The sequence below is a fragment of the Azospirillum sp. A1-3 genome, assembly GCF_023806445.1.
GTDB lineage: Bacteria > Pseudomonadota > Alphaproteobacteria > Azospirillales > Azospirillaceae > Azospirillum.
Genome location: NZ_JAMSLU010000001.1, coordinates 391445 through 443860, shown reverse-complemented (window position 1 = coordinate 443860; position 52416 = coordinate 391445). Strand labels below are relative to the sequence as shown.

General features: G+C 67.2%; 64 protein-coding genes (2 of these 64 only partly in view). 16 read left to right on the top strand and 48 right to left on the bottom strand.

Features of this window, described 5'->3' with window-relative positions; translation table 11 throughout:
- The 4 genes from M5E06_RS02125 to M5E06_RS02110 all read right to left on the bottom strand — a co-directional run.
- On the bottom strand, nt 1–309 hold the 5' portion of the coding sequence (locus tag M5E06_RS02125) for an FAD-dependent monooxygenase (RefSeq protein ID WP_252136977.1). Its footprint begins 993 nt before the window's first position; only the first 309 of its 1302 coding nucleotides appear in the window; the start codon lies at nt 307–309; its stop codon lies off the left edge, out of view.
- A gap of 28 nt (nt 310–337) precedes the next feature.
- Entirely contained in the window at nt 338–1417 is a 1080-nt protein-coding gene (locus M5E06_RS02120; RefSeq protein WP_252136976.1) for an electron transfer flavoprotein subunit alpha/FixB family protein, read from the bottom strand.
- Between the two features lie 25 nt (nt 1418–1442).
- A complete protein-coding gene (locus tag M5E06_RS02115; RefSeq protein ID WP_252136975.1) occupies nt 1443–2294 on the bottom strand; it encodes an electron transfer flavoprotein subunit beta/FixA family protein in 852 nt (283 codons plus the stop codon).
- A gap of 226 nt (nt 2295–2520) precedes the next feature.
- A complete protein-coding gene (locus M5E06_RS02110; protein ID WP_252136974.1) occupies nt 2521–5619 on the bottom strand; it encodes a hybrid sensor histidine kinase/response regulator in 3099 nt (1032 codons plus the stop codon).
- Between the two features lie 189 nt (nt 5620–5808).
- On the opposite strand from M5E06_RS02110, the gene M5E06_RS02105 reads away from it, so the two are divergent.
- Entirely contained in the window at nt 5809–6654 is an 846-nt protein-coding gene (locus M5E06_RS02105) for a BglII/BstYI family type II restriction endonuclease (protein ID WP_109154403.1), read from the top strand.
- 24 nt (nt 6655–6678) lie between these two features.
- Here M5E06_RS02105 and M5E06_RS02100 read toward each other — a convergent pair whose 3' ends face one another.
- The 7 genes from M5E06_RS02100 to M5E06_RS02070 all read right to left on the bottom strand — a co-directional run bounded on the left by M5E06_RS02100 (nt 6679) and on the right by M5E06_RS02070 (nt 13217).
- Nucleotides 6679–7410: a LysE family translocator gene (locus M5E06_RS02100; protein WP_252136973.1), complete on the bottom strand. Its 732-nt coding sequence runs from the start codon at nt 7408–7410 to the stop codon at nt 6679–6681.
- Nucleotides 7377–8273, bottom strand: coding sequence for an LpxL/LpxP family acyltransferase (locus M5E06_RS02095; RefSeq protein ID WP_252136972.1), 897 nt, complete (start codon nt 8271–8273; stop codon nt 7377–7379). Before M5E06_RS02095 ends, M5E06_RS02100 begins: the two co-directional genes overlap by 34 nt.
- Nucleotides 8257–9255 (bottom strand): tetraacyldisaccharide 4'-kinase, encoded by a 999-nt coding sequence (gene lpxK / locus M5E06_RS02090; RefSeq protein WP_252136971.1) that lies wholly within the window; start codon nt 9253–9255, stop codon nt 8257–8259. Before lpxK ends, M5E06_RS02095 begins: the two co-directional genes overlap by 17 nt.
- 14 nt (nt 9256–9269) lie before the next feature.
- Nucleotides 9270–10556, bottom strand: coding sequence for a 3-deoxy-D-manno-octulosonic acid transferase (locus M5E06_RS02085; RefSeq protein WP_252138501.1), 1287 nt, complete (start codon nt 10554–10556; stop codon nt 9270–9272).
- Between the two features lie 135 nt (nt 10557–10691).
- On the bottom strand, nt 10692–11315 hold the full coding sequence (locus M5E06_RS02080; protein WP_252136970.1) for a LysE family translocator: 624 nt from the start codon (nt 11313–11315) through the stop codon (nt 10692–10694).
- Nucleotides 11316–11400: 85 nt separating this feature from the next.
- A complete protein-coding gene (locus M5E06_RS02075) occupies nt 11401–12399 on the bottom strand; it encodes a glycosyltransferase family 4 protein (RefSeq protein WP_252136969.1) in 999 nt (332 codons plus the stop codon).
- Nucleotides 12396–13217: a UDP-2,3-diacylglucosamine diphosphatase gene (locus M5E06_RS02070; protein ID WP_252136968.1), complete on the bottom strand. Its 822-nt coding sequence runs from the start codon at nt 13215–13217 to the stop codon at nt 12396–12398. Before M5E06_RS02070 ends, M5E06_RS02075 begins: the two co-directional genes overlap by 4 nt.
- Before the next feature lie 220 nt (nt 13218–13437).
- On the opposite strand from M5E06_RS02070, the gene M5E06_RS02065 reads away from it, so the two are divergent.
- A complete protein-coding gene (locus M5E06_RS02065) occupies nt 13438–14406 on the top strand; it encodes a diacylglycerol/lipid kinase family protein (protein WP_252136967.1) in 969 nt (322 codons plus the stop codon).
- Nucleotides 14407–14529: 123 nt separating this feature from the next.
- Here the strand turns inward: M5E06_RS02065 and M5E06_RS02060 are convergent, their stop codons facing one another.
- The 4 genes from M5E06_RS02060 to M5E06_RS02045 all read right to left on the bottom strand — a co-directional run bounded on the left by M5E06_RS02060 (nt 14530) and on the right by M5E06_RS02045 (nt 17171).
- A complete protein-coding gene (locus M5E06_RS02060; protein ID WP_252136966.1) occupies nt 14530–15168 on the bottom strand; it encodes a DNA-3-methyladenine glycosylase family protein in 639 nt (212 codons plus the stop codon).
- A 31-nt stretch (nt 15169–15199) separates the two neighbouring features.
- A complete protein-coding gene (purS, locus tag M5E06_RS02055) occupies nt 15200–15442 on the bottom strand; it encodes a phosphoribosylformylglycinamidine synthase subunit PurS (protein WP_014246942.1) in 243 nt (80 codons plus the stop codon).
- Between the two features lie 53 nt (nt 15443–15495).
- Nucleotides 15496–16260, bottom strand: coding sequence for a phosphoribosylaminoimidazolesuccinocarboxamide synthase (gene purC / locus M5E06_RS02050; protein ID WP_042697247.1), 765 nt, complete (start codon nt 16258–16260; stop codon nt 15496–15498).
- Between the two features lie 137 nt (nt 16261–16397).
- Nucleotides 16398–17171 carry an NRDE family protein gene (locus M5E06_RS02045; protein WP_252136965.1) on the bottom strand — a complete coding sequence of 258 codons (774 nt, stop codon included), beginning with the start codon at nt 17169–17171 and terminating at the stop codon, nt 16398–16400.
- 161 nt (nt 17172–17332) lie between these two features.
- Here M5E06_RS02045 and M5E06_RS02040 point away from each other — a divergent pair, with 161 nt between their 5' ends.
- The gene (locus M5E06_RS02040) at nt 17333–17653 is read left to right on the top strand and encodes a DUF1476 domain-containing protein (RefSeq protein WP_109076338.1); all 321 of its coding nucleotides are present in this window, start codon (nt 17333–17335) and stop codon (nt 17651–17653) included.
- A 61-nt stretch (nt 17654–17714) separates the two neighbouring features.
- Here the strand turns inward: M5E06_RS02040 and M5E06_RS02035 are convergent, their stop codons facing one another.
- Nucleotides 17715–18581, bottom strand: coding sequence for an N-formylglutamate amidohydrolase (locus M5E06_RS02035; RefSeq protein ID WP_252136964.1), 867 nt, complete (start codon nt 18579–18581; stop codon nt 17715–17717).
- A 298-nt stretch (nt 18582–18879) separates the two neighbouring features.
- Here M5E06_RS02035 and M5E06_RS02030 point away from each other — a divergent pair, with 298 nt between their 5' ends.
- Nucleotides 18880–19833 (top strand): M14 family metallopeptidase, encoded by a 954-nt coding sequence (locus tag M5E06_RS02030; RefSeq protein WP_252136963.1) that lies wholly within the window; start codon nt 18880–18882, stop codon nt 19831–19833.
- A 219-nt stretch (nt 19834–20052) separates the two neighbouring features.
- On the opposite strand, the gene M5E06_RS02025 is transcribed toward M5E06_RS02030, so the two are convergent.
- Nucleotides 20053–20577, bottom strand: coding sequence for a CreA family protein (locus M5E06_RS02025; protein WP_136705185.1), 525 nt, complete (start codon nt 20575–20577; stop codon nt 20053–20055).
- A 125-nt stretch (nt 20578–20702) separates the two neighbouring features.
- Here M5E06_RS02025 and M5E06_RS02020 point away from each other — a divergent pair, with 125 nt between their 5' ends.
- Complete coding sequence (locus tag M5E06_RS02020; RefSeq protein ID WP_252136962.1) at nt 20703–21848, top strand: AI-2E family transporter; 1146 nt, start codon at nt 20703–20705, stop codon at nt 21846–21848.
- A gap of 144 nt (nt 21849–21992) precedes the next feature.
- Here the strand turns inward: M5E06_RS02020 and M5E06_RS02015 are convergent, their stop codons facing one another.
- The gene (locus tag M5E06_RS02015) at nt 21993–23006 is read right to left on the bottom strand and encodes a DUF6352 family protein (RefSeq protein WP_252136961.1); all 1014 of its coding nucleotides are present in this window, start codon (nt 23004–23006) and stop codon (nt 21993–21995) included.
- Nucleotides 23007–23036: 30 nt separating this feature from the next.
- Entirely contained in the window at nt 23037–24086 is a 1050-nt protein-coding gene (locus tag M5E06_RS02010) for an alpha/beta hydrolase (RefSeq protein ID WP_252136960.1), read from the bottom strand.
- 169 nt (nt 24087–24255) lie between these two features.
- Between M5E06_RS02010 and M5E06_RS02005 the strand changes: the two genes are divergently transcribed.
- From M5E06_RS02005 to M5E06_RS01985, 5 genes are all read left to right on the top strand, one after another.
- Nucleotides 24256–24831 carry a septal ring lytic transglycosylase RlpA family protein gene (locus tag M5E06_RS02005; RefSeq protein ID WP_109076332.1) on the top strand — a complete coding sequence of 192 codons (576 nt, stop codon included), beginning with the start codon at nt 24256–24258 and terminating at the stop codon, nt 24829–24831.
- A 463-nt stretch (nt 24832–25294) separates the two neighbouring features.
- Nucleotides 25295–25744 (top strand): MaoC family dehydratase, encoded by a 450-nt coding sequence (locus M5E06_RS02000; protein WP_109076331.1) that lies wholly within the window; start codon nt 25295–25297, stop codon nt 25742–25744.
- Nucleotides 25745–25886: 142 nt separating this feature from the next.
- On the top strand, nt 25887–26828 hold the full coding sequence (locus tag M5E06_RS01995; protein WP_252136959.1) for a bifunctional riboflavin kinase/FAD synthetase: 942 nt from the start codon (nt 25887–25889) through the stop codon (nt 26826–26828).
- Nucleotides 26829–26844: 16 nt separating this feature from the next.
- Nucleotides 26845–27021, top strand: coding sequence for a hypothetical protein (locus M5E06_RS01990; protein WP_167393315.1), 177 nt, complete (start codon nt 26845–26847; stop codon nt 27019–27021).
- A gap of 112 nt (nt 27022–27133) precedes the next feature.
- A complete protein-coding gene (locus M5E06_RS01985; RefSeq protein WP_252136958.1) occupies nt 27134–28336 on the top strand; it encodes a multidrug effflux MFS transporter in 1203 nt (400 codons plus the stop codon).
- On the opposite strand, the gene M5E06_RS01980 is transcribed toward M5E06_RS01985, so the two are convergent.
- Nucleotides 28302–28874 carry an MgtC/SapB family protein gene (locus M5E06_RS01980; RefSeq protein WP_252136957.1) on the bottom strand — a complete coding sequence of 191 codons (573 nt, stop codon included), beginning with the start codon at nt 28872–28874 and terminating at the stop codon, nt 28302–28304. The two genes, M5E06_RS01985 and M5E06_RS01980, sit on opposite strands and share 35 nt — an antisense overlap.
- Before the next feature lie 438 nt (nt 28875–29312).
- Here M5E06_RS01980 and M5E06_RS01975 point away from each other — a divergent pair, with 438 nt between their 5' ends.
- The gene (locus M5E06_RS01975; RefSeq protein ID WP_109076327.1) at nt 29313–30449 is read left to right on the top strand and encodes a type III PLP-dependent enzyme; all 1137 of its coding nucleotides are present in this window, start codon (nt 29313–29315) and stop codon (nt 30447–30449) included.
- Between the two features lie 213 nt (nt 30450–30662).
- On the opposite strand, the gene M5E06_RS01970 is transcribed toward M5E06_RS01975, so the two are convergent.
- Nucleotides 30663–30875 carry a DUF1127 domain-containing protein gene (locus M5E06_RS01970; protein ID WP_109076326.1) on the bottom strand — a complete coding sequence of 71 codons (213 nt, stop codon included), beginning with the start codon at nt 30873–30875 and terminating at the stop codon, nt 30663–30665.
- 313 nt (nt 30876–31188) lie between these two features.
- On the opposite strand from M5E06_RS01970, the gene M5E06_RS01965 reads away from it, so the two are divergent.
- Together M5E06_RS01965 and M5E06_RS01960 are read left to right on the top strand one after the other, a co-directional pair.
- On the top strand, nt 31189–31902 hold the full coding sequence (locus M5E06_RS01965) for an HAD family hydrolase (RefSeq protein WP_252136956.1): 714 nt from the start codon (nt 31189–31191) through the stop codon (nt 31900–31902).
- A 12-nt stretch (nt 31903–31914) separates the two neighbouring features.
- On the top strand, nt 31915–32265 hold the full coding sequence (locus tag M5E06_RS01960; RefSeq protein WP_252136955.1) for a cupin domain-containing protein: 351 nt from the start codon (nt 31915–31917) through the stop codon (nt 32263–32265).
- Between the two features lie 9 nt (nt 32266–32274).
- Here the strand turns inward: M5E06_RS01960 and M5E06_RS01955 are convergent, their stop codons facing one another.
- From M5E06_RS01955 to M5E06_RS01925, 7 genes are all read right to left on the bottom strand, one after another.
- Nucleotides 32275–32508, bottom strand: coding sequence for a hypothetical protein (locus M5E06_RS01955; RefSeq protein ID WP_109154389.1), 234 nt, complete (start codon nt 32506–32508; stop codon nt 32275–32277).
- Between the two features lie 110 nt (nt 32509–32618).
- Entirely contained in the window at nt 32619–33347 is a 729-nt protein-coding gene (gene queC / locus M5E06_RS01950; protein ID WP_252136954.1) for a 7-cyano-7-deazaguanine synthase QueC, read from the bottom strand.
- An 85-nt stretch (nt 33348–33432) separates the two neighbouring features.
- Entirely contained in the window at nt 33433–35325 is a 1893-nt protein-coding gene (locus M5E06_RS01945) for a sensor histidine kinase (protein ID WP_252136953.1), read from the bottom strand.
- Nucleotides 35326–35501: 176 nt separating this feature from the next.
- Nucleotides 35502–36317 carry an alpha/beta fold hydrolase gene (locus M5E06_RS01940; protein WP_252136952.1) on the bottom strand — a complete coding sequence of 272 codons (816 nt, stop codon included), beginning with the start codon at nt 36315–36317 and terminating at the stop codon, nt 35502–35504.
- Nucleotides 36318–36327: 10 nt separating this feature from the next.
- Nucleotides 36328–37650, bottom strand: a complete 1323-nt coding sequence (locus tag M5E06_RS01935; RefSeq protein ID WP_252136951.1) for an O-acetylhomoserine aminocarboxypropyltransferase — start codon at nt 37648–37650, stop codon at nt 36328–36330.
- A gap of 185 nt (nt 37651–37835) precedes the next feature.
- Entirely contained in the window at nt 37836–38984 is a 1149-nt protein-coding gene (locus M5E06_RS01930; RefSeq protein WP_252138500.1) for a carboxylate-amine ligase, read from the bottom strand.
- 25 nt (nt 38985–39009) lie between these two features.
- Complete coding sequence (locus tag M5E06_RS01925; RefSeq protein WP_252136950.1) at nt 39010–39867, bottom strand: N-formylglutamate amidohydrolase; 858 nt, start codon at nt 39865–39867, stop codon at nt 39010–39012.
- Between the two features lie 119 nt (nt 39868–39986).
- Between M5E06_RS01925 and M5E06_RS01920 the strand changes: the two genes are divergently transcribed.
- The 3 genes from M5E06_RS01920 (at nt 39987) to M5E06_RS01910 (ending at nt 42642) form a co-directional block, all read left to right on the top strand.
- Entirely contained in the window at nt 39987–40676 is a 690-nt protein-coding gene (locus tag M5E06_RS01920) for an Aq_678 family protein (protein ID WP_252136949.1), read from the top strand.
- Between the two features lie 129 nt (nt 40677–40805).
- The gene (locus M5E06_RS01915) at nt 40806–41723 is read left to right on the top strand and encodes a DMT family transporter (protein WP_252136948.1); all 918 of its coding nucleotides are present in this window, start codon (nt 40806–40808) and stop codon (nt 41721–41723) included.
- 151 nt (nt 41724–41874) lie between these two features.
- Nucleotides 41875–42642: a FadR/GntR family transcriptional regulator gene (locus tag M5E06_RS01910; protein ID WP_252136947.1), complete on the top strand. Its 768-nt coding sequence runs from the start codon at nt 41875–41877 to the stop codon at nt 42640–42642.
- 86 nt (nt 42643–42728) lie between these two features.
- Here the strand turns inward: M5E06_RS01910 and M5E06_RS01905 are convergent, their stop codons facing one another.
- From M5E06_RS01905 to M5E06_RS01810, 20 genes are all read right to left on the bottom strand, one after another.
- A complete protein-coding gene (locus M5E06_RS01905; RefSeq protein WP_109076315.1) occupies nt 42729–43376 on the bottom strand; it encodes an adenylate kinase in 648 nt (215 codons plus the stop codon).
- Nucleotides 43376–44716 carry a preprotein translocase subunit SecY gene (gene secY / locus M5E06_RS01900; RefSeq protein WP_252136946.1) on the bottom strand — a complete coding sequence of 447 codons (1341 nt, stop codon included), beginning with the start codon at nt 44714–44716 and terminating at the stop codon, nt 43376–43378. The genes M5E06_RS01905 and secY overlap by 1 nt, the downstream gene beginning before the upstream one ends.
- 123 nt (nt 44717–44839) lie before the next feature.
- The gene (gene rplO / locus M5E06_RS01895; protein WP_109154398.1) at nt 44840–45325 is read right to left on the bottom strand and encodes a 50S ribosomal protein L15; all 486 of its coding nucleotides are present in this window, start codon (nt 45323–45325) and stop codon (nt 44840–44842) included.
- Nucleotides 45326–45329: 4 nt separating this feature from the next.
- The gene (gene rpmD, locus M5E06_RS01890) at nt 45330–45521 is read right to left on the bottom strand and encodes a 50S ribosomal protein L30 (protein WP_014246903.1); all 192 of its coding nucleotides are present in this window, start codon (nt 45519–45521) and stop codon (nt 45330–45332) included.
- 2 nt (nt 45522–45523) lie between these two features.
- Nucleotides 45524–46093, bottom strand: a complete 570-nt coding sequence (rpsE, locus tag M5E06_RS01885) for a 30S ribosomal protein S5 (protein ID WP_014246902.1) — start codon at nt 46091–46093, stop codon at nt 45524–45526.
- 12 nt (nt 46094–46105) lie between these two features.
- Nucleotides 46106–46468 carry a 50S ribosomal protein L18 gene (gene rplR / locus M5E06_RS01880; RefSeq protein ID WP_014246901.1) on the bottom strand — a complete coding sequence of 121 codons (363 nt, stop codon included), beginning with the start codon at nt 46466–46468 and terminating at the stop codon, nt 46106–46108.
- A 5-nt stretch (nt 46469–46473) separates the two neighbouring features.
- Complete coding sequence (gene rplF / locus M5E06_RS01875; protein WP_109154399.1) at nt 46474–47007, bottom strand: 50S ribosomal protein L6; 534 nt, start codon at nt 47005–47007, stop codon at nt 46474–46476.
- Between the two features lie 13 nt (nt 47008–47020).
- A complete protein-coding gene (gene rpsH, locus M5E06_RS01870; RefSeq protein ID WP_109154400.1) occupies nt 47021–47419 on the bottom strand; it encodes a 30S ribosomal protein S8 in 399 nt (132 codons plus the stop codon).
- 13 nt (nt 47420–47432) lie between these two features.
- Nucleotides 47433–47738 carry a 30S ribosomal protein S14 gene (gene rpsN, locus M5E06_RS01865; protein ID WP_098740488.1) on the bottom strand — a complete coding sequence of 102 codons (306 nt, stop codon included), beginning with the start codon at nt 47736–47738 and terminating at the stop codon, nt 47433–47435.
- A gap of 15 nt (nt 47739–47753) precedes the next feature.
- Nucleotides 47754–48296 carry a 50S ribosomal protein L5 gene (gene rplE, locus M5E06_RS01860; protein WP_012973217.1) on the bottom strand — a complete coding sequence of 181 codons (543 nt, stop codon included), beginning with the start codon at nt 48294–48296 and terminating at the stop codon, nt 47754–47756.
- Nucleotides 48297–48306: 10 nt separating this feature from the next.
- Nucleotides 48307–48624 (bottom strand): 50S ribosomal protein L24, encoded by a 318-nt coding sequence (rplX, locus tag M5E06_RS01855; protein WP_014246896.1) that lies wholly within the window; start codon nt 48622–48624, stop codon nt 48307–48309.
- Nucleotides 48624–48992, bottom strand: a complete 369-nt coding sequence (rplN, locus tag M5E06_RS01850; protein WP_012973215.1) for a 50S ribosomal protein L14 — start codon at nt 48990–48992, stop codon at nt 48624–48626. Before rplN ends, rplX begins: the two co-directional genes overlap by 1 nt.
- Before the next feature lie 19 nt (nt 48993–49011).
- On the bottom strand, nt 49012–49266 hold the full coding sequence (gene rpsQ / locus M5E06_RS01845) for a 30S ribosomal protein S17 (protein WP_042694099.1): 255 nt from the start codon (nt 49264–49266) through the stop codon (nt 49012–49014).
- A gap of 12 nt (nt 49267–49278) precedes the next feature.
- Nucleotides 49279–49485, bottom strand: coding sequence for a 50S ribosomal protein L29 (gene rpmC / locus M5E06_RS01840; RefSeq protein WP_111065626.1), 207 nt, complete (start codon nt 49483–49485; stop codon nt 49279–49281).
- Nucleotides 49482–49913 (bottom strand): 50S ribosomal protein L16, encoded by a 432-nt coding sequence (rplP, locus tag M5E06_RS01835; RefSeq protein WP_014246894.1) that lies wholly within the window; start codon nt 49911–49913, stop codon nt 49482–49484. The genes rpmC and rplP overlap by 4 nt, the downstream gene beginning before the upstream one ends.
- Nucleotides 49914–49925: 12 nt before the next feature.
- A complete protein-coding gene (gene rpsC, locus M5E06_RS01830) occupies nt 49926–50675 on the bottom strand; it encodes a 30S ribosomal protein S3 (RefSeq protein ID WP_085088119.1) in 750 nt (249 codons plus the stop codon).
- Nucleotides 50675–51070 (bottom strand): 50S ribosomal protein L22, encoded by a 396-nt coding sequence (rplV, locus tag M5E06_RS01825; RefSeq protein WP_012973210.1) that lies wholly within the window; start codon nt 51068–51070, stop codon nt 50675–50677. Before rplV ends, rpsC begins: the two co-directional genes overlap by 1 nt.
- Nucleotides 51071–51073: 3 nt before the next feature.
- The gene (rpsS, locus tag M5E06_RS01820; protein WP_012973209.1) at nt 51074–51352 is read right to left on the bottom strand and encodes a 30S ribosomal protein S19; all 279 of its coding nucleotides are present in this window, start codon (nt 51350–51352) and stop codon (nt 51074–51076) included.
- 12 nt (nt 51353–51364) lie between these two features.
- A complete protein-coding gene (rplB, locus tag M5E06_RS01815) occupies nt 51365–52192 on the bottom strand; it encodes a 50S ribosomal protein L2 (RefSeq protein ID WP_098740492.1) in 828 nt (275 codons plus the stop codon).
- A 16-nt stretch (nt 52193–52208) separates the two neighbouring features.
- Nucleotides 52209–52416, bottom strand: partial view of a 50S ribosomal protein L23 gene (locus tag M5E06_RS01810; protein WP_012973207.1) — the 3' portion only. 110 nt of this gene lie beyond the right edge of the window; only the last 208 of its 318 coding nucleotides appear in the window; its start codon lies off the right edge, out of view — the gene reads right to left on this strand; the stop codon is at nt 52209–52211.

The following is a 52416-nucleotide window of genomic DNA, read 5'->3' as shown; positions in this document are numbered from 1 at the left end:
GGTGTAGCGGTTCGGCTTGTCGCTGTTGAAGGCTTCCGAGCGGTAGTTGGTGCCAACGTAATTGTCGTCGCCCAGCAGCCAGACGCGCTGTTCGATGATGTGGCGTTCGGTCGGGCAATCGTCCCGGAAGTCCGGGATGATCTTCTCCAGCTCATGGGCGTACATGATGCCGCCCTGGACATTCTTGGCGCCGGGATATTCGCCGCGCTCCAACTGGAGCACCTTCAGCCCCTGCTTCGCCAGCGTGTAGGTCGCGGCATTGCCGGACGGGCCGGCACCGATGACGATGGCATCGAACTTTTCGACCATGTCGACAGGCTCCTTTCTCGTCCGGCGGTCAGCCGGCCATGCGGTTGACGGACAGGCGGCGGCCGAAGGCATCGGTCAGCGCCGGCAGGATTTTCAGCGCGTCGCCGACCAGCCCGAGATGGGCGAAGTCGAAGATCGTCGCGTTGGGATCGGTGTTGATCGCCAGGATCAGGTCCGACCTCTCCATGCCGACCCGATGCTGGATGGCGCCGGAGATGCCGGCCGCGATGTAGAGCTTCGGCCGCACCGTCTTGCCGGTCTGCCCGACCTGACGGTCGTTGGTGGCCCAGCCGGCCTGGACCAGCGGCCGGGTCACGCCGACCTCGGCACCCAGAACCTTGGCGAGGTCGAAGACCAGCTTCATGTTCTCGACCTTGCCCAGCCCCTTGCCGGCCGACACGATGATGTCGGCGAAGGCCAGCTGCGCCTCGTTCTGCTCGCGGTCGGCGATGAAATTCAGGACCTTGGTGACGATGTCCTCTTCGCGCAGATCCGGTTGGATTTCGACGACGCGGCCGGTGCGGGAGTCGTCGCGTTCCGGCATCGCCATCACGCGCGGGCGGACGGTGGCCATCTGCGGCCGGTAGGCCAGCGTCTGGATGGTGCAGAGCAGCGTGCCGCCGAAGGTCGGCCGGGTGGCGGCCAGCGAGCGGTTGTCGGCGTAGATGTCCAGCTCGGTGCAGTCGGCGGTCAGGCCGGTCGCCAGCGTGGTGGCGATGGCGCCGGCCAGATCGCGGCCCAGCGTGGTGGCGCCCAGCAGCACGATCTCCGGCTTGTGGGTGTTCACCACCTCGGTCATGACGCGGCAATAGGGATCGGTGCGGTAGTCGGCCAGCGCCGGGTCGGTCACCTTGTAGACGATGTCGGCGCCATAGCCGATGGCGTCGCCGCAGATGCGGTTCAGGTCAGGACTTTCGGCGCCCAGAACCACGGCACCGACCTCCACCCCCAGCTTGTCGGCCAGCTTGCGGGCTTCGCCCAGCAGTTCCAGCGACACGGAGTGGACGATGCCGCGTTCCTGCTCCACGATCACCCAGACGTTCTGGTAAACCTTGAGGTGTTCGGGAAGCTGGAACTTGCGGCCCTGGGGCTTGCTCGGTTCGCTCATCGTCGGGTCTCCCGCGGATGGATCGTCAGAGCCCGGCCGCGGCGCGGGCGAGCAGGTCGCCGGCCAGCTTGGGCTGGGCGGCGAAAATGGCGTCGATGGCGGCGGCGGCCATCGCGTCGGGGGTATCGGCGTCGGCGACGATCATCTTCGCCTTCTCGGCGCGCGGCTTCGGCACGAACACCTTCGACACCACGGTCGGCGAACCCTTCAGGCCGACGCGGCCCTCCTCGGCGCCGGTGAAGTCGCGGCTCCAGGTCTTCAGCTCGTAGCGGGCGGCACGGAACAAATCGTCCATCTTGCCGAAGCGGATGGTGTTGGTGCCTTCCAGCATGGTGATCATGCAGGGGAGCTTGGTCTTCAGCACCTGCACGCCGCCTTCGGAGCGGCGCTGCACCACGATCTCCTTGGACGCGGTGTTCAGGTCCTCGATCTTGGTGATGTAGGTCAGCTGCTCGAAGCCGAGACGGGTGGCGATGCCGGGGCCGACCTGGGCGGTGTCACCGTCGACCGTCTGCTTGCCGCAGAAGACGATGTCGACCAGCTCCTCCTCCGCCAGCTTCTGGATAGCCGAGGTCAGGGCGTAGGAGGTCGCCAGCGTGTCGGAGCCCGCGAATTTGCGGTCGGTCAGCAGCACCGCGTCGTCGGCGCCCAGCGACAGCGCCTTGCGTAGCGAGGTCTCCGCCATCGGCGGCCCCATGGTCAGCACGGTGACGCGGGCGCCCACCTTGTCCTTCAGCCGTAGCGCCTCTTCCAGCGAGAACAGGTCGAAGGGGTTGATGATGGCGGGCACGCCCTGCCGCATGATGGTGTTGGTGACGGGATGGATGCGGATCTGGGCGCTGTCGGGCACCTGTTTGATACAGACGACGATGTGCATCCCGTTCTCCTTGGCTTCCGCTCTCGCTGTGACGCGCATGTGGGTTTGGGGCCGGCACCGGGCCGGGATACACCCAGAACAGCAAGCGGCGTGCCAGCCGGCGGGAGCCGGCCAAGTCACGGGAAATGCAGGATTTTTCTGAAGAGCGGGATGCGCTGCCCCCTTGTCGCAAAGGCGACAAGGGGACGCTCATGTCGGTTTCGCTACAGCCGCTGCGGGTGAGGGATCAGACCGCCTCGATATGGGCGATGACGCGGTCCAACTCGATGCCGACGCGGGCGACCAGGGCGGTGATGCCCTCCAGCCGGTGGTCGATCACCGCCAGTTCCACCGCGTCGGCGGCGGCGGCGAGGTCGCGGGCACCGACGGTGCGCGAGGATCCCGCCAGCTTATGGGCGGCCTGCCGCACCTCGTCCCAGATCTCGCCGGCCAGCGCGTCCAACAGCCAGCGATGCGAGGCGCAGTTGGAGGTGACGAACTCGCCCAGCAGATGCCGGACGAACTCGCCGTCGCCATCGAACAGCACGGTCAGCGCCTCAAGATCGAGCGGCGGCAGGTCGGCGATTGCGGGGGTTGGCGGAGATGCCGGCCGAGGGGCGGGTTGCTGCAACTCATCGGTCACCTTCGGAACCTCCTGCTGCGGCTCGAATGGGTCCTCCCCGTCCCGACCCTCGCCCTCCGTCGGGGGCAGGAAACGGTCGACCACCCGGCGCAGGTCGGCGAGGCTGACCGGCTTGGCCAGCGTGTCGTCCATGCCCGACGCCAAACAAAGCTGCGCTTCGTTCTCCGTCGCATTGGCGGTGATGGCGACGATGGGCAGGCGCGGGCCCCCACCGGCCGCCTCGGCGGCGCGAATGCTGCGGGCCAGTTCCATGCCGTCCATCTCCGGCATCTGGCAGTCGGTCAGCAGCAGGCCATGGCCGCCGGCCCGCCACATGGCCAGCGCCTGGGCGCCGTCCTCCGCGGTCTCCATCACATGGCCGAGAAGGGTCAGCTGGCGCTGGATGACCTGACGGTTGGTCGGATGATCCTCCGCCACCAGGATCAGCCGGCCCTGCGTCCGCGCCTCCTCCACCGTGGGCAGGCGGCGCCGGCCGGCCGCCGGGGTGGCGGGTTCCGGTTCGGTATGGCGATCGGTACGGCCGCCCTCCCCCGCCGCCATCCGCCCGGCGGCGGCCAGGATGGCGCGGACCAGCCCGCCCCGCCGCACCGGGCGGCCGAGAACCACGGTCCCGGCGCCGGACGCGCCCAACTCCGCCGCATCGCCCGCGGTCAGCGCGTCGCCACCGATCAGCACGCGCCCGCGCACCCGGCCGCGCGGGTCATTGTCCAGCGCCGCAAGGTCGGTGCCCAGCGTGGAGACCAGCACGTCGCAGGCGGCGGTCGGCAATAGGGTGCGCAAGGCCGCCTCAGCGTCGGCCGCCTCCACCAGTTGGGCGCCGTCGGCGTTCAGATAGCGGGCGAGGAAGCCGCGCTCCTGCGCATCCGCCGCCAGCAGCAGCACGGTCACCCCCTGCAGCGGCGCCCGCTGCGCCGGGGCGGGCTCGATCGCCGCCGGAACCAGATCGGCGGCGAAGGTGAACCAGAAGGTGGAGCCGACATTGACCTCGCTGATGACGCCGATGTCGCCGCCCATCAGTTCGGCCAGACGCCGGCAGATCGACAGACCCAGCCCGGTGCCGCCGAAACGCCGGGTGGTCGATGCCTCCGCCTGGGTGAAGGGGCGGAACAGGCGAACCTGATTTTCCTTGGAAATGCCGATGCCGGTGTCGGTCACCGCGACGCGGATGGTAACGCGGTCGCCGTCGAACTGCGCCAGTTCCACCCGCATGGTCACCGAACCGGACTGGGTGAACTTCACCGCGTTGCCGGCGATGTTGAACAGCACCTGCCGGATGCGGACCGGATCGCCGACGACCTCCGCCGGCAGATCGGGGTCGATGTAGGTGACCAGCGACAGCCCCTTGCCCCGTGCGCCCGGCGCCAGCGTTTCGGCCACACCCTCCACCACATTGGCGAGGGAGACCGGCACCCGCTCCAGGTCGAGCCGCCCGGCCTCGATCTTCGAGAAGTCGAGGATGTCGTTGATGATCGTCAGCAGCGCGCCGGCCGACTCCCGCACCACGCTGACCAGCTCGCGCTGGTCGCCGGTCAGGCTGGTGTGCTCCAGCAGTTCCAGCATGCCCTGGATGCCGTTCATCGGCGTGCGGATCTCGTGGCTCATCGTCGCCAGGAACAGCGACTTCGCCTGGTTGGCCGCCTCCGCCTCCGACCGCGCCGCCTCTGCCGCCTCGCGCGCCGCCACGAGGTCGCGCGTGCGTTCCGCCACTTGGCCCTCCAGGCTGCGGTTCAGCTCGGTCAGTTCCTCGTACAAATGGACGTTGTCGAAGCCGATGGCGACCTTGGCGCAGAACACTTCCAGCAACCTGCGCTCGTCGGCGGTCAGCGCCCGCCCATGGCCGAGATACACCGCGGTGTCGTGGTGCCGGGTGGCGGAGCGGAAGACCAGAACGCTGTGGCCACGTTCGTAGCGGTTGCGGCCGTCGGACAGCGCCGCCGTCACCGCCTGCACCGCATCGGGCGGCAGGGCCAGGAACAGCGGTGTCCCCTCCATCCCGACATGGCAGCCGGCGCCGCCAAGCACCAGCGGCTCCGCCGGCCGCGGCCCGTCGGACAGGCGGCTGACCAGCGCCACCCCGCCCACCGTCATTCCATTTGCGGGCGGGCAGACGCCGACGATCTGCGCCACGGCATGGCGCACGAACTCCGCCATCGTCCGCTTGCCCAGCAGGGTGGACGAGGAGTCGAGGATGCGCTCCAGCCCCTCGCGGTGGTCCTCGATGGCGGTGATGTCCTGGTAGCCGCGGAGCGCGGCGACGACGGAGGTAAACAGCTTCTGCGCCGTCAGCTCCGTCTTCGATTTGTAGTCGTTGATGTCGTAGCTGAGGATGACGTCGCGTTCCGGCGCCTGCCCCGGCTGGCCGGTGCGCAGGATGATGCGCACACGGCGGTTGCTCAGTTCGTTGCGGATGTAGCGGACCAGACGCAGGCCGGCGTCGTCGGACTCCATCACGACGTCCAGCAGGATCACCGCGATGGCCGGGTTGTCGCGCAGCACCCCGCGCGCCTCCGCCGCAGTGGCGGCCGATAGGAACTGCGCCGGACGCCCTTCGAAGGCGAAACCGCGCAGCACCATCTTGGTGGTGGCGTGGATGGCGGGGTCGTCGTCGACGATCAGGATCAGCCAGGGTTCGACCGGTTCGGCAGCCTCGGCCGCCACCTCGACGGTGGGTTCCTCCTCCGCGAACAGGAATTCGTCGCTCATCACGGCCCCCCGGCGAAACAACCGCGCTTTTTCCACCCCGGCGCGCGGGCGACCTTACCATATGTCGGGGAATGGCCGCCAGTTCGGCCCCCGGCCGGCACCGTCAGGTGGTGCCATCGGGCGGAAAGGGTGGATTTGCCGGGCGGCAGCCGCCATGGTGGCGCCGTTTTCCATCGCGCATGTGCCGTCATGAACCTGCTTGCCTGCATCCACGACAAGGCCCCGCTGATCGAAGCGCGGGATCCCGACCTGGGCGACCTGTTCCCGCCGGGCTTCCTCGACCTGTACGAGGTGCACAGCTACCGCAACGCCGCGCGCATCCTGGCCTATGCCTGCACGGCCGAGTTCCGCGAGATCACCGAACGTCTGATGGAGTTCCGCATCCGCACCGAGGACATCGTGGCGTCGGGCGGCAACAAGTCGCAGATTGCCAAGACGATGGAGCGGATGCTGAATCCGCTGGGCTGGAACGAGACGCGCATCCGCGGCGACCTGTTTATCACCAAGATGATCGTGACCCACGAGGAAAAGCGCCGCGTCGCCGGCAAGAACCGTGGCCAGACCGTGACCGAGCAGCGCCAGCGCGAGGAGCTGTACAAGGTCAACGGCTTCATCGACGGGCACAAGATCGACTTCGTGAAGGAGCGCGTGTCCTTCGACCTGGAATGGAACAGCAAGGACCAGACCTTCGACCGCGACCTCTACGCCGCCCGCACCTTCTATGAATGCGGCATCATCAATGCCGGCGTGCTGCTGACCCGCAGCGCCGAACTGATCCCGCTGTTCACCGAGGTGGCGCGGCGGGTGGAGATGAAGAACTTCCAGAACAAGTACGGCGCCAGCACCACCTGGATGAAGAAACTGCTCTACCGCCTGGACGCCGGCCGCGGCGGCGGCTGCCCGGTGCTGGCGCTCGGCATCCGCCCGGCGGTGGTGTCGGATTTCGAGGAATGGAAGGACAGCCACCCGATCGTCCGCCAGACGGCGACCTTCGACGTCGACACCGGGGCGGAGGATGAAGACGATTTGTGGTGAGAGCGCTGCGGCTGCTCCCTCCCCTCAGGCGAACTTGCGGTCAGTCAGCAGCAGGCGCACCGCGAAACCCAGGAACAGCACGCCGGCGATGCCGTCCATCGCCGTCCGCACCCGCGGGCTGGACAGCACCCGGCGCGCGGCCCCGGCGCTGAGTGCCGCAATGCCGACCAGATAGACGCCACCCAGCACCGAGATGATGTTGCCGAGGATGAAGGTCTGCAGCGCAACATGGCCCAGGTGCGGGGCGATGAACTGCGGCACGAAGGCCAGCTGGAACAGGATGATCTTCGGGTTCAGCAGGTTGGTCAGCAGCGCCTGGACGAAGACGCGGCCCGCAGGCGCCGGGGCCGGAGCCTCGACCACGACCGCAGGCTCGGCGCCGCGGCTGGTCCAGACGCTCCACAGCGACCGCAAGCCGATCCAGGCCAGATAGGCGCCGCCGGCATAGCGCAGCAGGTCGAACAGCGATGCCGACGCCGCGATGAGGGCGGAGATCCCGGCGGCGGCCAGCAGCGAATGGACAGTGTTGCCGACACAGATGCCCACCGTCGCCACCACCCCGGCCTGCCGGCCGTCGGCGATGCTGCGGGTCAGCACCAGAAGCGAATCCGGCCCCGGCGCCAGAACCAGGACGCAGACGGCGACCATATAGAGTTGCAGCAGATGGAGGTCGAGCGGCAGGGCCATCGCGGGCGAACCTTGAAGGACGGTGGAGCGGGCGTTCAATCCGGCCAGCGGCGGTGAATCCACAGCCATTGCGCCGGCTTGTCGCGGATCCAATCCTCCAACAGACGGTTCAGCCGTTCCATCAGAATTCGCGCATCCGCATTGCGGTCGCCGCTGGTCGGGTATTCCTCCGGCGGCAGGACGGTGATGCGGAAATGCGCGCCCTCCAGCCGCTCGGTCCGCGTTGGGCACAGCGGCAACTGCATCTTCATGCCCAGCACGGCGGCGGCCGGCGCGGTCATGGCATCGCGACCGAAGAAGGGGACGGGGATGCCGTCATTCATCTTCTGGTCGATCAGCATGCCGACATGGCCGCCCTTGGTCAGGTAACGCAGCAGGATTCTGGCGCCCTCCGGTCCCTTGGGGATCTGAGTGCCGGTCGCGGCCCCGCGCAGCTTCACCAGCAGGTCGCCGACGATCGGGTTGTTGGGCGCCCGGTAGACCACCCCCAACTCCAGCCCGTGCAAGCGGGCGGCGACCGACTGAACCTCCCAGTTCGCCAGATGGCCGGAGACCAGGATGCCGGCCTTGCCGTCCTCACGCAGCGCATCGACATACTCGACGCCGACCACTTCGGTGCGTTCGCGGCCGATCTGCTCCAGATGCGGGTATTCGGCGATGGTACGGCCCAGATTGTCCCACATGCCGCGCACGATCGCGTCGATTTCCGCCCTGCCCTTCTCCGGAAAGGCCCGCGTCAGGTTGCGCCGCGCGCGGGCGCTGTTGGGCAGCCACGGGCCCACCGCCCGTCCGATCCAGCCGCCGAGCGCAGAAGCCTGGTCGAGCGGCAGCACCCGGAACAGCCAGCAGACACCGTAGACCAGCGCCGCCTCCACCGGATAGCCGATCCGGCGCGTCAGCCATTTCTGCAGCGGACTAAGCGGCTTGGCCATCGGGGCTTCCCTTCAGCAACACGGAGGTCAAAAGCATGGAGAGCGCCCGCTCGTCGGCCCAGCGCACCGACACCGGCAGGACGGCGACCTTCACCCGGAGGTCCGGCGGCAGGCGCACGGCATCCTTGGCGGTGGTGACCGGCACGGCGCCCAGCGCCGCGGCGCGGTCGATCAGGGCCGCGACCTCGGCCGCTCGGTAGGGGTGGTGGTCGGCGAAGGGCACCCGTCCGACCACGCGGGCGCCGAGCGCCTCCAGCGTGGCGAAGAACTTCTCCGGCCGGCCGATCCCGGCGAAGGCCAGCACGTCGCGTCCGGCCAGCCGGGCGGCGGCCTCGGGATCGGGTTCCAGCCGCGCCGCCAGCACCGGCCGCCCGCCGGCCAGCGCCGCCAGACCATGGCGGTCCTCGCCCAGGATCACCAGCGCGTTGGCGCGGGCAAGACCGTCGGCCACCCATTCTCGCAGCGGACCAGCCGGCACCAGCCGGCCGTTGCCGAAACCGACCGCGCCGTCGGCGACGATTAGCGCCAGATCCTTGTGCAGCGCCGGATTCTGGAACCCATCATCCATGACGATGGCCCCTGCCCCGGCGGCGGCCGCGCACTCCGCCCCCGCCAGCCGGTCACGCGCCACCCAACAGGGGGCCGCCCCTGCCAGCAGCAGCGCCTCGTCACCGACGTCGGCGGCACCGTGGCGGCCGGGATCGACCGCCAGAGGGCCGGCCTCCCGCCCGCCATGGCCACGGGTCAGCGCATGGACGGCGATCCCACGAGCCTGCAGCGCCGCGATCAGCGCCAGCCCGACCGGCGTCTTCCCGGCACCGCCCGCCACCAGATTGCCGACGCAGGCGACCGGCACACCGACCCGGCGCGGAACGGTCCCGGCAAGGCGCCGCCGTCCGGCCAGCCCATAGAGCGCCCCCAGCGGCGCCAGCAGGGTGGAGGCAAGGCCGGGCGGCCGATACCAGAAGGCGGGGGTCTTCACGGCTCCGCGTCCCCTCAGGCAGCGGTCCGGATGCCGGCGGCGCCCAGCACCGGGGCCAGCGCCCCCAGCGCCCGGTCGATGATCCGCCGGTTGTCCGCCGTCACCCGCGCAGCCCCCGCGACGATGCGTTCGCGCGCCCGGTCGTCGGTCAGCAGCCGCCGGGTCTCGCGGGTCAGCGCATCGCCGTCCGCGACCGGCAGGGCGCCGCCGGCGGCCTCCAGCATGTGGGTGATCTCGCCGAAATTGAACATGTGCGGGCCGTACAGCACTGCGCAGCCCAACTGCGCCGGCTCCACCGGGTTCTGCCCGCCATGGGGAATGAAGGAGCCGCCCATGCACACCACCGGCGCGGCACGGTAGAACAGTCCCAATTCGCCCATGGTGTCGGCGATGTAGACGGCATGCTCCGGTCCCGGCAGCAGGTGCCCGGCCGTGCGCTGCAGAACCGCCAAACCGCGCGCCCGCATCAACTCGGCGATGGCGTCGCCACGATGGGCATGACGCGGTGCGATGACGGTCAGCAGGCCGGGCAGAGCCGGCGCCAGCGCGGCATGGACCGCCGCGGCGATCTCGTCCTCCCCCGGGTGGGAGCTGGCGAGCAGCCAGACAGGCCGGCCGGCCAGGGCAGCGCGCAGCGGCTCCATCGCGTCGGATGCGGCTGGCGGCGGCTCGGCGGAGAATTTCAGGTTGCCGACGCTGGCGACGCCGGAGGCCCCCAACCGGCGCAGCCGCTCCGCATCCCCCTCCGTCTGGGCCAGTGTGACCTGGAAGGTGGACAGCAGACCGCCGATCAGACCGGGCGCGTTGCGCCAGCGGGAAAAGCTGCGTTCGGACATGCGGGCGTTGACCAGCGCGGCCGGGATCGAGCGGGCACGGATGCCGGCCAGCAGGTTCGGCCAGATCTCCGATTCCGTCCACAGCACCGCGTCGGGCCGCCAATGGTCGAGGAAGCTATCAACCGCATCCGGCAGATCGACCGGCACATATTGATGGATGGCGCGCTCCGGCAGCCGCCGCCCCATCAGCTCGGCCGAGGTGACGGTGCCGGTGGTCATCAGCACGGTCAGATCGGGCGCGCTGTCCAGCAGCCGGCCGATCAGCACCAGGACCGAATTCGCCTCCCCCACGCTGGCCGCGTGGATCCAGGCCAGCGGACCGTCCGGCCGGGCGCGCGAAGCCATGCCGAACCGCTCCGCCTGACGGGCGGGGTCTTCCTTGCCGGCGGCGCGGCGGCGGTCGAGATAGAGGCGCACCGCCGGCCCGGCGACGGTCGTCAGGCCACGGTAGAGGGATTGCAGCATCAAGGCCCGGAACTGGAGACGTACGACAACGGGCGCGTTGCCGGCCCCCCTGATACGGACCACCGGCGACGCGCCCGGCGGCACCTTAGCACGCGGCAACCATTCCGTAACAGGGGACGGTGCGATGCAGCTCCCTCACCGCTCCGCCAGCGCCAGCTTGGCGCCGAGCGCGGCGAAGGCGGCGGCGAAGCTGCGGCGCATCCAGGCCATCACCTGTGGGCGGGAGACCACCTGATCGCGCACCGCGGCGGCGAACAGCCCGTAGACGACGAAGACCGCAAAGGTCAGCGCCATGAACACGCCGCTGAGTTCCAGCATGCGGGCGAGCGGCTGCGGGTCGGCGTCGCTGACGAACTGCGGCAGGAAGGCCAGGAAGAAGATCGACAGCTTCGGGTTCAGCACATTGACCAGCACCGCCCGCAGGATCATCCGCCCGGCCGAGTGCTTCGTCCTGTCCGCCGCCCCGTCCGTCTCAACGCTCAGCGCACCCTGCTCCTTCAGCGTCGCCCAGGCCATGTAGAGCAGATAGAGCACGCCCAGGATCTTCAGCCCCTGGAACGCCACGGCACTGGTGTGCATCAGGGCGGCCAGCCCCAGCACCGCCGCCGCCATGTGCGGCACGATCCCCAGCGTGCAGCCGAAGGCCGTCACCGCGCTGGCCCGCGCGCCCTGCGACAACCCCGCCGCCAGCGTCAGCAGCACCCCGGTGCCGGGCGAGGCGACGACGATCAGGGAGGTGATGAGGAAGTCGGGGGTCATGGCCGGGAACCTCGCGCGGGAGTGGTGATCCGGCGAAATGGAACCATGGCACCCGATCTTCGCCAAGCGGAATGCGGTCCCCCGCTTACGTGAAGGGCCGCAGGTTCGACAGGAACTGCTCCGCCGACCGGCGCCAGGAATAGCCCAGCGCATAGTCACGGCAGGTCTGCGCCGGGATCGCCAGCGCCCCTTCGACTGCCCGCTTCAGATCTTCGTCCAGGCAGCCGGCGCCGGAGCCGTCGACCACGTCCAGCGGTCCCGGCACCGGGTAGGCCGCCACCGGCACGCCGGAGGCCAGCGCCTCCAGCAACACCAATCCGAAGGTGTCGGTTCGCGACGGGAAGACGAAGACGTCGGCGGCGGCGTAATGCTTCGCCAGATCCTCGCCATGCCTGGCGCCGACCCAATGGACGCCGGGGTATTTGCGCTGCAACTCCTCCCGCGCCGGGCCGTCGCCGACCACCACCTTGGTGCCGGGCAGGTCGAGCCTCAGGAAGTCCTCCAGGTTCTTTTCCACCGCGACGCGGCCGACATACATCGACACCGGGCGCGGCAGATCGAGGAAACCCTTGTCGCGGGGCCGGAACAGCTCGGTATCGACACCGCGGGTCCAGCGGCGGATGTTGCCGAAGCCGCGGTGCGTCAGAGCGTCCTCGATGGTCTGGGTCGCCACCATCACCGCCGAGGACGGCTTGTGGAAGCGGCGGACCACCGCATAGGACAGCGCCAGCGGGATCGGCGCGCGGTCGCGCACATATTCGGGAAAGCGCGTGTGGTAGGCGGTGGTGAAGGGCTTGCCGTGCTTCAGGCAATAGGACCGCGCGGCGAAGCCCAGCGGCCCTTCGGTGGCGATGTGGATGCAGTCGGGCCGCATGCCCTCGATCATCGCCCACAGCCGCCGCTTGGCCCCCAGCGCCAGCCGAATTTCCGGGTATGTCGGCATCGGCAGGGTGCGGAAGCGGTCGGGGCCGATCACCTCGACGCTGTGCCCCATCGCCTCCAGCTCATCGCGCACGGTGCCGATGGTGCGCACGACGCCGTTCACCTGCGGGTGCCAGGCGTCGCTGACGATCAGGATGTTCACGCCGCTTCCCGTTCCTTCGCCGCCAGTTTGCCCGCACTGGGACCAGGGGCCGGCATCCGCTGCGCCATGACCTCCGTCCAGTGGATGATCTCCAGCGCGCCGCTGTCGTGCTCGACCAAGGCGGTACAGGACTCGACCCAATCGCCGTCGTTGCAATAGAGGATTCCTTCGATATCGCGCATCTCGGCGGTGTGGATGTGGCCGCAGACGACGCCGTCGACCTTGCGACGGCGGGCTTCCTCGCCCAGGGCTTCTTCGTATTTGCCGATGAACTCGACCGCGGTCTTGGCCTTGTGCTTCAGATAGGCCGACAGCGACCAGTAATTGAAGCCCAGCTTGCGCCGGACCCAGTTGAACAGGGTGTTGACGTGCAGCAGCGTGACGTAGGCGTGGTCGCCCAGCAGGGCCAGCCACTTGGCGTAGCGCACCACCGCATCGAATTTGTCGCCGTGGGTGATCAGCAGGCGCCGGCCGTCAGCGGTGGTGTGGACCCATTCGTCCACCACATGCACCCCGCCGAACTGCAGCCCGACATAATCGCGCGCCGCCTCGTCATGGTTGCCGGGGATGTAATAGACCTCCACCCCCTTGCGGGCGCGGCGCATGATCTTCTGCACCACGTCATTGTGCGCCTGCGGCCAGTACCAGCTTTTCTTCAGCCGCCAGCCATCGACGATGTCGCCGACCAGGAACAGGTGATCCGATTCGGTGTGCTTCAGGAAATCGAGAAGCAGCTCCGCCTGACAGCCGCGCGTTCCCAGATGAACGTCGGATATCCAAATGCTGCGGTAGCGCTTGACCGCTGGGACGGCGTCCATCTTCCGCTCCGTCGTCGCCATGGCCGGTGGCCATCAAGACAACTGCCGTATAAAGGAAAGACGCACACCTTGACAATGATTTGGAACACCCGCACCTATTCGCCACGGATATTTCTTCTGTCGTCATCGTCTTGCATTTTTACTGCAACGGAATCGCCGTGATCCCTTCACGGTTTTGCAACAGAAGGCGCCCCACGCGCCGGTCAGGGAGAGCGAATCGGTGCGCGACACGGTGCTGATGAACGAGGATCCGACGATCGATGCCGGCGGCCGGGATGCGGCGCTCGATGTGCGGCGGCTTCTGGTGATCCACAACCCGACGGCCGGCGGGCGGCGGGCGCGGCGGCTGCGCGCGGTTGTCTCCCGGTTGGAGGCGCGCGGGGTTAACGTCACCGTCAGGCCGACGGGCAAGCGCGGCGATGCCGAGGCCTTCGCCCGCGAGGCCGATCCCGGCAGCGTCAACGCCGTCATCGCGGCGGGTGGCGACGGCACCATCAACGAGGTCATCAACGGGCTGGCGGTTCATGCCGAAGCGGGCCGGCCGCTGCCGCTCGGCATCGTGCCGATGGGCACCGCCAATGTGCTGGCGGCCGAATTGGGCCTGACGACGGACCCGGAGCGCATTGCCGCGGCGATTGCCGACGGGCGGCGGACGATGATCTGGCCGGCGCTGGCGAACGGGCGGGTGTTTTCGCTGATGGCCGGGGTTGGGCTGGACGCGCGGGTGGTGGAGCGGGTCGATCCGCGGGTGAAGCGGCTGATCGGCAAAGGCGCCTATGTGGCGGAAACGCTGGTGCAGTTGGCGACGCGGCCGGACCACCGCTATCGCGTGACGCTGGACGACGGCCCGCCGCAGGAAGTGGCGTCGGTGATCGTCGCCAAGGGGCATTTCTACGGCGGCCGGTTCATCTGCGCGCCGGATGCGCGGCTGACCGAGCCTGTGCTGCATGTCTGCCTGTTCCCACGCGGCGGGCGGCTGAATGCGCTGCGCTATGTCTGGGGCGTCACCGCCGGACGGCTGGCGCGCTTTCCGGAGTACCGCGTGGTGACGGCGAAGCGGGTGCGGATCGACGGGCCGGCGGGTGACGGGCTGTTCGCCGATGCGGTGCAGGGCGATGGCGACGTGCTGGCGCGGCTGCCGGTGGAGATCACGCTGGCGGGATGGCGCTTGCCGGTGCTGGCGGGGTGAGTGGTTGCTCGGCTGCCCCCTCCCCATCCCTCCCCCGCTTCGCGGGAGAGGGGGTGTGATGCTTGTCGGCCTAAACTGATCGCGAAGCGGCGGCAGTCCCCTCTCCCTCGGAGAGGGGGAGGGTTAGGGAGGGGGCAATCCTTTGCCAACCCGCGCCGCCCTCGCCTGCTCCTGCAACGCCACGTAATGGTGCCAGACCAGCCGCGCCGCCAGCGAGCGGTAGGGCCGCCAGGGCTCGGCCACCTCGATCAGCTGTTTCGCCGTCGGCTTGTCGGCCCAGCCCTTCAGCCGCTGCACGCCGAGCTGGATCGCCAGATCGCCGATCGGCCAGATGTCCGGCCGGTCGAGCGTGGTCATCAGATAGACCTCGGCACTCCAGCGGCCGATGCCCTTCAGCGCGACGAGTTGGGCGATCGCCTCCTCGTCGGGCAGGTCATGGATGATGTCGAAATCGAGCCGGCCGCTCGCCACCGCCTCGGCAAGGCCGCGGGCATAGCCGATCTTCTGGCGGGAGAAGCCGCAGGCGCGCAAGCTTTCGTCGTTCAGCGCCAGGATGGCCTCGGGGGTGACCTCACCGCCCAGCCGGTCCTGCAGCTTGGCCCACAGGGCCAGCGCCACCTTAGTTGAGAGCTGCTGCTCCATCACCATGCGCAGCAGGCCGACGAAGCCGGTCGGCCGGGTGAAGTCACGGATCACCGGACCGCCGACGCGCAAACATTCGGCAAAAATGGGATCGAGCGCAGCCAGATGTTCAACGCTCATCGGCCGCGCTCCAATCCCTGCAACCTGTGGATCAGGCCACCAGCTCGATGGCGTAGTCCTCGATCACGGTGTTGGCGAGCAGCTTGCTGCACATCGCCTCGACCTCCTTGCGGGCGGTCGCCTCGTCGGTGCTCTTGAGCTGCAGCTCGATCACCTTGCCGGCGCGGACGTCCTCGACGCCGTCGAAGCCCAGCGTGTGCAGCGCGTGCGCGATGGCCTTGCCCTGGGGGTCGAGAACGCCGCGCTTGAGGGTGACGTGAACCTTGGCCTTCATCGGATGTCCGCTCGCTTTGGGGTGTTGGTGGAGGGGTGGTTATTGAATGGCAGTCACTGGATCGTCTTGGGGCCCTTGACGTCGCTCGGCCCGCCTTCCGGCAGGATGCCGAGGCGCCGCGCGACCTCCTGATAGGCTTCCTCGACGCGGCCCAGGTCCTGACGGAACCGGTCCTTGTCCAGCTTCTCGTTGGTCTTGACGTCCCACAGGCGGCAATTGTCGGGGCTGATCTCGTCCGCCAGGACGATCCGCATCTCCTCGTTCTCCCACAGCCGGCCGAATTCCAGCTTGAAATCCACCAGCTTGAGCCCGATGCCGAGGAAAAGGCCGGACAGATAGTCGTTCACGCGGAGCGACAGCGCGACCATGTCGTCGAGGTCCTGCGGAGCCGCCCAGCCGAAGGCGGTGATATGCTCCTCGGAAACCATCGGATCGTTCAGCTCGTCCGACTTGTAGTAGTATTCGATGATGGACCGCGGCAGCGGCGTGCCTTCGGGAATGCCGAAGCGGCGCGACAGGCTGCCGGCGGCGACGTTGCGCACCACGACCTCGATCGGGATGATCTCGACCTCGCGCACCAACTGCTCGCGCATGTTCAGGCGGCGCATGAAGTGCGTGGGCACGCCGATCTCGGACAGACGGCTCATCAGATACTCGGAGATGCGGTTGTTCAGCACCCCCTTGCCGGTGATGACGCCCTTCTTCTGGTTGTTGAAGGCGGTGGCGTCGTCCTTGAAGTATTGCACCAGGGTGCCCGGCTCCGGCCCTTCGAAGAGTACCTTGGCCTTGCCTTCGTAGATGCGCCGGCGTCGTGTCATCGCATGATCGTCCAAATACGTAAGGACCGGTCAAGCGAGCTTGCCGGCCCAGGAATGTGCCAGAGTGATATAGCAAGCCGGGTGCACGAACACAACGACGGGGGCGGGAGGGCAGGATTGTGCGGTCAACCCGCCCCTCACAGCTCCACCGGCGCATAATCCACCGCGTGCGGGCGGCCGGGGGCGAAGTGCCAGATCGGGTTCAGGTCGGGCCGTTCCACCCGTGGCACCGCCAGCAGGGAGCTGGACGAGGTGCCGAAGCCGTTCGGCAGCAGGAAATCCATGGCGCCGCGCTCGTCCGGCGTGCCTTCCCAGATGCGGCTGCCCATCAGTTCCGGCCAGCCGCCCCAGACGAAGGACTCCGCGTCGGGGACGTCCACGGCCGGCGGCACCGCATGCTCGAACAGCGGGCGATAGAAGGCGGTGCGCGGGTCCTGCGGGTCGTCCAGTTCGAAGGCGGTCAGCATGTGGACGCCGGCGGGGATCGACGACACCTCCGGCCGGTGGCGCGGGTTGGCGCCGCGATGGACGACCAGATAGGCGTCGCGGTTGTCAGCGATCACCAGATTGAAGGGGCGGTAGGCACGGATGTCGAGGTCCGCGAAGCTGCGCGCGGCATCGGCGGCATCGGCATGGTCCAGCGCGTCCAGCACCAGTTCGCCGCGCGACCGCTTGCCGGCCTCCGGCCCCAGCGTGCCGAAGCGGTTGAGGATGACCGCCACCACCCCCTCGTCGTTCAGACCCATCCAGGAGCCGCCGGCCAGCTCGTCCAGCCCGGCGACCACATTGGGCCGGTCGGGCCAGTGGCGGGCGGGGGGAAGCCAGGGGCGCCCGGTCATCTCGTCACGGTTTCCGGCGACGACCAGCGGCCAGGTTGCGTCGGGTCGCCGCAGGAGGATCACGCTGCACATGCCATACCTTGTCTTTTGTGGTGCCCAAGGGTATCTCGCCGCCCCGAGGAAACTCTGCAGAATATCCGCGGCTGCGACGCGGCGGGACAGTGACGACAACCGCTTCCGGGCTATATAATCATTGGAAACGGGAGCGAAACCAATAAGGAGCCTGGGTCCCCATGACGACCTTCGACGACCGCGAAAAGGCTTTCGAGAACAAGTTCCAGCACGACGCGGACCTGCTCTTCCGCATCCGCGCCCGGCGCGACCGGCTGGCCGGCGAATGGGCCGCCGACCTGATGGGGCTGTCCGGGGCGGAGGCCGAGGCCTATGCGCGCCAGATCGTGGACACCGACATCGCCACCGCCGGCCCGCACGACATCCGGGACAAGCTGTGCGCCGACCTGAACGCCCGCGGAGTCGACATCTCCGAACACCGGGTGGAAAAGCAGATGGCGCATTTCCTGGACATCGCGCGCGAGCATGTGACTCAGGGCTGATCCGGGGGCCTGAGCCCGCCTCACGCGGACCCGCCGCCGCAACGGCCGCGCGGCGGGAGGCCTACTCCGCGGCCCGGTGCAGGAGGCGCTGCCCGGCATAGTCGGCGATGCGGCGGATCAGCATGTCGATCTCGCCCTTCAGCCGGGCGAATCCGTCGTGGCGTTCCAGCGTCTCCTCGTTCATGTAGAGGCGGCGGTTGATCTCAAGCTGGATCGAATGGCGGCCGTGCGCCGGATCGCCGTAGCGCGCCAGCAACTCTACCCCCTTGTACGGATCGTTGATCGCCACGCGATGGCCGAAGCCGCGCAGGGTCTCCGCCACCAGCCGGACGAATCCGGGCTCGCTGGTGGTGCCGTCGCGATCGCCGATGACGAAATCCACCGCCAGCGGGTCGCGCCCGTCCGGCCGCAGCGACGACGGCATGGAATGGCAGTTGACGTGCCACACCGCGCCGAATCGCGCTGCCAAGCCATCCAGCGCAAGCCGCATCTGGGCATGGTAGGGACGGTAATAGCGGTCGATGCGGTCGGCCACCGCCGCCGCCGGCAGCTTTCCGTCATAGAGCGGCAGGCCCGGCCGCAGCATGCTGCGGATCAGCCCCATGCCCAGCGTGCTGCGCGGAGTCGGGCGCAGCGGCATCGGCAACTCGCCGTCGATCAGCGCCGGGTCGATGTCGTCGACCGCGCGGTTCACGTCGATGCAGGTGCGGGGAAACAGCGCGCACAGCAGGGTGGCGCCATGGTCGGGCGCCGTGGCGAACAGCTCCTCGACATGGGTGTCCTCCCCCTGGCGCAGCAGGGGATGCGGACAGATCACCCGGAAATCGGCTGGATAGACGCTGCCGCTGTGCGGCGAATCGAACAGGACCGGAAGGCGCCGGCCGACCGGGTCGTTGCGGACAAGAACGTCATCGATCACGAAGCTCATCGATTGGCCCCGGCCAGACGACCCGATGGAGACATAGGCGATGGAGACATCGGCAAGTTCGAGTCCCGCCAGTTAAATTGCCGCAAGGTCAACCGCCGCCTTGATTGATCAGGCGGATCCTATAACCCATGCGTCAAGCCTCAGTCGACGGCTATTCGTCATGATCCTGCCATGCCGCCGCAACATCGCACCGGGCGCATCAGCCAAAAAAACCGCGCTACACGACCGGCCCGCACTGGCGCGGAGTCGCTTGGTTCGTCATACTGATTGGAGCGCCCACCGCTGGCGAGCTTGCCGCTTGACCGACCCGCTCTTCGCCCCCGTCGAACTCTCTCCGCCGGACATCGCGCCCCACCGGCGCGGCAACACCGGCATTGACCACGTCACCAGCCTGTCGGCGGCAGAGCCGGGGCCGCATGTGGTGCTGAACGCGCTCGTCCACGGCAACGAGCTGTGCGGCGCCATCGCCCTGGATGCGCTGCTGCGGATGGGTCTGCGGCCGACGCGCGGACGGCTGACCTTCGTCTTCGCCAACACCGCCGCCTATGCGACCTTCGACCGCCAGAACCCCTATGCCTCGCGCTATCTGGACGAGGATTTCAACCGGCTATGGTCGCCGGAGCAGCTGGACGGCCGGCGCGACAGCGTGGAGCTGCGGCGCGCCCGCGTCCTGCGGCCGGTCTACGAATCGGCGGACCTGCTGCTCGACCTGCATTCGATGACGGCGGACACCGCGCCGCTGACCCTGTGCGGCCGGACCACGCGCGGGCGCGACCTGGCGCTCGGACTCGGCTATCCGGCCTGGGTGGTGGCGGACGGCGGCCATGCCGGGGGCAAGCGGCTGATCGATTACGGCAGCTTCGCCGAACCGGAAGGGTCACACACCGCCGTTCTGGTCGAATGCGGCCAGCATTGGCGGACTGAGACCGCGACGGTCGCGCTGGAAAGCTGCCTGCGCCTGCTTCTCGGCCTGGAGATGATCGATCCGCCGCTGAACGGTCCCCGCCTGCGCCCGCGCACCGATCCACAGCGGGTGGTCGAGGTCACCGATGCGGTGACCGCAGCCAGCGAGCGGTTCCGCTTCACCGCCCCCTTCGTCGGCATGGAGGTAATCGGCCGCGCCGGCACCGTCATCGGCTGGGACGACGGCCGCGCGATCCTGACCCCCCATGACGACTGCGTCCTCATCATGCCCGCCCGCCGGGTGAAGTCCGGCCAGACGGCGGTGCGGCTGGGGCGGATCGTCGGGTGAGGTTTGTGAGTCCCGTTGATAAACGCTTCACGTTGAACCGCTTCGCGTCGGATCTTATCAAGAGCCTCCCTCGGCCGTCATTCCCGCGAAGGCGGGAATCCAGACGCTCCCGGGGCTCAAGAAGCGGATCAGTCTGGTTCCCCGCCTCTGCGGGGATGACGGCCGAGAAAAGCCCAAAAGCTCACAAACTCTGATGGGAGGCCAACACCGCCAGCCCCCTCACTTCGCCGCCGGCTTGCCCTTCGTCCAGGTCGCATTCGCGCTGAACAGCGGCACGGTGGAGATTGAGGTCTTGGCCGAGGCGTCCTTCACCTGTCGGCTGTACACCACATAAACCATCGTGTCGTTTGGCCGGTCGTAGATGCGGCGAATGGCGATCGACTTGAAAATCAGGCTCTTCCGTTCGGAGAAGACCTCCTCCCCCTTCTGCGACAACTCGATGTCGCCGACGGTCACCGGGCCGGTCTGACGGCAGGCGATGGAGGCGTTGGACGGGTCCTCGAACCAGTTGCCCTTGCTCAGCCGGTCGATCAGGCTGCGGTCGAAATCGACCAGATGGCAGGTGATTCCCTTCACCTTCGGATCCTCGATCGCCTGGATCTCCAACCCGTTGCCGGTCCAGTCGTTGGAGAAGCGGCCGACCACCTCGTCGGCCGCCGCCGTGCGCAGCGGGAGCGCGGCGGTCAGCAGGCCCAGAACCAAAAGGCCGGCGGAAGCGTTCATCAGGGGAAACGGGCTGCGCATCTCGATCGGGTCTCCGGCAAGGACGGGCGGGGACCGCAGGATGAGCGGCCCGGAAAAACACTCCCCTAGATCGGAGGGTCTGGCGCCGCCGTCAAGCGCCTCCCTCCGGAGGTCCGGCCACCGCGATGACAGACCGCAGCCCGCTCGCCTCGCTTCCCCCCGCCCCCGAGGCTCCGCTTGCCGGCACGCCGGAACCGGCGACCGAACCCTTGCCCTCACCCGGCCACCGCCGCGATCCGCTGACCGTCGCCGTCGTCGGCCTGTTCGTCATCGCCGTTCTGTTCGCGCTCTATTTCGGACGCGACGTGCTTCTGCCGATCATGCTGGCGCTGATCCTCAGTTTCCTTCTGCGACCGCTGGTCCGCGCCCTCTACCGCGTCGGGGTGCCCGAGGGGCTCGGCGCCGCCGTCATGGTCGTCATGCTGTTCGGCGGCGTCCTGCTGGCGGTCTATACCCTGTCCACCCCGGCGGCGGAGTGGGTCAACCGCATGCCGCGGGTCCTGCATGAACTGGAGTTCAAGCTGGGCGACATCCGCGCCGGCATCGACCGCGCCCGCGAAGCCTCCCGCCAGATCGAGGAGATCACCAAGGAAACCGGCGAGGCCGGGCCGGTGCGCGAAGTGGTGGTGCGCGGTCCGACCCTGATGGAACAGGCGGTCAGCCAAGTCGAATCGGTTCTCGCCAATGTGGTGATCCTGCTGGTGCTGCTCTATTTCTTCCTCGCCCGCGGCCGCCATTCGTTGGAGTCGCTGATCGGCACCATGCGCAACGTCGATGACCGCGTGCATTACGCGATGGTCGCGGCGACGCTGCAGCAGAACATCGCCGCCTATCTGCTGACCATCACCGTCATCAATGCGGTGCTGGGGCTGGCGACGGGGCTGGTGATGTGGATGTGGGGGCTGCCGAACCCGGCGCTGTGGGGAGTGATGGTGGCGCTGGCCAACTACATCCCCTTCATCGGCCCGGCGGTGATGACCGGCGTGTTCTTCCTGGTGTCGGTCCTGACCTTCGACAGCCTCGGCACCATCATCCTGCCACCCCTGTCCTTCGTGGCGCTGACCACGCTGGAGGGCAATTTCCTCACCCCCATGATCGTCGGCCGCCGGCTGTCGCTGAACCCCATCGCGGTGTTCGTGTCGATCCTGTTCTGGGGCTGGCTGTGGGGCATTCCCGGCGCGCTGCTGGCCGTGCCGATCCTGGCGATCCTGAAGATCCTGTTCGACGCGCACGAGCCGCTGAAGCCGGTGGGCGCGCTGCTGGGGGATTGAAGGTGGGGTTGCCCCCTCCCTCCCGCTTCGCGGGTCCCTCCCTCCCCCGCCTTCGGCGGTAGAGGGTGAGTTTGCAAAGCGGCGGCAGTCCCCTCTCCCTCGAAGAGGGGGAGGGTTAGGGAGGGGGCACCCGCAGCGATACCCTCACGCCACCGAAGCCAGCGGCAGATTGACCAGCAGGTTCTGCGGCTTCAGCTTCAGCCGCCGCCCTTCCGTCATGGCCAGCCCCAGATAGACCGGCCGACCGGCGAGATCGGGGCGCATGGCGGCGGGATCGGCGAAGTCCAGGCGGAACAGGGCGAGGATGCTGGCCAGCCGGTCCTCCCCCACCTCCACGCCATTGTACAGGTCGTTGAGGATCGCGGTGGCGGAACTGTCGAGCCCGACATGCCAGACCCAGCGGTCGTCGCGGATGTTCTGCACCGGCTGGATGCTGACCGTCACGCCCAGGAAATGCCCGACCCAGGCCTCCAGCACGCGGGCCAGCGCGTCCAGCCCGGCGGCGGCGAAGGTGATGTCCAGCACGGTGTCGTGCCGGGCGTCGCGGCCCCAATAAAGCGGGTGGTTGGTCTCGTCCAGGATGTCCAGCTCGACGCTGCGGGGAGCGGTGCCGGCCTCCACCACCAGACGGCCGAGCGAACCGAAGCCGCCGGACGCCGCCATCGTCTCCACCGTCTCGGCATCGGCGACACGGACGCGACCGTCCTCCACCGACACCGTCTGTTCGCGGAAGAACAGCTCCCCGGCCCGCGCGCGCAGGCCGGACGGCGTTTCATCCAGGATGCCGCGCAGGATGGCGTGGACCAGCTGGTCGATGAACAGGGCGGGCACCCCGCGGGCCCCCTCGCGGAACAGGCGGATGTAGCAGCCTTCCAGCGTTCCGGCCGCGAGCAGCCGGTCGCGGAAGGCCAGCCAGACCTGGAAATTCTCCCGCGCATCCGGATCGGCGATGGCGTCGAGCAGCGGCGCGGGCACACTCCGCGCCGGATCGTCCAGCAAGGCGGCGTGCAGCGTGCGCTCCGCATCGCAGGCCTCCTCCGGCGGCCGCATCTCCGGCCGGAGCAGGTAGGCGCGCAGGAAATCGGGCGTCACCGCCAGATGGTTGTCGGCATCGCGGGTCAACAGGTGGAAACCGGACGCCGTCCAGAAATCGGTCATGCTGCTGGGCACCTTTGGTCCTGAAGGCGCCTATCCGACGACAGAGCCGCCGCCCGGCGCAAGTGTCTTGTGCGCAAGTGTCTTGTCGAGAAAGGCATCGATGTCCGCCCACACCCGGTCGCGGATGGCATCGCATTCCATCAGCAGTTCGTGCCGCGCCCCGGGATAGTCGGCAAGATGGGCGTTGCCGAGGCGGGCGACCACCGCGCGGTGCGCCGCCGCCCGCACCACCCGGTCGTCCGGCGCGCTGAGCAGCAGCACCGGCGTGCGCACCCGCTCCAGCGGCAGGGTATGGCGCAGCGCATCCTCCGCATCCAGGGCGGCGGCGACCCAGGCGAAACTGACGCCGCCGACGCGCAGGTCGGGCCGCTCGGCATAGGGGCCATGGAAGGCGGCGTAGCGCCGCGGATCGGCGGTGATCTTGTTGTCCAGGCTGAAGCGCCCCTCCGCCGGGTCGTAGTCGCCCTGCCCCAGCGCATAGCGGGCACCCAATCCGCAGGCGAGCCCGACGCCGGCCAGCATCCGGACCAGCCAGCGCGGCAGCGGCCCGCTGTGGATGGCGTACATCGGCGCCGACAGCAGGACGGCGGCATAGCGGCCCGGATCATCGTCGGCATGGCGGGCCAGCGCCAGCGTCGCCACCAGCCCGCCCATGGAATGGGCCAGCAGGATCAGCGGCCCGCCGGTCTCCGCGGCGACGGGTGCCACCACCTGCCGATAAACCTCGTCGAGATCGTCCACCAGCGTCGCAAAGTCGGTCAGATGGTGGATCTGCCGGTTGGGCAAGGGCCGGTCGGACAGGCCCTGATTGCGCCAGTCGAGTGCCACGACGCGGAAGCCGCGGGCGGCCAGCGCATCCGCGGTTTCGGCATATTTCTCGATGAACTCCGCCCGGCCGGTCAGCACCAGCGCCGTGCCGCGAACCCGCTCCGGCACCGGCCAGACGGCGACGCGCAGCTTGGCCCCGTCGGGCATTGTGACGAAGCGCATCTCCACGGAACCGGCGGCCGGGTCGGCAGCAGTTTCGCCGGCGGGCTTCGCCGCAAATTCGGATGCAGTCCAAGCGGCATCATCGGCCATACTTTCTCCCCTGACCGTTGTGTTGCAGATCGGAAGAGCGCCCGGACGGGCCACCCATTTCGAATTCGTCAAGATATAGAAAACCAGAAATAGTAGCGATGTCTTGTGTCAGCTGCGAGAGGGAACTCTTTTCCTTGAATGCCGTTGGTCCGCCGTTGGAGGTGAACCGATGAAGACAACACGCATCATCGTCCTGGCGATTGCCGCCGCGACCCTGAGTGGGACTGCCGTCCCTGCGCTGGCGAATGGAAAGGCCAAGGTTCCGCCCGTGCATGTCGAGCATGAGGATGGCGAGGAGATCCTCGTCCACAAGGGGGAAGCGTCCTTCTACAGCCAGAAATTCCATGGCCGCACCACCGCGAGCGGCGAAACGATGAACCAGAACAAGGCGACCGCCGCCTCGCGCACCCTGCCGCTGGGCGCCAAGGCGACCGTCACGAATGAGGAGAACGGCAAGAGCGTCGACGTCATCGTCAACGACCGCGGCCCTTATGTCGATGGTCGCGTGATCGACCTGTCGCGGTCTGCCGCCAAGAAGCTGGACATGATCGACGACGGCACCGCGCCGGTGACGGTGGAGGTCAAGCCGTCGGAGCAGCCGACCGAAGCCGCCCGCGAAAAGGTGGAGGACAAGGTGGACCAGCTCACCCCCGACAGCCAGGTCGCCCAGGGGGACACCCGCCGCAACGGCAGCAGCGGGGGAAGCAAAAGCGACACAGTGTCGCACTCCGGGTCCGGCAAGTAATGCTGCGGCGCGGCGAAGACGGCTTCCGATTCGCCGCATCCGCTGCCGGATTTCCGTTCAATTGCCGAACCAACAGTCACCGGATGGTCAGGCCTCTGAAAAGAAACGGACTTCGCCGGCAGGGCACCATATGGCGACCGCAAAGTCGCACCAGCGGTCCACAGCCGGACCAAAGCGGTGAATTTTACCGTTAACCCACTGATCCGGCACCATTCCCCTTGCTATACCTTCGGCCCGAAGTAATCCGTCGGCACCATGACGGCTTCCATTGCGCCGAAGCCTGCCGAACGGGGCAGCCGCCTTTCCTGCGGACTTGTGCGGAACGTTAGAGATTTTTTTGCATTTTTGGAGGAGACGTGGTGCCATTCCCCTCGCTGCGGCGCACACCACGCATTGCAGCGAACGGCGCGGCGCCCAGCGTCAGACGCCGGAACAGGCACCGAGAGAAAGAGGAATTGCTGCGATGGACGACGTGCGTCAGGTCCGCAAGGATATCGAAGGCTACTGCATCGAAGACCTGTCCGTCGGCATGACGGCCAGCTTCGCCAAGACGGTGACGGAGGCCGACATCGTCCTGTTCGCGGGCATTTCCGGCGACACCAACCCGGTGCACATCAACCAGGAATACGCCGCCACCACCATGTTCCAGGGCCGCATCGCCCACGGCATGCTGACGGTCGGCTTCATTTCGGCCGTGCTGGGCACCAAGCTGCCGGGGCCGGGCTGCATCTACATGAGCCAGACGCTGAAGTTCAAGGCGCCGGTCCGCGCCGGCGACACCGTCACCGCCCGCGCCACCATCACCGAACTGATCCCGGAAAAGCGCCGCTGCGTCATCAAGACCGTCTGCACCGTCGGCGAAACCGTGGTGGTCGAGGGCGAGGCGCTGCTGATGGTCCCCTCTCGCGGTTGATTGGCCGCGGTCAGCACTCCGGCCAATCGGCCTGCTTGCGAGCGTAAAACACGCCGGCGCGTTTACCCCGCGCCGGCGTCGGTCTATATAGACGCCCGAGCAAGCGGACCCGCCGGGGTCCGCCCACAGCACCGGGGCGCGCATGCGACTGTACAGACACACCGCCGACCTGCCGGCCGAAGAGCGGGGCGCCGTCGTTGCGCTCGGCAATTTCGACGGCGTGCACCGCGGGCATCAGACGGTCATCGGCACCGCCCAGCGCCTTGCGGCGGAAATGGGCGTGCCGTCGGCCGTCGTCACCTTCGAACCGCATCCGCGCAGCGTCTTCCGCCCCGACGACCCGCCCTTTCGCCTGACGCCCTTCCGCGTCAAGACCCGCCACATCGAGGCGCTGGGCGTCGACCAGCTGATCGTCTGCCATTTCGACGACAGCTTCCGCCACAAGACCGCGCAGGCCTTCGTGGACGAGGTTCTGATCGCCGGACTGGGCGTGCGGCACGTCGTCTGCGGCTATGACTTCCTGTTCGGGCACAAACGGTCGGGCGATCCCGCCTTTCTGCAGAAAGCCGGGCGCGCCCAGGGCTTCGGCGTGACTGAGGTCGGGCCGGTGTCCGACGAGCAGGGCGGCGTCTATTCCTCCACCCGCGTGCGCGATGCGCTGACCGCCGGCCGTCCGCGCGAGGCCGCCTTCGTTCTGGGCCATTCCTGGGAGATCGAGGGGCGCGTCGTCCATGGCGACCAGCGCGGCCGCACCATTGGTTTCCCCACCGCCAACATCGAGCTGGGCGAGTATCTGCGCCCGGCCTTCGGCGTCTATGCGGTGCGCGCCGGCATCGACCGCGCCGGCGAGACCGTCTGGCTGCCGGGCGTCGCCAACCTCGGCGCCCGCCCCACCGTCGACGGCACGGTCGCCCGGCTGGAGGCCCACCTGTTCGACGTCGACCTTGACCTGTACGATCTGCATCTGCGGGTCCAGATGATCGACTTCCTGCGGCCGGAGATGAAGTTCCCCAGCTTCGACGTGCTGAAGGACCAGATCGTGAAGGACGCCGCCGCCGCCCGCGCCGTGCTGGCGGCCGGCTGACCGGAGGGCATGCAGGATGGAGCGCGTGTTGATGCTGCTGTTCATGCTGAACCAGGGCGGCCCGACCACGCTGGATTTCGCCAGCATGGAGCAATGCAAGGCGGCCGAGCCGATCATCATCCAGAATTACCGCGAGATGACCGGCAACACCGTGCTGGCGCGCTGCATCCGCATGGTGCTGCCGGCCAAGTGACCGTGCCCAAGCGATTGGGCCAAGTGACGGGACAGCAAGCGATCCGCGCTGGCGGTGGTGGTTTCATCTGATACAGTGCCGCCCCGTCTCCGCTTCGCCCCAAAGCCGTTCCATGCCCCGTCCCGATTCCCTGTCCATCCGCGTCCTGCTGACGGCGCTGGTCGCCTTCGGCCCGCTGTCCACCGACCTGTACCTGCCGTCGCTGCCGACTCTGGTGCGGGTGTTCGACACCGATGTCGCCACGGTGCAGCTGACGCTGTCGATCTTCCTGGTCGGCTTCGCGGTGTCGCAGCTGGTCTATGGCCCGATGTCCGACCGCTTCGGCCGGCGTCCGACCCTGCTGGTGGGGGTGACGATCTATCTGGCGGCCAGCGCCGTCTGCGCCATGACCAGCAGCATCGACGCGCTGATCGCCGCCCGTTTCTTCCAGGCTCTGGGCGCCTGCTGCGGGCCGGTGGTGGCGCGCGCGGTGGTGCGCGACGTGTTCGGGCGCGACCGGGCGGCGACGGTGCTGGCCTATATGTCGATGGCGATGGCGCTCGCCCCGGCGGTGGGGCCGATGCTGGGCGGCGTCCTGACGGAGTGGTTCGGCTGGCGCGCCAACTTCATGCTGCTGACCGTGTTCGCCTGCGGCATCCTGGCCGCGGTGTGGTCGATGCTGGGCGAAACCAACGCCCACCGCGACGAGGAGGCGCTGCGGCCGGGCCGGCTCGCCGCCAACTACCTGCTGCTGATGCGCAACCGCGGCTTCGTCGGCTATGTGCTGGTGGTGGCCTTTTCCTACAGCGGTATCTTCTCCTTCATCTCCGGCTCGTCCTTCGTGCTGATCGGACAATTGCACCTGACCCCGGCGCAGTATGGCGCCAGCTTCGGCGCGGTGGTCCTGGGATATATGCTGGGCACCTTCCTGGCCGGGCGGCTGACGCCGCGGCTGGGCGGCGCGCGGATGATCCGCATCGGGACGCTGCTGTCGCTGGGCGGCGGGCTGGTGGGCGGGGTGCTGGCGCTGGCCGGGGTGCTGCACCTGCTGGCCATCGTGGTGCCGGTCTTCCTGTTCATCCTGGGCGCCGGGCTGACACTGCCCAATGCCACCGCCAACGCGGTCGGTCCCTACCCCACCATGGCTGGGCTGGCGTCTTCGCTGCTGGGCTTCGCGCAGATGGCCATCGCCGCGGTCATCGGCATCGTCGTCGGCCACATGAACGACGGCACCGCCCTGCCGATGATGGGAGCCATCGGGCTGGTCGGGCTGGGCGCGCTTCTGGCGCACCGGCTGCTGGTCATCCCCGCGACGCGTGGCGGGCGATCCGCCTGATCCGGCCCTGGCGGGAGGTGGAGCGACGGCGCTCCCGCGCCTTGCCGTCGCCATCCTCTGCATCCGCCTCAGCCTCCGACGCTCCCAACTGCGGGAAGCGGTCCATCAGGATGGTGAACAGGATGGTCACCATCAGGCACAGGGCCAGCGTCATGCCGGCAAGCGCGTAATAGCCGGCGCCGCAGGCGATGCCCAGCCCGCCCGCCACCCAGATGACCGCGGCGGTCGTCGCCCCCCGCACGCTGTCGCCGGACCGGAACATCACCCCGGCACTGATGAATCCGACCGCCTGCGCCACGCCCTGGATGACGCGCACCGGGTCGCTCGGCCGCTCGTCGCCGCTGGTCTGCAGGCCGGCGAACAGCTCCAGCGCAACCATGGTGGTCAGGGCACAGCTGATGGAGATCAGCGTATGCGTGCGCAGCCCCGCCGCCTTGCCCCGCATTTCGCGGTCGAGTCCAAGCAACGCACCGCAAAAGGCCGCCGCCAGCAGCCGCACCCCCATCTCCTCCGTTGTCAGAACCTCGGTCAAGCCCATGAAATCACTCCGGTTTTTCCGCCTGCCAAACGGTCTGCCACTTTTTTGGGGCACACGGCATTTTTCACTTTGCATTCGATCGCGTTGGATCTATGTAACGCGAACTCGCAAGCGCACGTGCCGCTGGCCCGCCCCTCGGCGTCTCCGAGATGTGGTTATGCAACGACGTAACGCGTGATCCCCGACCGTCCCTTAAACAAGGCGGCGACTTGGAGGTTACGATGGTTGATGTTGTTGTGGGTGGGCGCGTGCTCACCCGTCTCCGAAATCTGCCGCTCCTGGACCATACGGACAGAACAGGGTTCTGTACGGGGCAATCCAGTATTGGCGGCCTGAGCGCCTGATCAGCTTTTTCAGTTGCTGATCGGCCCGCCCGGCCGCTCCGTCCCCCCGACTTCGCCCTTTCCGTTCCATCATCTTGCGTCCCAGGAGACTGAGATGACCCAGAAGATTGCGCGCTTTTTCGAAGAGCAGCGCCCGCAGACCCCTTGCCTCGTCATCGATCTGGACGTGGTCGAGCAGAACTACAACGATCTGCACGACGCCCTGCCCGATGCCCGCATCTTCTATGCGGTGAAGGCGAACCCGGCCGCGGAAATCCTCAGCCTGCTGGCCCGTCTCGGCTCCGCCTTCGACTGCGCCTCGGTCCCGGAAATCCAGATGGCGCTGGCCGCCGGCGCCACCCCGGAGCGCATTTCCTTCGGCAACACCATCAAGAAGGAAAGCGACATCCGCCGCGCCTATGAACTGGGCGTGCGCCTGTTCGCCTTCGACAGCGAGCCGGAACTGGAGAAGATCGAGCGCGCCGCCCCCGGCGCCCGCGTGTTCTGCCGCATCCTGACCTCGGGCGAGGGCGCCGAATGGCCGCTGTCGCGCAAGTTCGGCTGCGACCTGCCGATGGCCCGTGACCTGCTGCTGAAGGCCCGCGACATGGACGTGCAGCCCTATGGCGTGTCCTTCCATGTCGGCTCGCAGCAGAAGGACCTGATGCAGTGGGACCACGCCATCTTCCAGGTGGCGCAGCTGTTCCGCGAGCTTGAGGTGCTGGGCGTCGATCTGGGCATGATCAACCTGGGCGGCGGCTTCCCCACCCGCTACCGCACCGACGTGCCGGAATGCACCGCCTACGGCCAGGCGATTTTCGACTCGCTGCGCACCCACTTCGGCAATCACCTGCCGGAGACCATCGTGGAGCCGGGTCGCGGCATGGTCGGCAGCGCCGGCATCATCGAGAGCGAAGTGGTCCTGGTGTCGCGCAAGTCGGCCGAGGATCCCAAGCGCTGGGTCTATCTGGACATCGGCAAGTTCGGCGGTCTGGCCGAGACGATGGACGAGGCGATCCAGTACCCGATCGAGGTGCTGGGCGACGAGCAGGAAGACGACCGCGAGGCGGTGATCCTGGCCGGCCCGACCTGCGACAGCGCCGACGTGCTGTACGAGCGTGCCGACTACAAGATGCCGATGGGTCTGAAGGCCGGCGACCGCGTGCGCATCCATGCCACCGGCGCCTACACCACGACCTACTCGGCCGTCTGCTTCAACGGCTTCGCGCCGCTGCACCACTACTGCATCTGAGGAGACGGCAGGGCGACACCCTGCCCCTTCCGGACTCGGTCCAAGAAAAAGCCCGCCTGCCGGTTCCACCGGCGGCGGGCTTTTCCTTTCCGGCAGCCGCTTTTCTATGCAGCCTGACTTTTGGACAATCCAAGCACCGGACAAAGAAAAAGGCCGTTTCCGATCAACGGAAACGGCCTTTTCCGGTGCGTTCGCCGGCCGGCGTGCAAGCGCTCATTCGCGCCAGAACGGCTTCGACATCTCGCGCTCGGCATCCAGGCGGCTGAAGCCGATGTCCTGGAGCATACGGTCGTCCAGATAGCCCAGCTCGCGGCGGGTCACGATGCGCTGGCGCCACAGGCCCAGCATGTTCGACGCCACTTCGACGACATGGGCAAAGGTGGAGGTGCTGCGGCCGGTCTCGGCCGAATGCAGAAGGGTTGCCATGATGGAGATTCCTGAGATGTCTTGTTATGGAGGGTCCGCCGGTCGGCGATCACGTCCTCCTTGTGTGGAAATATAATTACGCTCCTTCGAGCCATGTTGCCACCCCCGGCGGCAACATGCCCGCTTTGCAGGCAGCGAAGAACTCGCCATGGAATGTCACCGATCTGTGGCAAAAGCGTCATTGCGGATACTTACGGTTCGCTACGCTGACAATAATGGACCCCTGCATCGACAGCCACTGGACAAGGCCAACCTACTTGGGCGATGTATTGTTTTACTTACGGATCAATTCAGCGGACCAGTGGATAGGTTCATGAACAGCCCCCTCACCCCCGCCGGCCAGACCTTCGACACCATCGGCTTCGATGGCGACGACACGCTCTGGCACAATGAATCGCTGTTTTCGATGACGCAGGACCGCTTCCGCAGCCTGCTGGCTCATGCTGCGGACCCTACCGACCTCGACCGCCGCCTGCTGGAAGCGGAGCGGGCGAACCTCCGCGTCTATGGCTACGGCATCAAGGGCTTCGTGCTGTCGATGATCGAGACGGCGATTGCCGTCACCGACGGCCACGTCCCGGCCCGCGACCTGCAGAGCCTGATCGACTTCGGCAAGGCGATGCTGGAGCATCCGGTGGAACTGCTGCCCGGCGTGGCGGAGGTGGTGGAGACGCTGGCCGGCCGCCACCGGCTGGTTCTGATCACCAAGGGCGACCTGTTCGACCAGGAAAGCAAGATCGCGCGCTCCGGCCTGTCGGAGCTGTTCCACGCGGTGGAGATCGTCAGCGAGAAGGACCCGGCCACCTACCGGCGGGTGATGGACCGCCACGGCATCGATCCGGCCCGTTTCCTGATGGTCGGCAATTCGGTACGCTCGGACATCCTGCCGGTGCTGGCCACCGGTGCCCACGCCGTCCACATCCCCTATGCCATCACCTGGGCGCATGAGGAGGCGGAGGTGCCCGACGATCACTACCGCCGGCTGGACTCGATCCGCGACCTGCCGGCGCTGCTGGCCGACTGGTGAGAAGGACCTTCGATGACCCTGTCCATGCTGCCTGACCTCGACGGCATCACGCCGGAAACCGGCGCCCCGGCCGCCGACCGCATCCTGGCCGGGTCACCGGTCTTCACCACCTGGAACGGCTACGAGTCGGAGGACGGCAAGCGGTTCGCAGGCACATGGCGGTCGACGCCCGGATCCTGGCGCATCGTCTATGACGAGTGGGAATATTGCGAGATCCTGGAGGGCGAAAGCGTCGTCGCCCATGACGACGGCCGCTCCTGGACCTTGAAAGCCGGGGACCGTTTCGTTATCGAACCGGGCTTCACGGGAAGCTGGACGGTGGTCGAGGTCACCACCAAGCGCTATGTGGTGGTCCTGCCCTGAGCCAAGTCGTCAGCCGACGATCTCGATTGAATGCTGGGCGGCGCCGTGGCTGAGGATGGTGACGGCCTTGCGTCCGATCTCCACCGCCAGAACGCCCAGCACCAGGACGGAGGCGACCAGCATCAGGCGGGCGATGTCACGCGACCAGCCGCGCTTGCGGGCGTTGGCGCGGCGATGCTCGCGCAGCACCGCCCGTGCTGCACGGCCGCTCAGCCGCGGTCCCATCCAGGAGGTGGCAGCCATCTTGCGCTCCCTCGTCGTCCCGAACAAATCTATATACTTTTATATAAAATTTTATCTTGTTGGGCAAGTCGGGATTTTCGCCGCGAAGGACCAGAAGCGGCCGGACGGGATTACTTATTCGTTCCGCTGACGTAACGGATTGGATCGGTCGTTCCGGCTTCGGAAAAGCCCTTCAGGCGCAACAGACAGCTGTCGCAGGCGCCGCAGGACAGCCCCTCCGGCGTCGGATCGTAGCAGGAATGGGTGAGGCTGTAGTCGACCCCCAGCGCCAGCCCGCGGCGGACGATGGCGGCCTTGTCCATCTGCATCAGCGGCGCATGGATCTTGAACCGGCTGGTGCCCTCCACCCCCGCCTTGGTGGCGAGGTTCGCCAGCGTCTCGAAGGCGGCGATGTATTCGGGACGGCAGTCAGGATAGCCGGAGTAGTCCAGGGCGTTGACGCCGATGAACAGGTCGGACGCCCCCAGCGTTTCCGCCCAGGCCAGCGCGAAGGACAGGAAGACGGTGTTGCGCGCCGGCACATAGGTGACCGGGATGCCCTCCCCCAGCCCGGCCGCCAGATCGGCGGCACTGTCGTGCTTCGGCACGTCGATGGCATCGGTCAGCGCGGAGCCGCCGAAGGCGCGCAGGTCGATGTCGGCGATCACATGCCGCTCCACCCCCATCGCCGCGACCACCCGCCGCGCCGCCTCCAGCTCCACCGAATGACGCTGGCCGTAGCGGAAGCTCAAGGCGTTGACCCGGTAGCCCTCGGCCTTGGCGATGGCGAGCACCGTCGTCGAGTCGAGTCCGCCGCTGACCAGCACCACCGCCGGCTTTGACTTGTCCTGATCCGCCATCGCACACCTGCCTTTCCTTCGCCATCCGTCCGCCGGGTGGACCCTATGCGGCAGCTTCTGACACATCCGGGCAGCGCAGACCAGATCAGGACATCGCCGCCAGCACCTCGGCGACGGTCATGATGCGCGACGGCGGCAGCCGGATTGTGGCGGTACAGCCCTGCCCCAGCGCGCTGTCCAGCGTGAGTGTCCCACCATGGGCCTCCACCAGACGGGACGCCAGCGGCAGTCCGAGTCCGACGCCCTCGTGACGGCGTGTGGGACCTTGGTCAAGCTGGGCGAAGGGTGTCAGGGCTTTCGCAATGTCCTCCGGTCGCATGCCGACACCCCGGTCCCGCACCGAAAGCTCGACCCAGCCGTCGGCGGCCAATGCAGCCGTCAAGGTGACGGTATCCCACGGATGGCTGAATTTGATCGCGTTGGACAGCAAATTGCCCAGCGCCTGGATCAGGCGCCGTTGGTCGCCACGAATCGACGGCAGCCCGCCATCGGCCACCACCTCGACCGTCACACTCTGACGGGTGGCGTGAAAGTGCAGATCTGCCACGGCCCGGTCGACGACCGCCGACAAATCAACGGGCGCTTCGGTCAAGGACAGCCCGCCGGCATCGACGCGGGCCATGTCGAGGATGTCGTCGATGATCGCCAACAGCTGTTCGCCGGCCTGACGGATCGCGCCGACACAATCGCGCATCTGATCGTTCCGCTCCGCGTCGCCAACCGATCGCCCGGACTGCGCCTCCAAAAGCTGGGAGAAGCCGATCACCGCGTTCAGCGGGGTGCGCAATTCGTGGCTCATCGCCGCGATGAAGGTGGATTTGGCGCGGTCGGCCGCCTCCGCCGCGTCCTTGGCCGCCAGCAACTCGGCCTCCGTCCGGCGGCGTTCGGTGACGTCGCGGAGAATGGCGGTGTAGAGCCTCCGACCCTCCACCTCGCTGGCGCTGACCGACAACTCCACGGGAAAGCGGGTGCCGTCGGCGCGCTCCGCCTCCGCCGCACGGTCACGGGCGATCAGCGCGGTGGTCTGGCCGGGCGCGAACTTTAGCCGGACGCCGCCCTCCTCCCGCAGATCCGTCAGCGGGATCAGGCGGTCGAGAGGGCGCCACAGCAGATCCCCGGCCGCAACACCGAACATCGCCTCCGCCGCCCTGTTGAAGCTGTGCAGCACGCCGGCCTCGTCGATGGTCAGGATCGCCTCGGCCGCGGTGTCGAGGATCGCCTCGTTGCGCGCCTCCGACAGGCGCAGGGCGTTGGCGGTGTGCACATATTCGCTGACGTCGGTGATGGTGGCGATGGTGCCGCCATCCTCCAGGGCCATGCGCTGGCACAGCACCCGCCGGTCGACGCCGGCCCCGTCGGAGTCGTGGAAGCGGAAATCGGTCGGCGCCGGATCGCCGGTCGCGTCCAGCCGCCAGTCCGCCGCCACCCGAGCCCGGTCGTCGGGATGGACGGCGTCGAGCCAGCCACCGCCGAGCAGCCGGTCAGGCTCCAGCCCGGTGATGCCGGCAAGCCGGGCATTGGCGAACAGCACCTGACCGTCGGCATCGGCCTGCAGGATGCCGACCGGCACCGCCTCCGCCAATGTGCGGTAGCGCGCTTCGCTGGCCCGCAGGCGTTCCGACAGGGCGATGTGGTGGCTGATGTCGCGGACGGTCAGCACCAGTCCGCCGATGGCCGGATCGGCCAACTCGTTGCGGGTGGTGACTTCCAGCCAGCGCCAGCCGCCATCGGCATGGCGAAAACGGAAAACGGCGCGGCCACTGCTGCCGGCCGGGGCCGCCGCGCGCAGTTGGAACCGGTGCCGCGCCTCCTCCACATCGTCGGGATGAATATGGCCGTCGAACGACGTGCCGGTCAGCATGTCCGAAGGGTGGCCCAGCAGATCCATGACGGCGTCGCTGATGCGGAGCACGCACCCGTCGGCCGACAGCAGCGCGACGACTTCCCGGCAATCGCGGAACAGGGCGCCGACAGCCATTGCGGTCGCGCGATGCTCGCCATCCTGCAAGATGATACCCCCCGAACCTGCTGCAAATGGCGGGATGGCTTCAATCCCGCCATGCAGAGTAATCAGAGGTCATCAATGGTTCATGTCAGGATTAACCCGACTCCGGGCCATTGATTTCGACACTGAAACTCTTATTCCCGGCGCCCTTATCCCCGGCGCAAGGACAGGAAGGATGTCAGCGCCTCCAGCACTGCATCGGGAGCTTCGGTCATCACCATGTGTCCGGTCTGCGGCAGGACGACGACCTGCGAAGTCTTGACGCGGGCCGCCAGCGACCGGCCGGCCTTTGCCGGAGTCATCTTGTCGAGCGCCCCCAGCAGGAACAGCGCCGGGCAGTCGACCGCCTCGGCGGCACCGGCCCCTTGTCCATAGTCGTTGCAGGCGGCCAGATCGACACCCAGCACGCCCGGACGAACCGACGCCATCAGCCGGCGCCCACCGGGGATCAGCGCCAGCCCCGGGATCGGGCAACCGCCACCCTGGGCGCCGCCATGGCCACGCGGACCGTGGCCCCAGCCGATCACCATATCGATGGCGGACTGTTCGCCGGCATGGGCGGCGGCCAGCAGGTCCGGATGTACCGGCATCCGCTCCGCGATGCCCAGCAGAGCGATTGCCTCCACCCGTCCGCCATGGCGGGCGGCGGCGTCCAACGCCACCAGCGCGCCCATGGAATGACCGACCAGCGCCGCCCGCTCCAGTCCGGCGGCATCCAGCAGGGCGATCACCCAATCGGCAATGGCGGCGATGCTGCCCAGCGGCTCGCCACCGGAGCGGCCATGTCCCGGCAGATCGACCGCCAGAACCGAGCGGCCATGGTGGGCGAGATAACGGCTTTGCAGGCTCCACACGCTGTGGTCCATGCCGGCGCCGTGGATCAGCACGATTGCGGGGCGCGCGGAATCGATGTCCCGGCCGCCGGTGTGGACGAAGACGGGGGTTCCGTTGACGGTCAGCTGCATGGCGCGGCCCTCAGCCCTTGGTGGCGGCGCGCAGCGCCTGCTTCAGGTCGTCGATCAGGTCTTCGCAATCCTCCAGCCCGATGGACAGGCGGATCATGTCCTCCCCCACCCCGGCAGCGGCGAGCGCCTCCGCATCCAGCTGGGCATGGGTGGTGCTGGCCGGATGGATCACCAGAGACTTGGCGTCGCCGACATTGGCGAGATGCGAGAACAGGCTCAGCGACTCGATGAAACGGCGCCCGGCCTCGCGGCCGCCATGCGCGCCGGGCCGGATGCCGAAGGAGATGATGGAACCGGCGCCATGCGGCAGCAACCGGGCGGCCAGGGCGTGGTCGGGATGGTCCACCAGTTCCGGGTAGGAGACCCAGGCGACCGCCCCCTTCTCCGCATTCAGCTCCCCTTCCAGGAAGCAGACGATCTTGCGGGTGTTGTGGATGTGCGCCTTCATCCGCAGCGGCAGCGTTTCCACGCCCTGCAGGATCTGGAAGGCGTTCATCGGGCTCATGCAGGCGCCGAAATCGCGCAAGCCTTCGGCACGGGCGCGGGCGATGAAGGCGGCCGGACCGTATTCCTCGGCGAAGTCGATGCCGTGATAGCCGGCATAGGGCTCGGTCAGGGTCGGGAACTTGCCCGAGGCCTCCCAATCGAACCGGCCGCCGTCGATCACCACACCGCCGATGGCGGTGCCGTGCCCGCCCAGCCACTTGGTGCAGGAATGCATGACCAGATCGGCGCCATGCTCGAACGGGCGGCAGAGATAGGGGGTGGTGAAGGTCGAGTCGATCAGCAGCGGGATCCCGGCCTCATGGGCGATGGCCGCGACCTTCGGCACGTCCAGAACCTCCAGCCCCGGATTGCCCAGCACCTCGCCGAAGACAAGGCGGGTTTCCGGACGGATCGCCGCGCGGATGCCGTCGAGGTCGCGCGGATGGACGAAGGTCGTGGTGATGCCGAACCGCGGCAGCGTATAGGCCAACAGGTTGCGGCTGCCGCCATAGATGGAGGAGGAGGCGACGATGTGCCCGCCCGCCCCCATCAGCGTCATGATGGCGAGCGTCAGCGCCGCCTGTCCGCTGGCGGTGCAGACGGCGCCCACCCCGCCTTCCAGCGTCGCCAGCCGCTCCTCCAGCACCGCGACGGTGGGGTTGGAGATGCGCGAATAGATGTGGCCCGGCCGTTCCAGATTGAACAGGGCCGCCGCCTGATCGACGTCGCTGAAGACGTAGGAGGAAGTCAGATGGATCGGAACCGCCCGCGCCCCGGTCGCCGGATCGGGCCTTTGCCCCGCATGCAGGCTCTGCGTGTCGAACTTCAGGAACTTGGCGCCGGCCATGCTACTCCCTCCCCTTGATGTTGGAAGAGGGCCGCCTGTGATGGAGCGGCCCTCTTCGCTTTTCAGCTTTTTATTTGCCAGCCCTGTTCAACCCGCATTCCAGCGGCATCGACGGTGCGGAAGCGTATGGAGACATGACGCGCGCGTCAAGGCGGTTGGGAGGGGCGGCGCCGAAGCCGTATCCCTCAGGTCGCCACCCCCACCATCGTCTCCTCCGCCAGCCAGTCCACCACCCGGCGCAGCGCTTCGTCCTCGTCGGCGCCGTCGGCGCGCGCCGCCTGGAAGATCTCGATCTGCCGATGGGCGCTGGTGCCGCGCTTGATGATCTCGCGCGCCCGTTCGACCTCTGCGGTGCAGCCGAACTGCTCCGCATCCTCGCGGGTCAGGTCGATGATCTCGTCCAGCAGGTCGGCATAGGGCACGATGCGGCCCTGCCCGAAATCGACCAGCCCGCTGTCCAGTCCATAGCGCTGGGCGCGCCAGCGGTTTTCCTCGATCAGCAGGTTCTTGTAGGGCCGCCACGTCACATTGCGCAGCTTCAGCCGCCACAGCATGCGCAGCAGGCAGCGATACAGCGCCGCCACCGTCACCGCATCGTCCAGACGGGTGCAAATGTCGGTGATGCGCATCTCCAGCGTCGGGAATCGCGAGGACGGTCGGATGTCCCACCACAGCTTGCTGGCATCCTCGATCACCCCGGCATTCACCAGCACCGCCACATGGCTCTGATACTCGCCGAAGCTCTGGAAGCCGGCGGGCATGCCGGTGCGCGGCAGTTCGTGCCAGACGCTGAGTCGGTAGGACCGGCGCTCCATGTCGCGCCCGCGCCAGAAGGGCGAGGAGGTCGACAGCGCCAGCAGATGCGGCAGGAAATAGCGGACCTGATTCATCAGGTCGATGCGCAGGTCGTCGTCCTCGATCCCGACATGGACATGCATGCCGCAGATCATCAGCCGGCGGGCCGGCGCCCCCAGATCGCGGGCCAGCATGTTGTAGCGGTCGCGGTTGGTGTGCTTCTGCGGTTCCCACGCGGCGAAGGGATGGGTGGAGGCGGCGATCGGCGCCAGCCCATAGCGGTCGGCCACCCCGGCCACCGTGGCGCGCAGAGCCGCCAGCTCGGTCCGCGCCTCGCCGAGCGTCCTGCAGACCGGTGTTCCCACCTCGATCTGGCAGCGCAGGAATTCCGGATGGATGCGGCCGGGCGCCTGTTCCTGGCACGCTTCCAGCATCTCGTCCGGCGGGCTGGGCACGATGTCGCGCGTGCCGCGGTCGACCAGCAGATATTCCTCTTCCAGGCCGAGGGTGAAGGACGGTTCGGTCGCGGCGCTATTCATTGGCACGGCGCTTTCCATTCGGTGTTCAGGCCCGCGGATAATGATGGATGGTCGCCAGCGAAGGCAGGGACAGCAGCGGTTCCAGCGCATCGCCGATCACCTGCGCCCACAGCTCGGCACCCTCCGGCGTGGCGATCAGGTCCTGCCGAACCTCCAGCAGGACATTGGGATAACCCGCGGGCGTCGCGTGGGTCTCCACAGTCCCGCCCAGCGTGCCGCGGCCGGAATAGGGCTGGTTGTCGCCGACGCACCAGCGGCCGTCGGCCTTCAGCGCCTCGATCAGCGGCACCGGCAGGCGCGGATCGTTGTCCCACAGCACGCCGATATGCCAGGGCCGCGCCACACCGCGCATGGCCGGCGTGAAGCTGTGGACCGAGACCAGCACCGGCACCTGTCCACGGGTGCGGATCGCCGAGACGGCGGCCGCCACCGCGGCGTGATAGGGCTTGAACAGCGCCTCCACCCGCTGGGCCTGGGCCTCGGCATCGAGCGCGCGGTTGCCGGGAATCACCACGTCGTCGCTGACCACCGGAATCGCCGTGGGGTCCTGGATCGCACGATTAGGGTCGATCACCAGACGGGAGAAACCGGACAGCACCGCGGTGGCGCCGAAGCGGTCGGCCAGCCGCCGCGTCACCTCCGCCGCGCCGATGTCGTAGGCGATGTGACGGCAGAGCTGTTCCTCCGGCAAACCGAGGTCGCCGAGTGACGCGGGAATTGCACGCGAAGCATGGTCGCACACCAGCAGCAGCGGCCCGCTGGCATCCGGGTTCAGCGTGGTCGCCGGCGGCGGATCGTTCGGACCCAGCAGAGGCGCCGCCGCTCGGGGCGCCGGTGCGGGAGCGGTGACGGGCTGGCGATGTTCGGTAGGTGATGAGGCCATATGCCACACTAGCGCAACCGCTGCGCCGGGCGGAAGCGCGGCCGATGGTGGTAGCCCGAACGGTAAGCTGATACGCTCCAGTTCCTTCTCCGCGCGAACCGACCCGGAAGACGCCCCGCATGCTTCGCCTGCTCACCCTCTGCCTTGCCGTGATGGCGCTGCTCAGCGCTTGCGGACCCGTTTACGAGACGCAATACAGCCTTGTCCCGCCAAGCTCGGCCGAAGGCCGGCTCTGCGTCAACCAATGTCAGCAGAACCGCAATTACTGCCGTCAGAATTGCGGCATGTCGCAGCAGGCCTGCGTGAACGAGGCACGGTCGCGGGCCCTCTACGAGTATCAGTCTTATGTCAACCGCCAGCAGGCGGAGAAGAAGCCGATCAAGAAGTCGGTGAGCGATTTCGACCGCTCCTATTCCTGCGGCAACAGCAGCTGCGAAGCGCGGTGCGAGGCCGACTATCGCGACTGTTTCGGCGGAAGCTGCGGTGGGCAGGTGGTCGCCAAGCGCGTCTGCACCGCCTTCTGCGATCAGGAGAAGCCGGCCCCCGCACCCGCAGCGGCGCCGATGCTGAGCCCCATCCCGCCGGGCGCCGCCCAGGCGCCGATGACGTCGGCCCCCAACGCCGGTTATCAGGCCGGCGCGTCGCTGTGCCAGCCCGGCATGCGGGTGGAGGTCCAGTGGAAGGGAGACTGGTATCCGGCGACGGTGAAGGACAAGCCGCGCAAGGACGGCCGCTGCCCGGTCCATTATGACGACTACAGCGCCGAGGACGACGAGACGGTTTCGCTTCGCCGCATCCGGCCGCGCTGATCGGCACCGCGGCCGGAAAGGCCAGCCTGACCGCCCATCCGGCAGCCTCCAGGGGAATTGCGGAGACGCACGGCAGCCATGACTTGCGTCCCGCTGGCCCGGCGGTGGGACGGCGGATATAAGCGGTCCATGCCAGACGCCAGTGCTTTCACCGCCGACCATCTGTACCGGACGCAGCGCATCGCCCTGATCGCGCTGCTGATCGGCGCCCTGGGCATCGCCTTCGCGCCCATCTTCGTGCGGCTGTCGGAGGTCGGTCCGGTCGCCACCGGCTTCTGGCGCACGGCGTTGGCGACGCCAGTCCTGGCGCTGTGGATGGCCAGCGAATCGCGGCAGCGGGGCGGACGGGCCAGCCGGCGCCCCTCCTCGCTTTCGGACTATGCGCGCCTGTCGCTCGCCGGGCTGTTCTTCGCCGGCGACCTTGCGATTTGGCACACGTCGATCCGCTACACGTCCGTCGCCAATTCCACGCTGCTGGCCAACTTTGCCCCGCTATATGTGGCGCCGGCCGCATGGTTCCTGTTCAAGGAACGGATCACCGGCCGGTTCGTCCTCGGCATGCTGCTGGCGCTGGCCGGTGCCATCGTGCTGATGGGCCAAAGTTTCCAGCTCAACGCCGACCACCTGTTCGGCGATGCGCTCGGTCTGCTGACCGCGGGATTCTATGCCGGCTACATCCTGTCGGTCGGGCGGCTGCGCGCCGAGTTCTCCACCGCGACCATCATGACCTGGAGCGGCGCCATATCCGCCGCCGTTCTGTTGCCGATCGGCCTGTATGACGGCGAAGCCATGCTTCCGACGAGCGCAAATGGCTGGGCGGTGCTGGCCGGCCTCGCCCTGTTCAGCCATGCCTGCGGCCAGAGCCTGATCGCCTACGCGCTGGCCCACCTGCCGGCCTCCTTCTCGTCGCTCAGCCTCCTGCTGCAGCCGGCGGCGGCGGCAATCCTCGCCTGGATCCTGCTGAACGAACCCCTGGGACCCTTGCAGGCGATCGGTGCCGCGGTGATCCTGGCGGGCATTCTGATGGCTCGCCCCGGCGGCCGTTGAGCCGTCGGCGCCGCACCATCGCCGCCATGTTTTTCCGCCCCGCGGGCAAGGCGCCGCAGTGTGCCTGTGCCCCATTGACCGCACCCGCGGGGACCGTTACCGGTAGGACCGATCATCGATGAACCGCCTTCCGACCAAAGGGGAACAACCCGTGTCCGGCACCGACGACAGCGCTCACGTCCCCTCCTCCTCGCAGCGCATTTCGGAGTGGGTGGCCCAACAGCTTCTCGACCGCATCGCGCGTGGCGAGCTGGTGCCGGGGGAGCGCCTGCCGGGCGAACGCCAGCTGGCCGAACAGCTGCATGTCAGCCGGGTGTCCGTCCGCGCCGCGCTGCAGAAGCTGAAGACCCAGGGATTCCTCACCGCAGTCCAGGGCGGCGGGACCCGCGTGGTATCGTCGGCCGGCGTGATGGACGGTGCCCTCACCACCATGGTGCGCAGCACCCACCAGAACCTGTGTGACCTCGTCGAGATCCGTATGGCCCTGGAAAGCTGGGCCGCCCGCCGTGCCGCCGAACGCGCAACGCAGGAGCAGATCGACACCATCGGCCGCATCCTGGCGGCGATGAGCGAAACCAACCGCGACGGCGGACGCGCGGCCGACGACATGGATTTCCACGTCGCCGTCGCCCAGGCGTCGGGCAGCCCGGTCTATCTCCACCTGCTGTCGACCATCCGCGACATCCTCGGCAACATGGTCGAGATGAAGCACACCGAGCCCTTCATGGAAAACCATGAGGCGCTGATGATCGAGCACCACCGCGCCATTCATCAGGCCATCGCCCGGCGCGACCCCGACGCCGCGGCCAATGCCGTCACCGCGCATCTCGGCTGGATTCTGGCGCGCTACCGCACCATGACCGATGAGCCGGCGGTCCAGGTGGGCACCCCACCCTCCCCTGACGCCGCCGGCGCCTGATCTCCGCATTCCGCCCCGACCATGAAAAAAGGCCGCAGCCTCCCGAAGGAGACTGCGGCCTTTTCACATCCGACCGGCGGCGATCCTCAGCTGGCGAGGATCGTCTCGATCTGCTTGGTCACCTCATCGATGTCGGCCATGCCGTCCACCACCTTCAGCACGCCGCGACCCTGGTAATAGGGCAGGATCGGCGCCGTCTGCTGATGGTACTGGGCCAGACGGGTGGTCACCGTCTCCGCATTGTCGTCGGCGCGCCGCTTGAACTCGGTGCTGCCGCAGACGTCGCAGACGCCCTCGACCTTCGGCTTCTCGAAGCTGTCGTGATAGCCCTTGCCGCACTTGGCGCAGGTGTAACGGCCGGTGATGCGTTCCACCAGCACGTCGTCGACCACCCGCATCTCGATCACATGGTCGAGCTTCAGGCCCTTCTCGTCGAGCATCTTGTCGAGCGCCTCGGCCTGGGCCACGGTGCGCGGGAAGCCGTCGAGGATGAAGCCGTTCTTCACGTCCGGCTTCGAAATGCGCTCGGCGATCATGCTGACCATCAGCTCGTCCGGCATCAGCTTGCCGGCGGCCATGATCTCCTTCGCCTGCTGCCCAAGCGGCCCGCCTTCCGCCACCATGGCGCGGAGCATGTCGCCGGTCGACAACTGCACCAGACCACGAGTGTCTTCCAGACGGCGCGCCTGGGTCCCCTTCCCGGCGCCCGGCGGACCGAGCAGTATGAGGTTCATTACTTTCTCCCCCGAAGCTTAGATTTCTTGATCAATCCCTCATACTGGTGAGCCAGCAGGTGGGAATGAATCTGCGCGACCGTGTCCATCGTGACGGTGACCACGATCAGCAGGCTGGTGCCGCCAAAATAAAACGGAACCGAGTGCTGGGATATCAGGATTTCGGGGAGGAGACAAACCGCCACAAGGTAGGCGGAGCCGATGACCGTCAACCGCGTCAGCACATAGTCGATGTGGTCGGCGGTGTTCTTGCCCGGACGGATGCCCGGAATGAAACCGCCATACTTGCGCAGGTTCTCGGCCGTCTCCGTCGGATTGAAGACGATCGCGGTGTAGAAGAAGCAGAAGAACACGATCAGCGAGGCGTAAAGCAGCATATAGAGCGGCGTGCCGTGCGCGACGTAGCGCGACACCGCCTGCAGCCACTCCGGCCCCTCGCCGCCGGCGAAGCCCACCGCGGTCAGCGGCAGCAGCAGAAGCGAGGACGCGAAGATCGGCGGAATGACGCCGGCGGTGTTCATTTTCAGCGGCAGGTGCGACGCTTCGCCGCCGAACACCCGGTTGCCGACCTGTCGCTTCGGGTACTGCACCAGCAGACGGCGCTGAGCCCGTTCCATGAAGACGATGAAGAACACCACGCCGACGGCCATCAGCAGCATCAGGATGATGAAGACGGTCGACAGTGCGCCCTGACGGCCGAGTTCCAGCGTGTTGACCAGCGCGCGCGGCAGTTCCGCGACGATGCCGGCGAAGATGATCAGCGAGGTGCCGTTGCCGATGCCGCGGGCGGTGATCTGCTCGCCCAGCCACATCAGGAACATGGTGCCGCCGACCAGCGTGATGACCGTGGCGACGCGGAAGAACAGGCCCGGGTCGAGCACAGCCGCTCCCGTGGAGCCGCGCATCGACTCGAGACCGACCGCAAGGCCGTAGGCCTGAACCGTGGCGAGGGCCACCGTGCCGAATCGGGTGTACTGGTTCAGCTTCTTGCGCCCGGCCTCGCCTTCCTTCTTCATCGCCTCCATCTGCGGCGACACGGCGGTCAGCAGCTGCACGATGATCGACGCCGAGATGTACGGCATGATGTTGAGCGCGAAGATGGTCATGCGGTGCAGCGCGCCGCCGGCCAGCATGTCGAACATGCCCAGGATGCCGCTGCCCTGCTGCTTGAACACGTCCTGCAGGATGTGCGGATCGATGCCCGGAATCGGGATATAAGTGCCCAACCGGTAGACGATCAGGGCCGCCAAGGTGAACCAAATCCGCTTTTTCAGCTCGGTCGCCTTGGAGAAAGCCCCGAAATTGATGTTGGCGGCAAGCTGCTCGGCCGCTGATGCCATGGTCCAATCCCTGTCCCGTAAGCGCGAACGGGGCGGCACTGCATGACGCAGGCCGCCCCTCGCGACTTCGCTTTTTGTAGTGCCACGAAAGCCCGCGCGCAAGCGCAGGCTTGTCGCGGAACTTTACTCGGCGGCTTCGGCGGCGGGAGCGGTCAGCGTGACGCTGCCACCCGCCTTCTCGACGGCCTCGATCGCCGACTTGGACGCGCCGGCAACCGTGAAGGAAACCTTCGCGGTCAGCTCGCCCTTGCCCAGCAGACGGACACCGTCCTTCTTCACCTTGCCGGTCACACCGGCGGCGTTGAGCGCCGCGGCATCGATGGTCTCGGCGGCGTTCAGCTTGCCCAGGTCGATGGCCTTCTGGATCATGCCCAGGTTAACCACCGAGTATTCCTTGGCGAAGATGTTCCGGAAACCACGCTTCGGCAGGCGGCGGTGCAGAGGCATCTGCCCGCCTTCGAAGCCGTTGATCGCCACGCCGGTGCGCGAGGTCTGACCCTTCACGCCGCGGCCAGCGGTCTTGCCCTTGCCCGAACCGATACCGCGACCGACGCGCATGCGCGCCTTGCGGGCACCGGCGTTGTCACGCAGGTCATTAAGCTTGGTCATGATCTCAGCCCTCGTTCTCGACGCGGACCAGGTGCGCGACCTTGGCGATCATGCCCCGCACGGCCGGAGTGTCCTCCAGCTCGCGGGTCCGGTGCAGCTTGTTGAGACCCAGACCGACCAGCGTCTCGCGCTGGTCGTGCTTGCGGCCGATCGGGCTGCCGATCTGGGTCACGACGACGGTCTTCTTCTCCGCCATGATCAGGCCTCCTGTCCGGCGCCGGCCTCACGACGGCCGAGGATGTCGCTCACGCGACGACCGCGACGCGCCGCGACGGACCGCGGGCTGGTGACCTGGGTCAGGGCGTCGAACGTCGCCTTGATCATGTTGTGCGGGTTCGACGTGCCGATCGACTTGGTCACGACGTCAGCGACGCCGAGAGCCTCGAAGATCGCGCGCATCGGACCACCGGCGATGATGCCGGTACCGGCCGGAGCGGCCCGCAGCACGACCTTGCCGGCACCGAAGTGGCCGTTGGTGTCATGATGCAGCGTACGGCCTTCGCGCAGCGGAACACGGATCATGCCGCGCTTGGCCTGATCGGTCGCCTTGCGGATGGCTTCCGGGACTTCACGGGCCTTGCCCGAGCCGACGCCGACGCGACCCTTGCCGTCGCCAACGACGACCAGAGCGGCGAAGCCGAAGCGACGACCACCCTTGACGACCTTGGCGACGCGGTTGATGCCGACGAGCTTTTCGATCAGCTCGCTTTCTTCCCGCTCGCGCGGCTGCCGGTCGCGGTTGTCCCGCTCCCCACGTTCACGTGCCATATCCGGGCCTCCTTAGAACGACAGCCCGCCCTCACGGGCGGCGTCGGCCAGGGCCTTGACCCGGCCATGGTAAATGTAACCACCGCGATCGAACACGACCTCGGTAATCCCAGCGGCCTTGGCGCGTTCGGCGATCAGCTCGCCGATGCGCTTGGCAGCATCGACGTTGCCGCCGTGCTTGAGCTGCTCGCGCAGCTCCTTCTCGAGCGACGAGGCCGACGCGAGCGTCTTGCCGTTTTCGTCGTCGATGATCTGGGCGTAGATGTGCAGATTGGACCGGAAGACCGAGAGGCGAACGCGCCCGCCGGCCTTCTTGGCAATCTGCGCGCGCACGCGCTGCTTGCGGCGCTCGTGGAGTTGCTTTGGCTTCAGCATGGCGGTTACTTCTTCTTACCTTCCTTGCGCAGGACGGTTTCGGTCTCGTACTTGATGCCCTTGCCCTTATAGGGCTCCGGCTTCTTCCAACCGCGGATCTCGGCGGCAACCTGGCCGACCTTGTGCTTGTCGTAGCCGCTGACCGAGATGGCCGTCGGCTTGTCGCACTTGATCGTGATGCCTTCCGGGATCGGGTACTTCACGTCGTGCGAGAAGCCGAGCTGGAGAACCAGCTCCTTGCCCTGCACGGCCGCGCGGTAACCGACGCCGTTGATCTCGAGATTAATCGTGTAGCCCTGGCTGACACCGGTGACCATGTTGTTGATCAGGGTGCGCGAGGTCGCCCACATGACGCGGGCGCGCTTGCTGTCGTTTGCCGGCTTCACCACCACCTTGCCGTCTTCCAGCGAGGCGGTGATGTCGTCGATCAGGGTCATGCTGAGTTGCCCCAGCTTGCCCTTGGCCGTGACCTGCTGACCGTCGACTTTCACGTCGACGCCAGCCGGGACCGGCACGGGATGCTTGCCAATGCGCGACATCTGCCAATCCCCCTTAGAACACGCGGCAGAGGACTTCGCCGCCGACGTTGGCGGCGCGGGCCTCATTGTCCGACATCACGCCACGCGGGGTCGACAGGATCGACAGACCAAGCCCGTTGTAGACACGGGGCAGGTCGGCGATCTTCGAGTACACGCGACGGCCGGGCTTGGACACACGGCCGATCTGCTTAATGACAGGCTCGCCTTCGTGGTACTTCAGCTCGATCTTCAGGTTCTTGACGCCCGGACGCAGTTCTTCCTCGGACCAGCCGCGGATGAAGCCTTCACGCTTCAGAACTTCCAGGACGTTGACGCGCAGCTTAGACGCCGGGGAAACCACAACGGACATGCGGGCGTGCTGACCGTTACGGATGCGGGTCAGCATATCGCCGAGCGGATCGCTCAAAGACATTCTCGGACCCTCCTTACCAGCTCGACTTCGTCATGCCCGGAATCTGGCCGGTAGAGGCCAGTTCGCGGAGCGTGACGCGGGACAGCTTGAACTTGCGATAGAACGCGCGCGGACGCCCGGTCATTTCGCAGCGGTTCCGGATGCGCACCTTCGAGGAGTTGCGCGGCAGTTCGGCCAGCTTGAGGCGGGCAGCGAATTGCTCTTCCGGCGGGAGGGCCTTGTCGTTCGCGATTGCCTTCAGGCGCGCACGCTTGTTCGCGTACTGCTTGGCCAGCTTGGCGCGACGCTTGTTCTTTTCGATGGCACTGGTCTTAGCCATGGTCGTGCTCCAGCCTCAGCTCACGAACGGCATGTCGAAGCCCTTCAGGAGAGCCTTGGCTTCCTGGTCGGTCTTCGCCGAAGTGACGATGATGATGTCCATGCCGCGGATTTGATCGATCTTGTCGTAATCGATCTCCGGGAAAATGATCTGCTCCTTGACGCCCATGGCGTAGTTGCCACGGCCGTCAAAGCTGTCACCCGGGATACCGCGGAAGTCACGGACGCGCGGCAACGCAATCGTCACCAGGCGATCCAGGAACTCGTACATGCGGTCGCGACGGAGCGTGACCTTGCAGCCGATCGCCATGCCTTCGCGCAGCTTGAACTGGGCGATCGACTTGCGCGACTTGGTCACCACCGGCTTCTGACCGGTGATGGCGGCCATCTCGGCCACGGCGAGCTGGATCTTCTTGGAGTCGGCGACAGCCTCGCCGACACCCATGTTGACCACGATCTTCTCGATCCGCGGAACTTCCAGGTCGTTCTTGTAGCCGAATTCCGACTTCAGAGCGGCGCGGATCTTGGAATCGTAAACTTCTTTCAAACGTGCGGTCATGCCCGGGTCCTCACAGGTCAATGACTTCGCCGGACCGCTTGGCGACACGCACCTTGCGGCCATCCTCAAGGATCTTGAAACCGACGCGGGTCGGCTTGCCATCCTTGGGATCGACGTGAGCGAGGTTGGAGACGTTGATCGGCGCCTCCATCTCGATGATGCCACCCTGCGAGCGGGCGCTGGCACGCTGGTGCTTCTTCACCACGTTCACGCCCTGCACAACGGCACGGTTCTCCTTGGGGAAAACCTTCAACACCTCGCCGGTCTTGCCCTTGTCACGGCCGGTCAGGACAACGACCTTGTCCTTGGTCTTGATCTTGGCGGCCATTACAGCACCTCCGGCGCCAGCGAGATGATCTTCATGAACTTCTTGCCGCGCAGTTCACGAGTGACCGGCCCGAAAATACGGGTGCCGATCGGCTCGCCCTGCTTGTTGATGAGCACGGCGGCGTTCCGGTCGAAACGGATCGCCGACCCGTCCTCCCGACGCAGTTCCTTCGCGGTGCGGACGATGACGGCGCGATGCACGTCGCCCTTCTTGACGCGGCCCTTCGGAATGGCCTCCTTGACCGAGACGACGATGACGTCGCCCACGGTCGCGACCTTCCGCTTGGACCCGCCAAGCACCTTGATGCACTGCACCCGGCGCGCCCCGCTGTTATCGGCGACTTCCAGGTTGGTTTGCATCTGGATCATTGTTTACGACCTTTCGTTATCACGCGGCGCCGCTGTCGGCGGCGGACTCCGTCACGACCGTCCAACGCTTGGACTTCGAGATCGGGCGGCATTCGATGATCGAAACGGTATCGCCGACCTTGAACTGGTTGCCCTCATCGTGGGCGGCGTACTTCTTCGACTGACGAATGAACTTCTTGTACACGGGGTGCATGACACGGCGCTCGACAAGAACCGTAACGGTCTTGTCGCACTTGTCGCTGACCACCGTGCCCTGCAGAACGCGGCGAGGCATGGATGATCCCCCTTACTTGCCGGCGTCGGCGGAGCGGGCGCGCTCGCCGATGATGGTCTTGATGCGGGCGATGTCGCGGCGCACCGTGTTCACCCGCGCGGTGTTCTCCAGCTGGCCGGAGGCCTTCTGGAAACGCAGGTTGAACTGTTCCTTCTTGAGCTGGAGGAGCTGATCGTTCAGCTCATCCGCGCTCTTCGTACGAATGTCTACGGCCTTCATGCCGCGGTCTCCTCGACACCGCCCAGGCGGGTCACCAGCTTCACCTTGATCGGCAGCTTCGCGGCCGCCAGAGCGAAGGCGGTTTTTGCCACATCTGCCGGCACGCCGTCCAGTTCAAACAGGATGCGGCCGGGCTTCACGCGGGCCGCCCAGTACTCCGGCGAACCCTTACCGGAACCCATGCGGACTTCGGCGGGCTTGGTGGAGACGGGGAGGTCCGGGAAAATGCGGATCCAGACGCGGCCCTGACGCTTCATCGCACGGGTGATCGCGCGGCGGGCCGCCTCGATCTGACGGGCGGTGATGCGCTCCGGCTCCAGGGCCTTGAGGCCGAAGGAGCCGAAGTTCAGGGCGGTGCCGCCCTTGGCGTTGCCGTGGATGCGGCCCTTGTGGGCCTTACGGAATTTCGTGCGCTTGGGAGAAAGCATCGCTCGGCCCCTTTACTCGCGTTCGGAGCGCTCGGAGCGCTCGCGACGGTCGCGACGATCATGGCGATCGCGGCGCGGCTCGCCATCGGTCGACACCGGCTCGGAACCCATGCGCTTGTCCTGCGCCATCGGGTCATGAGCCATGACCTCGCCCTTGAACACCCACACCTTGACACCGCAGGTGCCGTAGGTGGTCTTGGCGGTGCCCACACCGTAGTCGATGTCGGCGCGCAGGGTGTGCAGCGGCACGCGGCCCTCGCGGTACCACTCCATGCGGGCGATTTCCGCACCGCCAAGACGGCCCGAGCAGTTGATCCGGATGCCCTGGGCGCCCAGACGCATGGCGGACTGCACGGCGCGCTTCATGGCGCGACGAAATGCCACACGGCGCTCGAGCTGGCTGGCGATGTTCTCGGCGATGAGGCGAGCGTCGATTTCCGGCTTGCGGATCTCGACGATGTTCAGGCTCACCTCGCTGCCGGTCATCTTCGACAGCTCAAGACGCAGCTTCTCGATGTCCGCGCCCTTCTTGCCGATCACCACACCCGGACGGGCCGAGTGGATGGTGATGCGGGCCTTCTTGGCCGGACGTTCGATGACGACGCGCGAGCAACCGGCCTGCTGCAGGCGACCCTGCAGATAGCCACGCAGCTTCAGGTCCTGGTGCAGCAGATTGGCGTAGTCGCGCTTGGCGAACCAACGGCTGTCCCAGGTCCGGTTGATGCCGAGGCGCAGCCCGATCGGATTGATTTTCTGACCCATTACTCGGCCCCCTCGGCAACGGCGGCGTCACGCTCGCGGACGATGATCGTCAGGTTGCTGAACAGCTTCTCGACCCGGGCGCCACGACCGCGGGCACGGGCATGGAAGCGCTTCATCACCAGAGCGCGACCGACCGTCGCCGACGACACGTACAGACGGTCGACGTCGAGCTGGTGGTTGTTCTCGGCGTTCGCGATCGCGGCCTGCAGGACCTTCTTCACTTCGCCGGCGATGCGGCGCTTGGAGAAGGTCAGCTCGGCCACGGCACGGCTGGCATCCATGTTCCGGATGAGCTGGGCGACGAGGTTGAGCTTCCGCGGGCTGGTGCGGATCATCGGATTGCGGGCCAGAGCCTCGTTCTCCGCGACCCGGCTGGGGTTGGCAGACTTGCCCATGGCTTACTTCCTCTTCGCCTTCTTGTCCGCCGCGTGGCCATAGAAGGTCCGCGTCGGAGCGAACTCGCCGAACTTGTGACCGATCATGTGCTCGGTAACCAGAACCGGCAGGAACTTGTGGCCGTTGTAGACGCCGAACGTCAGACCGACGAACTGCGGCAGGATGGTCGAACGACGCGACCAGATCTTGATGATCTCGTTGCGGCCCGAAGCCCGGCTCTTGTCCGCCTTCTTCAGCAGATAGCCGTCGACGAACGGGCCCTTCCAAACGGAGCGTGCCATCGTTCGACCTCCTTACTTCGAATGACGGCGGCGCAGGATCAGGCCATCCGTCTTCTTGTTGTGACGAGTCTTCTTGCCCTTGGTCGGCTTGCCCCACGGCGTGACCGGATGACGGCCGCCCGAGGTGCGACCCTCACCACCACCGTGCGGGTGGTCGATCGGGTTCATGGCGACGCCACGGACCGACGGACGCTTGCCCAGCCAGCGGTTGCGACCGGCCTTGCCAAGGTTGGTGTTCATCTGGTCCGGGTTGGACACGGCACCCAGGGTGGCCATGCACTCGCCACGAACCATGCGCAGCTCGCCGGACGGCAGCTTCAGCTGGGCGTAGCCGCCGTCGCGGCCGACCAGCTGCAGGTAGGTACCGGCGGAACGAGCCACCTGACCACCCTTGCCGGCCTTCAGCTCGACGTTGTGCACGATCGAACCGACGGGGATGTTCTTCAGCGGCATCGCGTTGCCGGGCTTCACGTCGGTGCGCTCGCCGGAGATCACGGTGTCGCCGACCTTCAGGCGCTGCGGCGCCAGGATGTAGGACAGGGTCCCATCCTGGTACTTGATCAGCGCGATGAAGGCCGTGCGGTTCGGATCGTATTCCAGCCGCTCGACGGTGGCCGGAACGTCGAACTTGCGACGCTTGAAGTCCACCAGACGGTAGGTACGCTTGTGACCGCCACCCATCCGGCGCGCAGTGATGCGGCCGGTGTTGTTGCGTCCACCAGACTTGGTCAGGCCCTCGGTGAGGGTCTTGACCGGCTTGCCCTTCCACAGCTCCGAGCGGTCGACGATGACCAGCTGGCGGAGCGAGGGAGTAATCGGGCGGTATTGCTTCAGAGCCATCGGATCACACTCCCGCTCAGATGCCCGTGGTCACGTCGATCTTGTTACCCTCGGCGAGGGTGACGACGGCCTTCTTGAAGTCCGAGCGACGGCCGATGGTGCCGCGGAACCGCTTGGTCTTGCCCTTGGAAACCAGGGTGTTGACCGCGGTCACCTTGACGTTGAAGAGACCTTCAACGGCGGCCTTGATCTCCGGCTTGGAGGCCGTGAGCGGCACGCGGAAC

What these genes read in the sequence shown, in the direction of transcription:
- rplF (WP_109154399.1), bottom strand. Translation starts at nt 47,007, where the DNA reads ATGTCGCGCATTGGCAAGCATCCCGTGCCGGTCCCGGCTGGCGTCGAC.
- rplR (WP_014246901.1), bottom strand. Translation starts at nt 46,468, where the DNA reads ATGCTGAAGCCAAAGCAACTCCACGAGCGCCGCAAGCAGCGCGTGCGC.
- M5E06_RS02000 (WP_109076331.1), top strand. Translation starts at nt 25,295, where the DNA reads ATGGACGACGTGCGTCAGGTCCGCAAGGATATCGAAGGCTACTGCATC.
- M5E06_RS02020 (WP_252136962.1), top strand. Translation starts at nt 20,703, where the DNA reads ATGACAGACCGCAGCCCGCTCGCCTCGCTTCCCCCCGCCCCCGAGGCT.
- queC (WP_252136954.1), bottom strand. Translation starts at nt 33,347, where the DNA reads ATGGCGGATCAGGACAAGTCAAAGCCGGCGGTGGTGCTGGTCAGCGGC.
- M5E06_RS01905 (WP_109076315.1), bottom strand. Translation starts at nt 43,376, where the DNA reads ATGAACCTCATACTGCTCGGTCCGCCGGGCGCCGGGAAGGGGACCCAG.
- M5E06_RS01975 (WP_109076327.1), top strand. Translation starts at nt 29,313, where the DNA reads ATGACCCAGAAGATTGCGCGCTTTTTCGAAGAGCAGCGCCCGCAGACC.
- M5E06_RS01940 (WP_252136952.1), bottom strand. Translation starts at nt 36,317, where the DNA reads ATGCAGCTGACCGTCAACGGAACCCCCGTCTTCGTCCACACCGGCGGC.
- purC (WP_042697247.1), bottom strand. Translation starts at nt 16,260, where the DNA reads ATGACACGACGCCGGCGCATCTACGAAGGCAAGGCCAAGGTACTCTTC.
- M5E06_RS02085 (WP_252138501.1), bottom strand. Translation starts at nt 10,556, where the DNA reads ATGCTGCAATCCCTCTACCGTGGCCTGACGACCGTCGCCGGGCCGGCG.
- M5E06_RS02120 (WP_252136976.1), bottom strand. Translation starts at nt 1,417, where the DNA reads ATGAGCGAACCGAGCAAGCCCCAGGGCCGCAAGTTCCAGCTTCCCGAA.
- rplO (WP_109154398.1), bottom strand. Translation starts at nt 45,325, where the DNA reads ATGACCAAGCTTAATGACCTGCGTGACAACGCCGGTGCCCGCAAGGCG.
- rpmC (WP_111065626.1), bottom strand. Translation starts at nt 49,485, where the DNA reads ATGAAGGCCGTAGACATTCGTACGAAGAGCGCGGATGAGCTGAACGAT.
- M5E06_RS02045 (WP_252136965.1), bottom strand. Translation starts at nt 17,171, where the DNA reads ATGTGCAGCGTGATCCTCCTGCGGCGACCCGACGCAACCTGGCCGCTG.
- rpsS (WP_012973209.1), bottom strand. Translation starts at nt 51,352, where the DNA reads ATGGCACGCTCCGTTTGGAAGGGCCCGTTCGTCGACGGCTATCTGCTG.
- rpsH (WP_109154400.1), bottom strand. Translation starts at nt 47,419, where the DNA reads ATGTCTTTGAGCGATCCGCTCGGCGATATGCTGACCCGCATCCGTAAC.
- M5E06_RS02025 (WP_136705185.1), bottom strand. Translation starts at nt 20,577, where the DNA reads ATGCGCAGCCCGTTTCCCCTGATGAACGCTTCCGCCGGCCTTTTGGTT.
- M5E06_RS01930 (WP_252138500.1), bottom strand. Translation starts at nt 38,984, where the DNA reads ATGAATAGCGCCGCGACCGAACCGTCCTTCACCCTCGGCCTGGAAGAG.
- M5E06_RS02015 (WP_252136961.1), bottom strand. Translation starts at nt 23,006, where the DNA reads ATGACCGATTTCTGGACGGCGTCCGGTTTCCACCTGTTGACCCGCGAT.
- rplP (WP_014246894.1), bottom strand. Translation starts at nt 49,913, where the DNA reads ATGCTTTCTCCCAAGCGCACGAAATTCCGTAAGGCCCACAAGGGCCGC.
- rpsN (WP_098740488.1), bottom strand. Translation starts at nt 47,738, where the DNA reads ATGGCTAAGACCAGTGCCATCGAAAAGAACAAGCGTCGCGCCAAGCTG.
- M5E06_RS01965 (WP_252136956.1), top strand. Translation starts at nt 31,189, where the DNA reads ATGAACAGCCCCCTCACCCCCGCCGGCCAGACCTTCGACACCATCGGC.
- secY (WP_252136946.1), bottom strand. Translation starts at nt 44,716, where the DNA reads ATGGCATCAGCGGCCGAGCAGCTTGCCGCCAACATCAATTTCGGGGCT.
- M5E06_RS02040 (WP_109076338.1), top strand. Translation starts at nt 17,333, where the DNA reads ATGACGACCTTCGACGACCGCGAAAAGGCTTTCGAGAACAAGTTCCAG.
- M5E06_RS02110 (WP_252136974.1), bottom strand. Translation starts at nt 5,619, where the DNA reads ATGAGCGACGAATTCCTGTTCGCGGAGGAGGAACCCACCGTCGAGGTG.
- M5E06_RS02105 (WP_109154403.1), top strand. Translation starts at nt 5,809, where the DNA reads ATGAACCTGCTTGCCTGCATCCACGACAAGGCCCCGCTGATCGAAGCG.
- rplX (WP_014246896.1), bottom strand. Translation starts at nt 48,624, where the DNA reads ATGGCCGCCAAGATCAAGACCAAGGACAAGGTCGTTGTCCTGACCGGC.
- M5E06_RS01915 (WP_252136948.1), top strand. Translation starts at nt 40,806, where the DNA reads ATGCCAGACGCCAGTGCTTTCACCGCCGACCATCTGTACCGGACGCAG.
- M5E06_RS02035 (WP_252136964.1), bottom strand. Translation starts at nt 18,581, where the DNA reads ATGAGCTTCGTGATCGATGACGTTCTTGTCCGCAACGACCCGGTCGGC.
- M5E06_RS02060 (WP_252136966.1), bottom strand. Translation starts at nt 15,168, where the DNA reads ATGAGCGTTGAACATCTGGCTGCGCTCGATCCCATTTTTGCCGAATGT.
- M5E06_RS01935 (WP_252136951.1), bottom strand. Translation starts at nt 37,650, where the DNA reads ATGGCCGGCGCCAAGTTCCTGAAGTTCGACACGCAGAGCCTGCATGCG.
- rplN (WP_012973215.1), bottom strand. Translation starts at nt 48,992, where the DNA reads ATGATCCAGATGCAAACCAACCTGGAAGTCGCCGATAACAGCGGGGCG.
- M5E06_RS02100 (WP_252136973.1), bottom strand. Translation starts at nt 7,410, where the DNA reads ATGGCTGTGGATTCACCGCCGCTGGCCGGATTGAACGCCCGCTCCACC.
- rplV (WP_012973210.1), bottom strand. Translation starts at nt 51,070, where the DNA reads ATGGGCAAGTCTGCCAACCCCAGCCGGGTCGCGGAGAACGAGGCTCTG.
- rpsE (WP_014246902.1), bottom strand. Translation starts at nt 46,093, where the DNA reads ATGGCACGTGAACGTGGGGAGCGGGACAACCGCGACCGGCAGCCGCGC.
- rpsC (WP_085088119.1), bottom strand. Translation starts at nt 50,675, where the DNA reads ATGGGTCAGAAAATCAATCCGATCGGGCTGCGCCTCGGCATCAACCGG.
- M5E06_RS02010 (WP_252136960.1), bottom strand. Translation starts at nt 24,086, where the DNA reads ATGGCCGATGATGCCGCTTGGACTGCATCCGAATTTGCGGCGAAGCCC.
- M5E06_RS01970 (WP_109076326.1), bottom strand. Translation starts at nt 30,875, where the DNA reads ATGGCAACCCTTCTGCATTCGGCCGAGACCGGCCGCAGCACCTCCACC.
- purS (WP_014246942.1), bottom strand. Translation starts at nt 15,442, where the DNA reads ATGAAGGCCAAGGTTCACGTCACCCTCAAGCGCGGCGTTCTCGACCCC.
- M5E06_RS01995 (WP_252136959.1), top strand. Translation starts at nt 25,887, where the DNA reads ATGCGACTGTACAGACACACCGCCGACCTGCCGGCCGAAGAGCGGGGC.
- M5E06_RS01945 (WP_252136953.1), bottom strand. Translation starts at nt 35,325, where the DNA reads ATGGCTGTCGGCGCCCTGTTCCGCGATTGCCGGGAAGTCGTCGCGCTG.
- rplB (WP_098740492.1), bottom strand. Translation starts at nt 52,192, where the DNA reads ATGGCTCTGAAGCAATACCGCCCGATTACTCCCTCGCTCCGCCAGCTG.
- M5E06_RS01990 (WP_167393315.1), top strand. Translation starts at nt 26,845, where the DNA reads ATGGAGCGCGTGTTGATGCTGCTGTTCATGCTGAACCAGGGCGGCCCG.
- M5E06_RS02070 (WP_252136968.1), bottom strand. Translation starts at nt 13,217, where the DNA reads ATGGACGCCGTCCCAGCGGTCAAGCGCTACCGCAGCATTTGGATATCC.
- M5E06_RS01985 (WP_252136958.1), top strand. Translation starts at nt 27,134, where the DNA reads ATGCCCCGTCCCGATTCCCTGTCCATCCGCGTCCTGCTGACGGCGCTG.
- M5E06_RS01980 (WP_252136957.1), bottom strand. Translation starts at nt 28,874, where the DNA reads ATGGGCTTGACCGAGGTTCTGACAACGGAGGAGATGGGGGTGCGGCTG.
- M5E06_RS01960 (WP_252136955.1), top strand. Translation starts at nt 31,915, where the DNA reads ATGACCCTGTCCATGCTGCCTGACCTCGACGGCATCACGCCGGAAACC.
- rpmD (WP_014246903.1), bottom strand. Translation starts at nt 45,521, where the DNA reads ATGGCGGAGAAGAAGACCGTCGTCGTGACCCAGATCGGCAGCCCGATC.
- M5E06_RS02005 (WP_109076332.1), top strand. Translation starts at nt 24,256, where the DNA reads ATGAAGACAACACGCATCATCGTCCTGGCGATTGCCGCCGCGACCCTG.
- M5E06_RS01955 (WP_109154389.1), bottom strand. Translation starts at nt 32,508, where the DNA reads ATGGCTGCCACCTCCTGGATGGGACCGCGGCTGAGCGGCCGTGCAGCA.
- M5E06_RS01925 (WP_252136950.1), bottom strand. Translation starts at nt 39,867, where the DNA reads ATGGCCTCATCACCTACCGAACATCGCCAGCCCGTCACCGCTCCCGCA.
- M5E06_RS02095 (WP_252136972.1), bottom strand. Translation starts at nt 8,273, where the DNA reads ATGGCCAAGCCGCTTAGTCCGCTGCAGAAATGGCTGACGCGCCGGATC.
- M5E06_RS01920 (WP_252136949.1), top strand. Translation starts at nt 39,987, where the DNA reads ATGCTTCGCCTGCTCACCCTCTGCCTTGCCGTGATGGCGCTGCTCAGC.
- M5E06_RS02115 (WP_252136975.1), bottom strand. Translation starts at nt 2,294, where the DNA reads ATGCACATCGTCGTCTGTATCAAACAGGTGCCCGACAGCGCCCAGATC.
- rpsQ (WP_042694099.1), bottom strand. Translation starts at nt 49,266, where the DNA reads ATGCCTCGCCGCGTTCTGCAGGGCACGGTGGTCAGCGACAAGTGCGAC.
- M5E06_RS02080 (WP_252136970.1), bottom strand. Translation starts at nt 11,315, where the DNA reads ATGACCCCCGACTTCCTCATCACCTCCCTGATCGTCGTCGCCTCGCCC.
- rplE (WP_012973217.1), bottom strand. Translation starts at nt 48,296, where the DNA reads ATGACCGCACGTTTGAAAGAAGTTTACGATTCCAAGATCCGCGCCGCT.